Consider the following 57,671-nt stretch of genomic DNA (forward strand, 5'->3'; position numbering starts at 1 on the left):
TGGCTGCTCCAGTTTGTACTACCATTATAGCATATTAACACTCACTTACCGTTAAGATAAGGTAATTTTTGTTCCCGGACTATAAGTTTCGTTCATAAAGTCATTAGGGTTGCTGCTCATAACTTGCAAAATGATGCATTCTGCCCCACTGACTATTTCCACTAAGAGCGGTATACCATGATGATTGATAATCTTTTGTTTTTCATATTCCTGTGATTCAGACTGATATACTAAATCATACGGCATAGTTGTATATAAAATCATTGGATTAGTCCTTCTTTTTCATCTTTGTTTATTTCGATTAAATCCATGAGCTTTTTCATTGCTGGACCTACTCCTCCAACCTCATTGATCAGTCCGTATTCAACTGCATCCGCTCCTATTACATTTGTTCCTATATCCCTTGTCAAATTTCCTTTTGCAAACATTAAATCTTTAAATTTTTCCTCAGAAACATCTGAATGCTTCGTAACAAAATTAATGACGCGCTCCTGCATTTTATCTAAATACTCAAAAGTTTGCGGAACGCCTATGACCAATCCTGTTAATCTAATCGGATGGATGGTCATCGTTGCAGTTTCAGCAATAAAGGAGTAATTACATGATACGGCAATTGGGACACCGATGGAATGGCCTCCTCCTAATACGATCGATACGGTTGGCTTAGAGAGGGAAGCCAGCATTTCTGAAATCGCAAGTCCTGCTTCAACATCCCCGCCTACCGTATTCAATATGACAAGCAAGCCTTCAATTTTAGGATTCTGCTCAATTGCAACAATTTGTGGAATAAGATGTTCATATTTAGTTGTTTTATTTTGCGGCGGCAATTGAAGATGTCCCTCTACCTGCCCCACTATCGTTAAGCAATGTATTTTTGAATCCTGTGATAATTGAGGAACATTCGTTTGTCCAAGCTGCTGTATTTTCTCCATTAAAGGTGTTTGCTTTTCAGTTTCTTTAGGCTGCTCCTGTTCGTTTTCGTTCGAATACATTTCTTTATCCATGCTCTTTTCTCCCTTCCAGCTATATACGTTTAGTATGAGCTCTGGAGAGATTTTCATTCCTTTGCCATTTTGTCACACAAAAAAGAATGCCTCAAGGCTCACCTTGGGCATTCTTCGTTTATGCTTCCATTATTATCGGTAAAATCATTGGTCTACGTTTTGTTTTATCAAACAAATATTGATTCAATCCATCCCTCATATCCTGCTTAATTCCAGACCAGTCAAATGCTTCATTCGCTAATTTGTTCTCTACAATTTCCTTAACTAATTTAGTTGCTTCTATGAGCAGCTGCTCAGATTCACGAACATAAACAAAGCCTCTTGTGATTATTTCTGGCCCAGCTGAGATTGTTTTTTCTTTTTTATTGAGTGTAACTACGACTAATAAGATTCCATCTTGGGAAAGAAGTTTCCTGTCCCTAAGAACGATATTACCTACATCGCCTACTCCGCTACCATCAATCAATATATGGCCAGCAGGTATTTTTCCTGCAGGACGCATTTCACCCTCTTTAATTTCTGCCACTTCACCTTTATCAGGAATAAAGATGTTTTTATCGTCAATTCCGCACTCTTTCGCAATATTTGCATGAGCTTTTAACATGCGGTACTCCCCATGCACAGGGATAAAGAATTTTGGGTTCATTAAATTAATCATGAACTTAAGTTCTTCTTGACTGCCATGACTGGAAGTATTGAACGTGCCTTTTCCTGAAATCACATAGGCTCCGCTTCGGAAAAGCAAGTCTACTGTCTTGGATAAATATACTTCTGTCCCTCTGAGCGGTGAGGATGCAAAAAGGACATGGTCGCCTTTTTTTATATTCACTTGACGGTGGTTTTGCTTTGCCATCTTTTGCAGTGCGTCTATTGGTTCCCCTTGCGAACCTGTGATCAACACAACGATTTCGTCATCAGCATATTCGCCTATGTCTGCTACCGGAATGATTAACTCTTCGTGAACAGTTAAATAGCCGAGCTTCAAGGCTATATCATAATTCTTTTGTAAGCTTTTACCCACTACAGCGACTTTTCGTCCAGCTTCAAAAGCAGCATCAAAAATATGCTGAATGCGAATAATATCGGAAGCAAATGTCGCTGCAATAACTCGTCCAGGAGCATGGTCAAGCGCTTGAGTTAAAGACTTCCTTACATTTACTTCAGAATTTGTATATCCTGGTTTCTCTGCTTCCGTGCTATCTGACAATAGGCAAAGGACACCTTCTTCACCGATTCTTGCCATTTTACCGACTTCAGCTTTGTAGAGACTGTCGGCTGCTTGGTCAAATTTAAAGTCCCCTGTATGGACAATTACACCTTCTGATGTATGAATACAGATGCCGACACTGTCCGGGATATTATGATTCGTTCTAAAAAATGATACTTCCGCAGCGCCAAACTGAAATCTCGTATCACTATGTATTTCAACAAGATCCGCCTTATCTTTAAAATCCTGTTCTTTCATTTTTGACTTTGCTAATGCCAGCGTTAGTTTAGTTCCGTACACAGGAACATTCAACTGCCTTAAAATATAGGATAATCCGCCAATATGATCATCATGACCATGCGTTAAAAAAATCCCTTGCACTCGTTCCTTTTGTTGTACTAAATAAGTAATATCAGGAATCACCGTGTCAATTCCTAGCATTTCATTTTCAGGGGACATTAAACCTGCATCGATCACATAAATATCTTCATCTACCTCGACAATATGCATGTTTTTCCCAAGTTCTCCTACCCCACCTAATGCTGTCAGCTTGATGCTCTCGTTCTGTCTCTTCACTTATGCTTCCTCCTAAATATCTTTGGCCCGATCAAAATCAGTTATCACCATTATACTTGAACTTTGAAATTGATGACAACCAAATTTATGCATTTATCCGGTTTATAGTGGAAGGATGTCCAAGTTCGTCCACTCTTCACCTGTGTAATAAGTACTAATTTATGTATTATTATTTTAAATGGGCTATTAAAATGCTCATATATTCGTAAATTCATCCATAAAATTATAAGCCTTAAGTCATTAAAATATATAACTCTATTCTTTATAAAAACAGCGCCAAGAAGGGATCACTCATCACCTCTTGGCGCTTCTACTAAAGTTTTTCGGTTATTTTAGCAAATCTATAAGTGCTTTTCTTTCACTTTCAGTTAAAGGCACCATCGGCAAACGTACAGATCCGACGTCCAAGCCTTTTAACTGAAGTGCTGTTTTAACTGGCCCCGGACTTGGTGCCGCAAACAAGCCTTCCATCACTGGCAATATCTCCTGATGCTTAATAGCTGCCGCTTGATAATTGCCGTTCAAGTAGGATTGAATCATTTCTTGTATTTCATTGCCAATAATATGTGATGCAACAGAAACAACGCCTACACCACCAATAGCCATTACAGGAAGTGCAATTCCGTCATCACCGCTATAAAGCATGAATTGGTCATCTGTTTCTGCAATGATCTTAGTCATCGCATTTAAGTCACCACTTGCCTCTTTAACAGCTACGATATTTTCAACCTTTGAAAGTTCAATGATCGTTTCAGGTGCTATATTAACTGCAGAACGACCCGGGATATTATATAGCATCACTGGTAAGCTTGTGCTTTCCGCAATCGCTTTAAAATGCTGGTATAAGCCTGTTTGATTCGGTTTATTATAGTATGGCGTTACTAGCATGATCGCATCAACACCGATCTCTTCTGCCTTTTTCGTCAGCTCGATTGATGCGTAAGTGTTATTGCTGCCTGTACCTGCAATGACAGGTACACGCTTGTCTGCTACCTTGACAACATGCCGAAACAGTGCAATTTTTTCCTCTTTTGTCAAAGTAGGCGATTCGCCTGTCGTACCAGCAACGACAAGTGAGTCGGTCCCATTTTCAATTAAATGATTAATTACCTGTGTTGTTTTTGCGAAATCAATATGACCGTTTATATCAAATGGCGTAACCATCGCCGTAGAAACCCTTCCGAATAATACCATTTTAACACCTCATTTTAAATATCCGTTCGCTTAATCTCCAATAATTCTTTTTCTAAATGAAAAGCATCATGCAAGGCATTGACTGCTTTCGGCAAATCCTTCTGTTCTACTAATACCCAGATTGTCGTATGGCTATCAGCAGATTGCATAATTCTTATGCCCTGCTCTGATAAAGCTGTTACAATCTTTGATGCAACTCCTGGAACTCCTTGCATTCCAGCGCCGACCACTGATACTTTAGCACAAGCTCTCTCGACTTTAGGCTGATGTCCAAGCTTGTTTAAAATACTAACTGCTTTATCAGTCATTTCTTCAGTAACTGTGTAATTTACGCCATTCGGATAAATGTTGATAAAATCAACACTGATACCTTCGTTAGCCATTGCCTTAAATACTTCTGATTGCAAATCATATTGATTTTCTTTTGCTAATACTTTAATTTGCGAAATATTTGCTACGTGAGCAATGCCAGTTACTGGTCGTTCTTTAATATCGGCTCCGCGATTATGCTTTGTTATAGTTGTAACTAGTGTGCCTAATCCATCAGTATATGTTGAACGAATTCTAATTGGTATCTTTGCCTGCATGGCAATTTCAACAGCTCTTGGATGAATGACTTTTGCTCCTTGGTAAGCCATATTACATACTTCAGTATAAGTAACAACATTTAGCGGACGAGCATTCTCAGCAATCCTTGGATCAGCTGTCATAATTCCTTCGACATCCGTAAATATATCAATCCACTCAGCATTTAAAGCTGAGCCTAATGCTGCCGCAGAAGTGTCACTTCCACCTCTTCCAATCGTTGTTATATCCCCGTTTCTAGCCGAACCTTGGAAGCCAGCAACGACGACCACTTCGCTTGACTCAAGTTCTTTTAATAAACGATCACATTTCATATCAATAATCTTTGCATTCATATGATCATGATTTGTTCTAAAACCTGCCTGTGCACCAGTTAAAGCAGTCGCTGAAATTTGATTTTCAAGCAGCATATTGGTGAATACAACACTGGAGATTATTTCTCCACAAGACAGGATCAAGTCGGTTTCTCGCTTATTTATTTTTGTATCTGGCAGACCAACTAGAGAAAGCAACGTATCCGTAGCATAAGGATCACCTTTTCTGCCCATAGCTGATACAACTACCACTACTTTAAAGCCTTCTGAAATAGCATGTTTTATATGCCTTAATGCATGATTGCGGCCTTCTTCATTTCGCACCGATGTGCCACCAAATTTTTGAACGACGATTTTCATTAAAACACCTCAAAAAGCTAATCTATTTTAAAAAACATACTGATTATTTTACTATACTTAATTTAACAAGACTTTCTGCAATTTGTACAGAGTTCCATGCTGCACCTTTAAGTAGATTATCAGAAACCACCCACATATGGAAACCTTTTTTCTCATCTAAATCATTGCGAATACGGCCAACAAATACATCATTTTTTCCTACACAATCAGCAGGCATCGGATATATTTGATTTTCAGGATCATCCTGCAGCACAATTCCTGGTCCCTCTTTCAATAAACCTTTAATTTCTTCAGAACTAACTCCTGATTTATTAATTTCGAAATAAACAGATTCCGAATGTCCAGTTGCTACTGGTAAGCGGACGCAAGTAGCAGCTACTGGCAATTCTGGTAAATGCATGATTTTTTTCGTTTCATTAATCATTTTCATTTCTTCAAACGTATATCCGTTATCTACAAACTTATCAATTTGTGGAATTGCATTGAAAGCAATTTGATAATGTTTTTTATCGCCTTTTACAGGCAGAACTTCAGGTTTGAATTCTTCATTGTTTAAAATCGCCTTTGTCTGACCATACATTTCTTCAATCGCTGCCTGACCGGAACCTGATACAGCTTGATAAGTAGAGACAATCACTTTATTCAAACCAAACGCTTTTCTTATTGGCTCAAGTGCTACGACCATTTGAATTGTCGAACAGTTAGGATTGGCAATAATACCGTTATGCTGATGAAGATCTTCCTCATTTACTTCAGGTACAACAAGCGGTGTGTTTTCGTCCATTCGGAACGCACTTGTATTATCTACTACAATTGCACCGCGTTTAACTGCTTCTGGTGCAAGTGCTTTTGATACGCTGCCACCAGCGCTAAATAATGCAATCTGAACACCTTCAAAGCTCTCCGGCTTCGCTTCCTGCAAAGTATAGGACTCGCCTTTATATAAAACCTTCTTTCCCGCAGAACGAGATGAAGATAATAATGTCAATTTTTTAATTGGAAAATTTCTATTCTCTAAAGTTTTTAAAATTTGTTCACCGACTGCACCAGTTGCTCCAACTACAGCTACATGGAAGCCTTTTGTCTCTGCCATATTATTTTCCCCTTCCGGCAACAATTTGATTTGCTAGTATAATATTCATCAGCTTGTCATGTTATCGCTCAAAAATGCAGCCAGAAAACGGCAATTGAAGTGCCGCTTACTGCTTGCATTTAAATTACTTACGTTTCAATCATCACTCACTGAAGTTTATAATATATTTTATCATATTCCCGCATTAAAAAATTAAAATTTGATAGAAAACTTGCATTCAGGTTACATTTTCGAAATGCCCTATTTTCATTATGCGATATTTTGAACTAGATTCCAAATTAAACAGTCATTCACTATAAAAATTAATTAAAATGCAATTTTCATCAAATTATTAATCACACGCCATCTTTATATCTTTCTACAATAACCGGCTGCAGCTGTTTACCTTCCATTGCCGAAATAATTGTATCTGATAAAGCGGTCATTCTTGCAACCATCGAATTGGGCTTTTTAATTGGATCATCCTGACCAAACGGGATAAAGTAAATATTCTTCGTTGCCATGAGTCTCATTAAATTAGCTCCGTTTAATCCGAGAGCATCGTTGGTTGAAATGCCGAGAACTACAGGCATTTCATTGCGCAATGTTGCTTTTGCAGCCATTAAAACCGGAGAATCTGTCATGGCATTGGCGAACTTGCTCATTGAATTGCCTGTCAAAGGAGCAATAACCATACAATCCAATGGGATTTTTGGCCCGAGCGGTTCAGCCTTAACAATTGAATCAATCACTTTATTGCCAGTTAACTCTTCTATTCTTTTAATCCAATCCTCTCCATCACCGAATCTTGTGTTTGTGTTTTGCACCGTAAAGGTTACTACCGGAAGCACTTCAGCACCTGCAAGAACAAGTTTTTCTATTTCAGGGAAAACCGCATCATAAGTACAATGAGACCCTGTTAACCCGAAGCCAATTCTTTTTCCGTTTAAGCTCATCGCTTATTCCCCTTTCTGATTTCTCATATCTTCTGTAATGAGCTGCGCCAGCACATTAGCTAAAATACGTCCTGCTGTTTTTGGAGCAACGATTCCAGGAAGTCCAGGAGCTAAAAGTGCTTTTACCCCGCGTTTTTCAGCATAGCGAAAATCGGTGCCACCTGGTTTAGATGCCAAATCTATAATTAACGTGTGCACAGGCATCTTATTAATTACAGCGGCACTTACAATGGGATGAGGAATCGTATTTATGCAAATATCACTATCAACAACTGCAGATTGAATGTCCTTTAAATGAAAAGGCGTTAATCCCATTTCGGTAATGCGAGCAATATGCTCACTTTTTCTTGCTCCTACTTTCACCTTTGCACCTAGTGCATGGAACGCTCGAGCAATACTCATGCCTGTTCTGCCTAATCCTAAAACTGAAATATTTGATCCATGAATAGTAAAGTCAGTATGCTGAATTGCCATCATAATCGCACCCTCAACAGTCGGTATAGAGTTATAAATAGCCACATCATCCCGATCAAATAATTGAACGAGTTCACGATTGGCCAAACTTGCGATATTTGTTAAATAGGGAGGATTAATTCCTGTATAAATTTTGCAATGAGATGGTGTTTTCTTTAATATCTCTTCATCTATTGTTACTTTTTCATTAGAAAAAATTGTATCAATTTGACCTTCTGGTCCTGCACCGGGTACTGGTAAAATAATTGAGTCTATGCAAGAAAAGTCTACTTCATCGATTTTTTCCTTCACCGCACCGGAAAAGGCATGGTCTAACTGCTCGAAGCCTATTAATGACAGCTTTGCATCGAGTTCAGTTAATTTACGAATCACTTCCAGCTGCCTTGCATCTCCGCCGATAACTGCAATTTGTAATCCTGTCAGCATGCAACACTCACCTTCTTTTAAAGAATCATATACGATTCTTTTACTAAACTACTCCAACATCTTATGTCTCGTAAGCAAAATAGGTGAGTTTTCCCACTAAGAATGGACGAGGGTGTGAAAAATTATTTTCTCTTTCGATTCGTCATACAGTGCAGCGTTAATCATTAGCAGTATGTATTTTTTCAGTACCTAATGATTTGTCTTTGTCCCATGCACCTACAAATAAAAAAAGAAAGAAGAAACGGTTTTCGTTTCTTCTTTCTCACAGTCTGTAGAAAAACTCATCGCAAAAATAAAAAGAAAGGGTTTAGGTTCTCCGAGGACTTACCGCTCGCTTTTTAGCTGTCTTTTTCTTCAGGTATGTCAATCATTATCATGTCTGAACCAATTTTACTTATATGATTCCACGAAACTCTGATTTCATCACTGTGCTTTCGGAAGCCGAACCATTTGAGCGTAGGAATAAGCAATGCTTGTATTTGTCCATTTTTCTCATTTATTTCTAAATCTGTTTGCCCTAGAACTCCGAGCTTTTCTGCACGCTTGACATCAACGATTTCTTTTCCGCTCAACTCACTTAAACGCAATGGACTCCACTCCTTATGATAACTAGTTTATATATATCTATAATGATAGCCCCCATTTTAGAATCAAGTTAAGCAATTTGTCCCCAAACTTCTAAAGGACAAAAAGAGGATCTATTATTAAAATAGAATCCTCTTTTTACAGTTATTATAAGTTTTTTGGCAATTCTCCATCAGGGCTGATCAATGCTATTGAGAAATTATCAGTAAACACGTTATTTGCCATTTCGTTAACAGCATCTTTCGTCACTTTATCGATATCCTCTACAATTTCATCTAGCGAGCGGTGTTCGCCTAATAAAAGCTCATTTTTGCCGTTGCGGCTCATTCGGCTGTTTGTGCTTTCAAGGCTAAGCATGAGACTTCCTTTCAATTGTTCCTTACTATTGTTTAGTTCCTTATCAGTGATACCATCCTGTTTTAATACCTTCAGTGTATTTTGAATCGTATCATAAAGGACATCTAATTGTTTTGCACCAGTGCCTCCATAGAGCGTAACGATACCTGTATCCTGGAAGGCTGAGTGATAAGAAAACACCGAATAGGCAAGTCCTTTATCTTCCCTGACATCTTGAAACAGGCGGCTGCTCATACTTCCGCCTAAAACATTATTTAATACAATCAAATTGTACATATCATCATGACCTACAGGCAAACCTTGATAGCCTAAACATAGATGAGCTTGTTCTGTTTCTTTTTTTCTTGCCACTTTATTCGTGTGGAAGCTTGGTTTGTGATTAGATTTTTCCTGTTTTCCAGCTGTATATGAACCAAAGAGCTTATCGACATCATTAATAAATGAATCTGGCACATTCCCTGCAATTGAGATAACAATATTCTCTGGTATGTAATGATTGTGCATATATTCTCTTAGCGTATCTCCGCTAAATGTAGCTAAAGTTTCTTCCGTTCCTAAAATAGGATAGCCTAATGCATGGTTCTCATAAATAGCTTTGCTTAGCAAGTCATGAACGATATCATCAGGCGTATCTTCATACATTTTAATTTCCTCATACACTACGTTCTTCTCTTTATTCAATTCCTCTGTAACAAAGGATGAATTGAAAAACATATCTGACAGCACATCTAATGCAAAATTGGCATGTGTATCAAGGACCTTTGCGTAATAACAAGTGTATTCCTTTGAAGTAAAGGCATTAACTTGACCGCCAATACTATCAAAGGATTCCGCAATCTCTCTTGCTGTTCTAGTTTTTGTTCCCTTAAAGAACATATGCTCCAAAAAATGAGAAATCCCATTATTTTTTGCATCTTCATTTCTAGAGCCCGTTCCAATCCAAACTCCAATTGCTACAGAGCGTACAGTAGGAATATTTTCCAATACTACTCTTACCCCGTTTTGACATGTATATCTTTTTATCAAGCATGCTCCTCCTGTTCTATTGCAAGCTGTATGTACGTGAGCTTGCTTTATGCTCATTAATGAAAAACCGCCGAATACTTTGGAGGTTATCTTTAGTGTATACCATTATTGTTATTTTTTCCAAAGTCATGTTTATTATTTTTTGTGGCATTGTCTATTACACGATCCTCTGATAACAGCCTAGACACAGTAACAATTTGTAAATTTTTATCTTTGATACCTTGTATTAATTGATCCATTGCCTGTGCCGTTGACGCAGTTGGATGCATTAAAATCATCGAGCCGTTGTCAACTTTGTTTAAAACTCTGTTTAACAAAACATCCGGCGAAGGCTTTTGCCAATCAATTGTATCAACTGTCCACATAACAGTGCCAAGATTCTCTTCAGCTGCAATTTGTACCGTCTGATTGCGGTAGCTTCCGCTAGGTGGTGCAAACCACTCCACATCTTTTTCAGTTGTTGCCTCAATGACTTCATTTGTTTTTCTAATTTCTTCTCTTGATTTTTGCGCTGAAATCACTTTCATATCCGGATGAGTATAAGAGTGATTGCCCACTTCATGTCCTGCCGATACAATCATTTTGGCTAATTCCGGATTGTTTTGCGTCCATCTTCCTTCTAAAAAAAAGCTTGCTGAAACATTATGTGCTTTTAATGTAGCAAGCATATCAGGCAGAAATTCGTTCCCCCAGGCTACATTTATAATAAAACTTACCATCGGCTTATCCGGATGCCCCCGATAAATTGGGCTCGGAGATAAATCACTCAAATGAACATTAGGCTTCACCTGATGATAAACAAGTTTACTTTCATCAAACTTTTTACCTTTTTTCATTTTCTTATATGATTCATCTATATCGACCTGTAAGCCGTTAAGTCCTGGTATCGCCTTCCATACACGGTCAATCACTGCATCTTGTGCAGGAATTTCGTATTCCGGCGCCTTTTCGCTAATTTCGTTATATAATGCATCTACCTTTTTATCTACTGTCACCGATTCTGACATTAGCATAGATAAATATTGGCTTGTAAGTGGATTGTATACAATTAAAAAACCGCACGCTACCATTAAAAATAAATGAATAAGCTTTTTCATCAATTAAGCCTCCTTCATATACAGATTATGAAGGTTCGGGACAAGGTAGAACATATGAAAAAACTTATTCATATTTTTAGCTAACTATGTAAAAAGCCAGGGGACCCCCTGACTTTCATTGCCTACGATTAAACATAGGTATATTATTTTTCTGCTTTTTCTTTTTGTTCACGCTGCTCTTTTAAAACAGCCTTTCTCGAAAGGTTGACACGTCCTTGCTTGTCGATCTCCGTTACTTTAACAAGTAATTCATCACCAATCGAAACGACATCTTCCACCTTACCGATCCTCTCTTCAGCAAGTTCAGAAATGTGAACTAGGCCATCTTTACCATTGAAAATTTCAACGAAAGCACCGAATTTTTCAATACGCTTAACTTTTCCTAAATACATTTGTCCGACTTCTACTTCACGAACAATATCTTCAATGATTTTCTTCGCTTTTTGGTTCATTTCTTCATCAACAGATGAAATGAATACTGTTCCATCTTGCTCGATGTCAATTTTCACGCCAGTTTCTTCAATGATTTTATTGATTTGTTTACCGCTTGGTCCAATAACGTCACGAATTTTATCTGGATTAATAGACATCATTAAGATTTTCGGAGCATATTGAGAAAGCTGTTTACTTGGTGCATCAATCGTAGCAAGCATTGAATCAAGGATTTGCATACGTCCCGTTTTCGCTTGCTGTAAAGCTTCTTCTAAAATTTCACGAGATAAGCCCTCGATTTTTATATCCATTTGCAGGGCAGTAACACCTTTAGCTGTACCTGCTACTTTAAAATCCATATCTCCTAAATGATCTTCCATGCCTTGAATATCAGTTAAGATTGAATAGTAATCACCAGTTTTAATTAGACCCATAGCAATTCCTGCAACTGGTGCTTTAATTGGAACACCTGCATGCATCATCGCAAGCGTACTGGCACAAATACTCGCTTGAGAAGTAGACCCGTTTGATTCAAGCACCTCAGATACTAGGCGGATGGTATACGGAAAATCCTTTTCTGAAGGAATAATCGGCTCTAACGCGCGTTCTCCAAGTGCACCGTGTCCAATTTCACGACGGCCTGGGCCTCTCATTGGACCAGTTTCACCTACACTAAAGTTAGGGAAATTATAATGATGCATAAAGCGTTTTTCTTCTTCGATGCCAAGCCCATCAAGGATTTGCACATCACCAAGTGCACCTAAAGTACAAATGCTTAGCGCCTGTGTTTGACCGCGAGTGAATAATCCGGATCCATGTGTACGCGGAAGAAGGCCTACTTCGGAATATAGCGGACGAATGATGTCTAAACCACGACCATCCGGACGAACTTTATCCTCGGTAATCAAGCGGCGAACTTCGCCTTTAACAATTTTATCAAGCACTTGCTTCACTTGTTTAGTTAAATCTTCATCTGCTTCCTGCTCTTCATAATGAGCAAGCACTTTATCTTTTACTGCTTTAATAGCCGCTTCACGCGCATGTTTTTCCTGAACTTGAATGGCAGGAATCATATCATTTTCACACATACCACGAACTTCAGCTTCGATTTGGGCATCGATTTGATAGAGAACAATCTCCATCTTTTCTTTGCCGATTTCTTCTGCAATTTTTTCTTGGAAAGAAATTAAGCGTTTAATTTCTTCATGACCAAACATAATTGCTTCTAGCATTGTTTCTTCCGGCACCTCATCAGCACCAGCTTCTACCATGTTGATTGCATCTTTTGTCCCGGCTACAACCAAGTGGATATCACTTTTCTCCGCCTGATCTACTGACGGATTAATAATGAATGCACCATCAATCCTTCCAACAGTTACACCTGCAATAGGACCGCCGAATGGAATATCCGAAACGCTTAACGCAAGAGATGAGCCAAACATTGCTGCCATTTCAGAAGAGCAATCTTGATCAACACTCATGACCATGCTAACGACTTGAACATCGTTTCTAAAGCCATCTGCAAACAAAGGACGAATTGGACGGTCAATTAAACGGCTCGCCAATATTGCCTTCTCACTTGGACGTCCTTCACGCTTGATGAAGCCTCCTGGAATTTTCCCTACAGCATATAAGCGTTCCTCATAATTTACTGTTAAAGGAAAGAAATCTAAATTTTTCGGTTCCTTTGATGCTGTCGCTGTACTTAACACAGCCGTATCGCCATAGCGAACCAATACAGCACCATTGGCTTGTTTAGCAAGCTGGCCAATCTCTACTGTCAGTTTGCGACCAGCCCAATCTATGCTATAGACATGCTTATCTTGTCCCATATTTGTACCCCTCTCTACCATTTCACTTACAAGGAAGGTATCCTTCCTAAATCATCTATCATTAAGAAAGCGCTGAAGCTAGCCATTTTCCCAACAAAGGTTTAAACGCTTATCTTAAAAAAGCAAAATGCTATTATTAATCAATTTTTAAATACCTCTATAGTATGCACAATTTTTCCAATATATAAAATAACAATACTTGCTTATGTATAGAAAAGATAATTTTAGGCTAATAAAAAAGCGGGAAAAAATCCCGCTTCTTTAAATAAGAAAACTTTTTCAAGCTTCTTATTATCGACGTAAACCAAGCTTATTGATTAACTCACGGTAACGTTGTACATCTTTGTTACGAAGATAAGTTAATAGGTTACGACGTTTACCTACCATTTTCAATAGACCACGACGTGAGTGGTGATCTTTCTTATGAGTACGTAAATGATCGTTCAAATTGTTGATTTCTTCTGTAAGGACAGCGATTTGAACTTCTGGAGATCCAGTGTCACTCTCATGAGTTCTGAACTCATTGATTAGTTCATTTTTACGTTCTTTAGTGATTGCCATCCGATTCACCTCCTAAAATTTCAATCCCCTGTTACTGAGCAAGCGTCGGTGACTCGACTTGCCAAGCAAAGGTTCATAAATCGATACGTTTATAAGAATACAACGATTTGCGACAAAATGCAAGACTAAACCTTGTTTTTTTCAAAATATTGCTGGGCTGACGCTTTATCCTTTGTAATTTGAGCAACCAGCTCCTCAATACCATTAAACTTTCGTTCGCTGCGCAAGTGCTGGTGCCATTCTACAATAACCTCTTCACCATAAATATCCTCGTCAAAATCAAAGATATTTACTTCTACAGAAGGCTTCTCCAAGTTGTCGTGAAATGTTGGTTTATACCCTAAATTACACACACCTTCACGCCACTCATTGCGAACGAAGATTTTAACCGCATATACACCAACTGGAGGAATGATAAAGGCAGCATTAGGCTGTACATTTGCAGTGGGAAATCCAAGCTTTCTGCCTCGCTGATCCCCCTGGACAACTATACCAGCCAAGGAATAGAATCGTCCAAGCAAAGCTGGAATATGTTCTACTTGACCATCACGAATATAGCGCCTAATGAGTGTGGAGCTGACTTTTTCCTCACCTTTTTTCAGCTTTGGAACAGTCGTATAAGTAAACTGATTACGTGAATGGTGCGGCAATGTCTCCATCGTACCCTTACCCATCCGACCATAGGAATAATCAAATCCAGCTGTTACATGCTTTACATTCAAATCAATAACATACTGATCGATAAATTCTTGTGGTAATAATTGAGCAAATTCCTTCGAAAAGTGGATGATAAATAAATAATCAATCCCTAATTGTGAAACGATTTTAATTTTTTCGTTGATTGGTGTAATATACTCTATTTCCCCTACATTTTTCCCTAGTACGACAGAAGGGTGCGGATCAAAAGTCATTACAGCACTTTTTAAACCTAAGCGGGCGGCTTCTTCCTTGGCTCTTAGCATAACTTTTTGATGTCCTAAATGAACGCCATCAAAAAAGCCGAGCGCCATTGATAATGGAGGAAGATCATCCTTGTTTAATTGATGGGGATGTTGAATCTTAATAACTTCCATGATGATTCACCTTTTTTTATTGTTTAGCAAAAGTGTTAAAAATGAACAAACACTCTAATGCTTCATAAATTAATCAATCGCTAGAACCTTTGTCGGCTTCATCAATCCAGGCTTGCTCGGATGATGAATATACAGTGCCAAGGCTTTATGATTTTCCGATTCAATCATAATCGGACCTTCAATCTCTTTTAATTGCTCAGGTATGCTAATAACAGCACCATTTTTTACTTTCTCTGCTACTTTATCATTTATTTGATATTTCGGCAAATGAGAAATCCCTAATTCTAGAGGCATAAGCACTTGATCCATTGATTCATCGACCATATGTTTTTCAATCTGTTCGAACGTGAAACAATCGTCTAATGAGAACGACGCCGACCTTGTTCTTATCAGTTCTGACATATGTGCCGGATAACCTAATGCCTGTCCAATCATAACAGCTAAGGTTCGAATATATGTCCCTTTACTGCAAGTGACGCGAAAGCGAAATTTGATTGTTTCACCTGTAAAGATTGCGCGGTCGTCAAGCAGCTGCAGCTCATATATATTGACTTTCCTTGTTGGCCTTTCCACTTCGATGCCCTGCCTTGCATACTCATACAGCTTTTTACCCCTTACCTTGACTGCGGAATACATCGGCGGAGTCTGTTCAATTGTTCCAACAAATGATTTAAGCACTGATTCAATTTGTTCTCTTGTGAATGATTGATTCACTTTCTTTTGTTCAACAATATCACCTGAAGCATCTTCAGTTGTCGTTGTCCACCCAAGTGTAACTTCCCCTTCATACTGCTTTCCTGCGTCTGTAATATACTCTGCAACTTTAGTTGCCCTTCCAATACAAATCGGCAGAACGCCAGTCACATCAGGATCCAATGTACCTGTATGACCAATTCTCTTCATTTTCAATATTTTGCGCAGCCTAAATACACAATCATGCGAAGTCATTCCCTTAGGCTTTAATAACGGGATAATTCCTTCCACAGGATAAACCTCCTATAAGAAAAGCGCAGGCACGTTGCTCATCACCGTACGAACTGGCAGGTCATCGATATTGAGATATAGGAAGGAGATACCTGTAGTTTGATTGGCGGTAGACGCCTGAGCTAGACATTATTCAAAATTAAACGATTTCTTTTTATTTTCAAGAATAGTGCAGACGCCTTACAAACTGTAAGGACATCGACAAAGCTATAGGAAACACGAAGTGCGTGTGCGATTTCATTTGACTAGTTGCTAGCGTGATGATTCGCAGTTGTTTGGTGGTAGACGCATTGGCTAAGACCCATTATAAATTTCTATACCAATGTGGGCGTCATAAAAAAGGATAGACATTAGTCTATCCTTCCAGCTTATTCATCTTTATCTTTTGACTGTTCTTCATCCTGTATTTGATGGAGCAATGATTCAATTCGATTTCCGTAATCAATCGATTCATCAAATTCAAATAGAATTTCCGGTGTTTTACGCAATCTGATCCTTTGACCAATTTCGGAACGGATAAAGCCTTTTGCTTTAGCCAATCCTCTAAGCGTATTTTCCCTTTGTTCTTCATCACCTAAAACAGAGATAAAAACAGTAGCCTGTTGAAGATCGCCTGTCACTTGTACATCGGTTACCGTTACAAAGCCAATGCGTGGGTCTTTGATTTTTCGGCCGATGATTTCACCAAGCTCTTTTTTCATTTGTTCTCCAACTCTGTTCGATCTAAGGCTCATTTTTTACACCTCTTTTTTAAAGCCATTCTATGTCAGTAATTGTCCGTTCAATTTCTGGAAATGAATCGATCAGCTTTAAAGCATTTTGCAATTCCAATTCTGTTGATTGCTTGGAAGAGGAGACTGCCACAATGGCAATCTTTGTTCTCTGCCAAGTATCTTGAAATTCAACCTCTGCTGCAGAAATATTGAACCTTTGTTTGAGACGAGACAAAATACGCTGTAGAACAGCCCGTTTTTCTTTTAATGAATGAGAATCATATATGATGCATTCACAGGCTGCTAGCCCAATAATCATTTACGCTCAATCTCTTCCATTACATAAGCTTCTATGACGTCGCCTTCCTTTACGTCATTATAGTTTTTAATTGTAATACCGCATTCGTATCCTGTTGCTACTTCCTTCGCATCGTCCTTGAAGCGTTTTAGCGCATCAATTTCTCCTTCGAAAATAACAACGCCATCACGAATCAGGCGAATTCCGCTGTCTCTCGTAATTTTACCTTCAGTAACATATGAGCCTGCGATCGTACCAATTTTAGAAACTTTAAACGTTTGGCGAACTTCAGCTTGCCCAATAATTTTCTCTTCAAATTCAGGGTCAAGCATCCCTTTCATTGCCAATTCGATTTCTTCAATTACGTTATAAATAATTCTATGCAGGCGGATATCAACATCTTCAGCATCTGCAGCACGCTTTGCATTGTTATCAGGTCGGACGTTGAATCCAATAACAATCGCATTAAATGCTGCCGCTAATGTAATATCTGATTCATTGATTGCTCCTGCACCAGTATGAAGAATTCGGACTTTAACACCTTCTACATCAATTTTATTTAATGCAGAAGTTAAAGCCTCAGCAGAACCTTGAACATCCGCTTTAACTACGATATTTAAGTCTTTCATTTCCCCTTGCTTCATATGTTCAAACAAATTATCCAAGCTTACTCTTGTTTTTTCAGAACGCTGTGCTTGAAGTGCCAATTGCGCTCTTGCTTCCCCTACTTGACGAGCTGTCTTTTCATCATCTAGGACGGCAAAACGATCTCCTGCTTGTGGAACTTCGTTTAAACCAGTGATTTCTACCGGTGTGGAAGGACCAGCCACTTTCACACGACGGCCAAGGTCATTTACCATTGCACGTACGCGGCCAAAAGTGTTACCTACAACAATTGGGTCACCAACTTTTAGAGTACCGTTTTGAACTAATAATGTTGCGACGGAGCCGCGGCCTTTGTCTAATTGTGCTTCGATAACTGTTCCAACTGCATTGCGGTTAGGATTTGCTTTATATTCCTCTACTTCACTTACAAGCAGGATCATTTCAAGCAGTTCATCTATTCCTTCCCCTTTAATAGCAGAAAGAGGTACAAAGATTGTTTCCCCGCCCCAAGCTTCTGGAATTAATCCGTGTTCCGTTAATTCCTGCATGACGCGATCAGGATTAGCGGCTTCTTTATCCATTTTATTGACTGCAACGATAATTGGTACCTCAGCTGCTTTCGCATGGTTAATCGCCTCAATTGTTTGTGGCATTACACCATCATCAGCTGCAACAACAAGGATAGTGATATCTGTGATTTTAGCACCACGTGCACGCATCGTTGTAAATGCAGCATGTCCTGGCGTATCTAGGAATGTAATTTTCTTGCCGTTATCTTCAACTTGATAAGCGCCAATATGCTGCGTAATTCCTCCGGCTTCACCGGCTGTTACTTTTGTATGTCTGATTGAATCCAGTAACGTCGTTTTACCATGGTCAACATGTCCCATGATTGTAACAACTGAAGGACGTTCAACTAATTCAGCATTATCATCTTCAGTGAAGTATACTTCTAAATCAGTTGTATCGATTGCGATTTCCTCTTCAACCTCAACGCCGTATTCTCCAGCGATAAGTTCGATTGAGTCTTTATCAAGGTCCTGGTTAATCGTAGCCATAACACCAAGCATGAATAGTTTTTTAATGATTTCTGACGGCTCACGATGAAGCTTCTTCGCTAGCTCCGCTACTGTTAAAGATTCTGTAAATGTAATTTTAGCTGGCAGCTCTTTTACTTTTTTAGGAGCAGGTGGCGCTGCTGGTGCTTGCTGCTGCTTCCCTTTATTTTTATTCTTATTATTTTTGTTTTTATTATTTTGATTAAAGCTGCCTTTATTATTCTTGTTAAAAGGCTTGTTTTGTCCGCCAGGCTTGTTGCCTGCTGGTTTAGCGTTTCCGCCTTTATTTGGAGCGGACGTTTTATCTCCAGCTTTTACATTTTTGTTACCACTGTTATTTGGCTGTTGATTTTGCTTTTGCGGTTGTTTATCTTCTTGTTTGTTGTAGATGCCGTCAAGCTTTGTAACTGCATCCGGTTCAATTGTTGTCATATGATTTGAAACCTCGATATTCATGTCTTTTAATTTGGTAATTACGTCTTTACTAGAAATGTTATGCTTCTTAGCATATTCGTAAACGCGTATTTTACTCATGTTTTCACCCCCGCTAGAATTAATCGAGCAACGTCAACAGCTTTTTTGCAAATCCATCATCTAATATTGCTACTACTACCCGCGCTTCCTTACCTATGGCATTACCTAGAACTTCACGGTTTTCAACAATTTTATAAGGAACTCGATATGATTTACATTTATCTGTCACTTTTTTTGCTGTATTAGCAGATGCATCTGCTGACAGCAAAATGAGCTTCGCTTTACCGTTTCTAATTTCCTTAACAGCAAGCTCTTCACCCGAAGTGATTTTCCGTGCCCGATTGGCCAAGCCAAGCAATGACATCCACTTATTCGTATTCATATGGAACGTCATTTCTCCTTCTCTATAAGCTGTAATAGCTCTTCATAAATCGAATCATCGATGGATACATCTAAATGATTTGCTAAAATATTTTTTTTCTTAGCAAGTAAAACGGCTTCCTTGCTTTTTGTGAGGTATGCACCGCGTCCCGATTTCTTGCCTGTTAAATCTACAGAAACTTCCCCTTCTTTAGAACGAACGATCCGAACAAGCTCCTTCTTAGGCATCATTTCACCTGTAGCCACACATTTGCGCAAAGGTATTTTTTTCCGTTGGTTCACCATCCATCACCCCTTATTCCTTATCTTCAGGGAATGTATATTCAACCTCTTGGTCCTCATCATCATCACTGAAGCTTAGAAGCGGCTCTTCATCACGAGGAAAGATTCCGGATTCTCTTGCTTCTGTTTCAGATTTTATGTCGATCTTCCATCCGGTTAATTTTGCAGCTAATCTAGCATTTTGACCACGTTTACCAATTGCCAATGACAATTGATAGTCAGGAACAATGACTGTAGTCGCCTTATCTTCTTCATTTACAATTACATCCAGTACTTTAGAAGGACTTAACGCATTTGCAACAAAGACAACAGGATCAGCAGACCACTTAACGATATCTATTTTTTCGCCTTTTAGTTCATTAACAACCGCTTGAACACGAGAACCTTTAGGTCCTACACAAGAACCGACTGGATCTACTTCAGGATTATCGGAATGAACAGAAATTTTTGATCTGTCTCCTGCTTCACGTGCAACTGACTTCAATTCAACAGTACCATCATAGATTTCCGGCACTTCAATTTCAAATAATCGTTTCAATAAACCAGGATGCGTTCTTGAAACAAATATTTGTGGTCCTTTAGTCGTTTTTTCAACCTTTGTTAAGAATACTTTAATTCTATCATGGGGACGATACTGCTCATTCGGCATTTGTTCGTTCACTGGTAAAATCGCTTCTATTTTCCCTAAGCTGACATAAATGAACTTCGGATCCTGGCGCTGAACAATACCGGTCATAATATCTTCTTCACGATCGATAAATTCAGAATAAATGATTCCTCTTTCAGCTTCCCGAACACGCTGTGTGACAACCTGCTTTGCTGTTTGTGCAGCAATACGGCCGAAATCCTTCGGTGTTACTTCCATTTCGACAATATCTTCTACTACATAATTAGGATTTATCTTTTGTGCATCTTCCACAGAAATTTCCAGTCTAGGATCAAACACTTCGTCCACAACTTCTTTGCGGGCAAATACTTTCATTGTTCCGCTGCCTAAATTTAAATCAATGCGTACATTCTGTGCTTGATTGAAGTTTCTGCGGTAGGCTGACACAAGAGCCGCTTCGATTGCTTCGATAATCACATCTCGTGAAATGCCTTTTTCTTTCTCAAGCAATACTAGAGCATCTAATAATTCACTGCTCATGAGATTTTTATCCCCCTTTAATTAAAATACAATTGGTACGTAAATATACTTCTCTTCTTATGAAAAAACCACGGCTAACCGTGCGTTGGCAATTTTACCATAAGGAATTTGAACTGTTTTCTTCCTGGTTTTTATCTGCATGTCAACAGTCACAGTTTTGCCATCAAATGCTGTTAAGACACCTTCAAAAGTTTTCTCACCATCAATCGGTTCATACGTTTTAATAAATACATTTTTGCCGACTGCTTTTACAAAATCCTGCTCTTTTTTAAGAGGGCGTTCTGCTCCCGGTGAAGAGACCTCAAGGAAATAGTTATACGGAATAGGATCAACTTCGTCAAGCTTTTCACTTAAACGCTCACTGACCATTCCACACTCCTCAATATCAACGCCAGAGTCCTTGTCAATAAAGACGCGAAGGAACCATTCTTTTCCTTCTTTGACGTATTCAATATCAACTAATTCCAGTTGAAGATCGCTTAATATAGGGGTGACTAATTGTTCCACCACTTCAGTCACTTTGCTCATCATATCCCTCCTTTTTCCATCATGTCTACATTCTGCTTAGTTGTCATTAATAGCAGCCACTTCATCATCAGGTGGCATGCTTTCTTATAGCATCTACCGGATATCCAATTTTACCAACAAATTCCGTGAACAAGACGAAAGAGTGGGTTTCCCCACTCTTGTTTGCGAAGTTATCCGTAGTATTTCCAATAAAACTATACCATAACCATTTTTTTAATGCAAATGGAATAGCTGTAAAAAGGATAACAGCAAGGCATTGCTCTCCTCTACACAAAGGTGTAAAGTGGGGCAAACTGAAAGGTGCTTTACTCTTTTGATAGATTGGCTTGGATCATCAGACAAGAAGCATTAATGAAGGGGGTTTCTGCGGCTTCAGTTATATATCGGTTTTATGTCAGTGTACATGCTCTTTTAGTGCCTTCACGGAGTTAAACGTATTATATCTCTGTGTACACCCTTATTTTTAGCCTCTTCACGGAGACTATATTTTTGTCTGTTAGGCCGCTCAGCTTCAGCCCCTTCACGAAGATAGATCACATATATCTCCGTAACCGTTTTTTACTTTAATTAGAAATACTGCGAACAAATCTTTTTTCTAAAGCTACATTTAATATAGGCAGGATTTTTCTAGCTGTTGAAAAAAATACGCAAACCGTGTTTTGAGCGCACACTAGAGAAATTTTAAAAAACAATGCACTTCCATCTTGATGAGGAAGCGCATTGTCCTTGACTTTTGCTCTATTACGAATAGTTTAAAATAAGCTTAGCTGATTTTGGTCTGGAAGAGCTTCCAGACAGCCATGATTATCGAGGTATTCGATAATTGTTTTAGATACTTTCCCTCGCTGCTGCAAATCTTCCTTCGATAAAAACTCGCCTTCTTCTCTAGCTTTAACAATGTTGAAAGCCGCGTTTGTGCCGAGACCTGGGATTGAATTAAATGGCGGTATTAAAGAGTTGCCGTCAATGATAAATTCATTGGCGCTAGACTGATATAAATCTACTTTCTTAAATGTATAGCCGCGCTCATTCATCTCCAACGCTAGTTCCATTACAGTTAATAAGTTTTTCTCTTTTGTTGAAGCATCTAGGCCTTTGCTATTGATTTCATCAATTTTTGCGCGAATGGCCTGTGCTCCCTTTACCATAGCGTCAATATCAAAATCCTCTGCACGAACCGTGAAGTAGGCAGCATAATACATGAGCGGGTGATGCACTTTGAAATAGGCAATCCTGACAGCCATTAATACATACGCCGCCGCATGGGCTTTCGGGAACATATATTTGATCTTTAAGCAGGAATCAATGTACCATTCAGGCACTTCATTCTTTCTCATTTCCGCTTCCATTTCCTCAGTCAGCCCTTTACCTTTACGGACCGATTCCATTATCTTAAACGCAAAAGCAGGTTCTAGACCCTGATAAATGAGGTAGACCATAATATCATCACGACAGCCAATTACTTCACTCAAGGTACAAATACTGTTATGGATAAGTTCTTGTGCATTTCCAAGCCATACATCCGTTCCATGCGAGAGTCCGGAAATTTGTACTAGCTCTGAAAAGGTTGTTGGTTTTGTATCCTCAAGCATTTGCCGCACGAAACGGGTACCAAATTCAGGAATCCCAAAGGTACCTGTTTTACACATGATTTGCTCTTCTGTTACACCAAGAGATTCTGTGCCGCTAAAGATCTTCATTACTTCTGGATCATCTGTCGGAATCGTTTTTGGATCAATTCCGCTTAAATCTTGAAGCATTCTAATAACAGTTGGATCATCGTGGCCAAGAATATCTAGTTTAAGGACATTATCATGAATAGAATGGAAATCAAAGTGGGTCGTTTTCCATTCTGAATTTCGGTCATCCGCAGGGAACTGTATCGGTGAAAAATCGTAAATATCCATATAATCTGGAACAACAATAATACCGCCTGGATGCTGACCAGTTGTTCGTTTTACACCAGTACACCCTGATGCCAGACGATCAATTTCCGCTCCTCTAATTTGCAGGTTGTTATCCTGCTGATATGCTTTCACATAACCATAAGCCGTTTTATCAGCGACCGTACCAATCGTACCGGCACGGTAAACATACTCCTCGCCAAACAGCACCTTTGTATAATTGTGCGCGCGCGGCTGATATTCACCAGAGAAGTTCAAATCTATATCGGGAACTTTGTCACCTTTAAATCCTAGGAACGTTTCAAACGGTATATCGTGTCCATCTTTACGATAGTGCTGTCCACAATTTGGACAGTCCTTATCAGGCAAATCAAAGCCTGATCCGACTGAGCCATCATTAAAGAATTCGGAATGCTTGCAATCTGGGCATACATAGTGCGGCGGCAATGGGTTCACCTCCGTGATTTCTGTCATAGTCGCAACTAATGACGAACCGACAGACCCCCTTGAGCCTACAAGATAGCCATCATTTAAAGATTTTTTTACGAGCTTATGTGAGATAAGATAAATAACTGCAAACCCATGGCCAATAATACTCTTTAATTCCTTTTCCAATCTAGCTTCAACAATTTCTGGAAGATCATCGCCATATATGCTTTTGGCCATATTGTAGCTCATAGAACGCATTTCTTCATCAGCGCCTTCAATTTTCGGCGTATAAAGATCGTCCTTAATTGGTTTTATGACATCTATCATATCAGCGATTTTATTAGTATTATCTACGACAATCTGCTTTGCTTTTTCCTTCCCCAGAAAAGAAAATGCATCGAGCATTTCATTGGTTGTTCTAAAATGGACATCAGGCAAGTTATGCCGATTGAGCGGATTGGCTCCACCTTGAGAATTGACTAGTATTTTACGGTGAATTTTATCGGTCGGATTTAAATAATGAACATTTCCCGTAGCTGCTACTGGAATTTCAAGCTTTTCTCCTAATTTAACTAGATTTGAAATAATTTCTTCTAATGCTTTTTCATCTCTTACAAGTTCAAGCTCCAATAGATGGGCATATACTTCTTTTGGCTGAACTTCAATGTAATCATAGAATGAAGCAATCTCCTCAACCTCTTCAGGTGATTTTTGCATCATTCCTTCAAACACTTCCCCTTTATCGCATGCCGATCCAATAAGAAGCCCTTCGCGATGCTTTTGCAATACTGAACGCGGGATTCTTGGGACGCGATAAAAATATTCGAGATGTGAAATTGAAACGAGTTTAAACAGATTTTTTAGACCTGCTTCAGTTTGGGCAAGGATGATGCAATGAGATGGCCTTGCACGTTGATACGCATTGCCTTGTCCCATATTGTCATTAAACTGGTCATGATATTCAATCCCAGCCTCTCCAGCATCCTTTAACATTTTCAATAATAAATAGCCTGTCGCTTCAGCATCGTAGATGGCACGGTGATGCTGTGTTAATTCAACATCAAACTTTTTCGCAAGCGTATTGAGACGATGATTTTTCATTTGAGGATACAAAAATCTGGCCAATTCCAGTGTATCAATTACTGGATTTGTTGCTTTACCTAAACCAATTTTCTTATAGCCAACATTTAAGAACCCCATATCAAAAGATGCATTATGGGCGACAAGAACACTATCTTCTGCCCAATCATAGAACTTCTTTAAAACATCTCCAACCTCAGGTGCATTCTCAACTAGGTCATCTGTAATGCCTGTCAAGTTTATCGTTGTTGCTGATAATGGATGATGAGGGTTTGCAAATGATTCAAAGCGGTCTATAATTTCACCGTCATAGATTTTGACTGCTGCAAGCTCAATAATCGTATCATAAACAGCTGATAACCCCGTTGTTTCAACATCAAATACAACATAAGTATCTTCTGTTACTTTTCTGTGTGCATCATTATAAGCAATGGGCACGCCATCATCAATAAGATTCGCCTCTACACCATATAATATTTTTACACCGTTTTTCTTTCCCGCATTGAATGCTTCAGGAAATGATTGTGCACCGGCATGGTCAGTAATGGCAATCGCCTTATGTCCCCACTTTTTCGCTTGAGCAACAAGTGAACTTACCGGGCTGACGGCATCCATCTGGCTCATTGGTGTGTGAAGATGCAGCTCAACTCTTTTCTCATCTTCAGGTGCCGTGTCCTTTCTTCCAATTGGCTTTATTTCATTTAGATCATTGCCAATCATTACGAGATCACGAACAAAAGTATCGTTTTGAATACTGCCCCGCACTTTAAGCCACATACCTTTATTTACGAGCTGGAAAAGTGCCGCATCCTCTTTATCCCTTGAAAACATTTTGACTAAAATTGAACTTGTATAGTCGGTAATTTTAAAAGTAAGTAGGGTTCTGCCGCTGCGAAGTTCTTTTGTTTCTGCAAAGAATACGTATCCTTCAATCGCTACTCTTCGTTCTTCATCAACGATATCTATTAATTTACGATAATCGGCATCGTCTTTAATTGTTAGCCCAACTGTAAGCGGACCTTGCAGCACAGGAGCATCATTATTTTCAGCTTCAAGCGCCTTCTTCTCCATCTCAATTGCTGCTTGTAATCCTCGTTCATGATCCTCTTTCCGCTTCGCTTCCAAAAACTTCTCATATTCTTCATTGGAAGCATCTGCAGAAACTTCTGTTTCAACCAATAATGAAGGGAAGCCAAATGCTTGAAAACTATTGGAAATTAATTCAGTATATTTATTTTTAATTGAACGGCCTTCCATATCATTTCTAACTGATATGATTAATTTATTCCCCTTCACTGTAGGAATTTGTTCATTTAATAACTTGAGCATTGGGGGAGATATCCCTTGTAGCTCTTTTATGCAATGATGCCAGTAATCTAAAACAAGCTGTTCATCATACTGTTGATCTGCCGCTGTTATCGTAAACGAGGTTCTGGCGATATGCGAGAACGTTTTTTCAAGCTGTGCAGAAAAACGATGCAGCACATTACATGGTAAAATTCGTTGCAACTTAAATATGAAATGCCATTTCTTTTCTTTTTTTTCAATTAACACTTTATCAATTTGTGCCTGTTCGAAATGTTGAACAACTGCATCTTCTGTTAGCTGCAGCTGCTGGAGCAAGAGCTGGAATCGTTCTTTCTTTCCACTTTCTTCACTCATCTACTCTCTCCTCCTTCAAAAAATTCTTCTTAGCGTGTCATGCGCATAAGCTCAGCGCCATAAGTATACCATCTGCCCGATTCCTGCCATAATTCTGCCGGCTGCAATGCCGGCATAAGCAATTCAACTGCGCCGATATTATCTAATTCTTCTCTCACAATTTTTTCAATATTATGTAACACTCTTTTAGCCATCGGAAGATAGCTATAAACCCCGCTTGCATTCTGTCTCACATAGCCCGCTCTTAATAATAACTGATGGCTTCTAATTTCTGCATCTGCCGGGTTTTCTCTTAGTGTAGGAATAAGCGTCATACTCTGTTTCATTTATAAGCACCCCTAATGATTGTTTTTCAATATCAAGGCTCAGGAGCCGACTTAAGAAAAAGAGAGCCCTGAGCCTTATCATATATTCATTTTATTGAATATAGCGAGTGTACCGTTATGCCTTTTACAGGAAGAATCTTTGAATATCATTCCAAGTAACTACGAGCATAAGCAGCATTAACAGCGCAAATCCTATAAAGTGAACCATTCCTTCCTTTTGACGGTCAATCGGTTTCCCTCTAATTCCTTCAATCGCAAAGAACATGAGTCTGCCGCCATCTAGCGCAGGAATTGGTAAAAGGTTCATAATTCCAAGGTTAATGCTGAGAACGCCCGCCCATTTCATTAAGTAAAATATACCTGATTGAGCAACTGTGTCAACAGAAACATATATTCCTACCGGTCCTGAAAGTGCATCAATGGTAAATTGACCAGACAGAAGCTTACCGAGAATAATAAATATTTCTTTAGTCCAAAGATAAGTCTCTTCAGCACCATACACAACTGCCTTAAGTGGATTTTTCTCCATTGGACTATAAACACCTATGACACCAATATTTTCTCCATCTTCCACCTCTTGAACTTTAGGCGTGACAGGAATTGATAATTCCTCTCCGTTCCGTTCAATTTGAAAATCAAGTTCATTTTCAGGATTTTGGCGGATAATTTCAACTACATCCTGCCAGCTCGATATTTCTGCGCCTTCGACACTATGGACGATATCCCCTTCTTTTAATCCCGCATGAATGGCCGCACCATCCTCAGTTAACTGACCTAACTCAGGTTCATTTGAAGGCATCCCTTGTAAAATCGCAATGATGACAAATACAACGAAAGCGAGAACAAAGTTCATCATCGGACCTGCAAAGATGGCCATTGTTCTTTGCCATAATGTTTTGGAAGCAAATTGGCGGTCATACGGTGCAATGAGCGTCTCTGCCCCATCCTCAACAAGCACTGCACGACGATTAACAGGGAAGGTTTCAAGGCGATCCTCTTCCTCGCCTTCCACATAACCTTTGATGACGAGTTCATGCTCAATATCCGCATACTCGACTTCAACAATTCGTGCATTTGGGTGCTTATCCTTATTATTTAAAATAATTTTCTCTACTTCATTATTGCTGTTTAAAATCAGACCAATTCGATAACCCGGTTTAATTTCAACCATCTCAGGGTCTTCTCCAGCCATTCTTACATAACCGCCGATAGGTAATAACCGGATAGTATATAGAGTATCATTCTTCGTAAAAGAAAATACTTTTGGGCCCATGCCAATGGCAAACTCTCGGCATAATATTCCTGCTCTTTTAGCAAAGATTAAATGTCCTAATTCATGAAAAAAAACAAGTGCCCCAAAAATAATTATAAAGGCTATAACTGTACTCAAGATTTAACCACCTTTTTTCAGGTTTAATAAGAAAAGCGCAAGCATAGGCGATAAGAGGAGGTATGCGCTGGCGCTTGACATTTTTTCTAACTATAAAATTTTATACTTTCTTTGCCTTTTAGGAGAACTTGGTATTTGCTCGCCCCTAGCGGCAAATTTCCAAGTTTTATTTATGCGATAATAAGATTCTACTTCTTAATGTACAATTTAATTTAACTTTAACTTCCAAATCTGCTGAATAAAAAATCCTGATGCTATAGGAGTGAGTTAATATACTTTCTTGTTTCCTCATCAATTGCCTGTATATCTGATAATTCAGGATGCTTAATGGTTTGATGTCTTTCCAAGGCACTTTCTATTAAATCTTCAATCTTTAAAAAGGAGATTTTCCCTTCTAGGAATGCCGCCACCGCTGCTTCATTCGCTGCATTTAAAACTGCCGGCATAGAGCCTCCTGCTTTACCTGCTTCATAAGCAAATTTCAGGCAACGGAATCTCTCGAAATCCATTTCTTTAAAATGAAGCTTGCCTATCTGTGCTAGATTTAAACGATTAGCAGACGGGAGAGGCAGCCTGTCCGGATAAGTTAACGCATATTGAATTGGAACTCTCATATCCGGTGTACCTAACTGAGCAATGACACTGCTATCATGGAATTCCACCATTGAATGAATAATACTTTCATTATGTAGAAGAACATCAATTTTTTCATACGGCAATGAGAAAAGCCAATGCGCCTCTATTACTTCTAACCCTTTGTTCATCATCGATGCAGAATCAATCGTTATTTTTGCTCCCATCGACCAGTTTGGATGATTCAACGCTTCCGCAACTGTTACGTTTTCTAAATCAGCTCTTGACTGATCCCTAAAGCTGCCACCGGAAGCAGTCAATATGAGCCGGTCAATATTTTTTTCTTTCTCACCTTGTAGTGCTTGAAAGATAGCAGAATGCTCACTATCAACAGGCAATAACTGCACATTATTTTCCTTTGCAGCATCCATGACAAGATGTCCTGCTGTAACTAGTGTCTCTTTATTCGCAATTGCTATCGTTTTCTTGTCTTCAATCGCTTGAAGAGTCGGCTCTAATCCTACACGGCCAAGTACAGCATTTACAACAATGTCTGAGCGATGATAGACCGCTACTTCAGTCAGGCCAAGTTGTCCATATGTAAATGATATGCCTGGAAATTCAGCTTTAAGCATATCTGCTGAACTTTTTTCACCAACTGAGACTAGCTCAGGCTGAAAATCAATAATTATTTTTCGCGCCAAATCAATATTTCTTCCAACTGAAAAGGCAGCTAACTTAAATTCCTCTGGGTGCTCTTTAATAACATCTAAAGTTTGCGTCCCGATGGAACCTGATGCGCCCAATAAGCTTATATATTTCATATTATTCATCTCCTCAAAATCACAACACCACTAATTTAAAAATTCAAGCGAATCGCGTTGAACCTTTCATTTTGCATCAAACAAACTGTAATAAATGCAGCAGCGGCCAAACAAACAGCAAACTGTCAAACCGATCTAAAACACCGCCATGTCCAGGAAGAAGCTTCCCTGAATCCTTGACACCATAATGGCGTTTGAACGCAGATTCTGCTAAATCACCAATTTGTCCGAAAACAGATAGTACTATCGTAATGAGCGTAATTTGAAGAATAGATTCACCCAAGTCTGTTAGTAATCCAAACAAAATAGCAACAACTATAGCACAAACGACACCGCCTATGCTGCCTTCAACCGTTTTATTCGGGCTAATTTCCGGCCATAGCTTTCTTTTGCCAAGCGACTTGCCAACGAAGTATGCCCCTGAGTCTGTAGCCCAAATAATAAATAATGAATAAAAAATTAAAGTAAGTCCATTTTCAGCATCTCTTGTTTCGTAAAAATAATGAAAGCCCAGCCCTATATATATAATGGAAAGGAGCATAAAAGCGATATCATCATATGTAAAGCGATTTTTCGATACGACCGAATATGTAAGTAATAAGAGAACTCCGACAAGTAATATGTCTGTCTTGTCCATCTCTAGACTGCTAAAAATATTCTCATATTGCTCCACCGGCATAATTAACAGCCATAATATTAATAGTGAAAGAATGCCGGGAATTGAAAAAATATTCATTTTTTTCATTCTCAATAATTCATACAGTGCAACTGTGCCTAAAAAATAAGCAAGGAGCATAAGAGGCCACCCGCCAAATATAACTAGCGGGAGCAGTACGGCTACAAAAATAATCGCTGTAATAATTCTCTGTTTCATTCTAGTTCAACACCTTTATTAAACTCCTCCAAAACGTCGTTGACGCTTTTGGAATACTTCTACTGCCTCGACAAAATGCTCCTCGTTAAAATCAGGCCATAATACATCTGTAAACCAAAATTCAGAATATGCAAGCTGCCACAGCATAAAATTACTTAATCTAATTTCGCCACTTGTTCTTATAAGAAGGTCTGGATCATTCATTCCATTCGTCATTAAATAGGAGGAGAAGACCTCTTCAGTTAATTGTTCTTCATCTATTATACCACTCTTGCTGTCTGTTAAGACATGCTTAACAGCTTCAAGAATTTCCGCACGGCTGCCATAATTCATTGCAAAGTTTAGAACTAATCCATCGTTCTCTTTCGTTGCATCTATCGCTTTTTCAATTGCCGTTAAAGTAAATTTAGGTAATATTTCTTTATTCCCCATCATCCTTACTTGCACGTTTTCTTCAATTAATTCCGGCAAGAAAGTACCTAGAAACTCTTCAGGCAGTTTCATTAAAAAATCCACTTCCAATTTTGGTCTTTTCCAATTCTCAGTTGAAAAAGCGTACAATGTTAGTGTCTTTACGCCAAGTTTATTTGCAAATCTTGTTACTCTTCTTACAACCTTCATCCCTTCGTGGTGCCCTGCAACCCTCGGCAATGAGCGTTTACTAGCCCATCTGCCATTCCCATCCATTATGATAGCAACATGCGCAGGTATCGGCTGCTGCTTGAGTTTTTCGATTGTGTCTTGGAGATTGGAAGATTCGCTGTTATTCTTCCAAAGCTTCATTTTATCAAACATTTGTATACTCCTTTAAATAGGCTGCATTTATTCCTCTTTACGTATTTTTAATAAGGAGGCGTGTTGAAGCATGCCCGTCAACTATTAATGAACATAATTTCCATAAGTTCATTAAAAACAGTGTGATTCTAATCAGTTACTTTTCATTATAGGTAGAAAAAGCCAATCTATCAATAACTTTCCGTAAGCAAACGCTTAGCACCCATTCTCTAACTACTTTAAGCTGGATAGAAATTTTCCCAGTATATTAAACGATGATTGTTCAAAATCGCTTATTAATAAATTTCCCCTGCCTTTTTTAACTATTTTTCGCATGATAATATCATACCAAAAAAACAATGTGATAGCTTCAAAAAACATTTAAGTTAGTGATTAAAATTAGCTTTAACATCATTTTCACCTATAATAAAAGATTTCATATCAAAATGTCATGATTTATTAATAAAATGTTTTGCATGAAGAAAAAAGAATATAAAAGAATCATTCCATGCCGCTTCTTTACTGTCCCATATTGTAAAAAAACCCCCTATGTGTATAGAGGGTTTTTAAATATCAAACTCACACTTCAAGAATTTCTTTTTCTTTATCTTTTGTAATGCTATCAATTTTTGAAATATATTCATCTGTTGTTTTTTGGATATCATCGGAATATCCACGCAAGTCATCTTCGGTAATTTCGCCATTCTTTTCAAGCTTTTTCAAATCATCGTTACCATCACGACGAATGTTACGAACAGCAACTTTTGCTTCTTCTGATTCTTTTTTCACAACTTTAACAAGTTCCTTACGGCGCTCTTCAGTTAGTTGCGGAATCGATAAACGGATTAGGTTACCATCACTTGTTGGTGTTAAACCGATATCAGATTTCAGAATCGCTTTTTCAATATCTGCTAAAACAGTCTTATCATATGGTTGAATAACAAGTAAACGCGCTTCAGGAACAGATACACCAGCAAGCTGATTAATCGGTGTCGGTGCTCCATAGTAATCTACTGTGATTCTATCTAATAGTGATGCATTTGCTTTTCCAGCACGAATGCTTGCTAATTCGCGAGTATAAGCTTGAATTGCTTTAGTCATTCTTTCCTTTACGTTTGCAATGATCGTTTGTGGCATTAGTTTTTCCCCCTTACGATTGTTCCGATTGGCTCGCCCAATACAGCGCGGTTAATATTTCCCTGCTCCATAATAGAGAAGACAATTAGTGGTATATTATTATCCATACATAAAGAAGATGCAGTTGAATCCATTACTTGCAGACCCTCTTTTATCACATCTAAGTAAGATAATTCATCATATTTAACAGCATTTTTATCGATACGCGGATCAGCTGAATACACGCCATCTACGTTATTTTTAGCCATTAATATAACTTCTGCTTCAATTTCAGCTGCACGCAATGCAGCAGTAGTATCAGTTGAGAAATATGGATTTCCAGTGCCAGCCGCGAAGATTACCACTCGTTTTTTCTCGAGATGGCGTATCGCTTTTCTTCGAATATACGGTTCTGCAACCTGTCTCATTTCTATTGATGTTTGTACTCTCGTTTCAATGCCAAGCTGCTCAAGGCTGTCTTGCAGGGCCAAGGAATTCATAACAGTCGCAAGCATCCCCATATAATCTGCGTTTGCTCGGTCCATCCCCATCTCTTCTCCAATTTTACCACGCCAAATATTGCCTCCGCCAACTACAACAGCAACTTCAACGTCGAGTTCAGCTAAATCTTTCACTTGATTAGCAACTGATTTAATGACTGATGGGTTAATACCAAATCCTTGCTCTCCTGCTAAAGCCTCACCACTTAATTTTAAGACAACTCTTTTATATTTAGGGCTGCTCATAAGAACCTCCAAAAGTAAGATAAAAGCTGTCAGCATACCTATAAACTGGATATGCTGAAAGCTTATTTTACTATATTTCGATTTTTTCTTGAAAACAGGGAACACACTGTGTTCCCTGAAGGATAATCTATTTAGCTAAGATAAATTATTTTTTAACTTGGTTCATTACTTCTTCAGCGAAGTTATCTTCACGTTTTTCGATTCCTTCTCCAACTTCAAAACGAACGAACTCACGGATTTTTCCGCCTTTAGAAGCAACGAATTTACCCACTTTTTCATCTGGATTTTTAACGAAAGCTTGATCGTTTACACAAACATCTTCGAAATATTTGCTTAAGCGGCCTTCAACCATTTTTTCAACGATTTTTTCAGGTTTGCCTTCGTTTAATGCTTGTTGTTTAAGAACTTGACGCTCGCGTTCTACTTCTTCAGCAGAAACTTCGTCACGAGATACATATTTAGGGTTTAGTGCAGCGATATGCATAGAAACATCTTTAGCTGCTTCTTCATCAGTTGTTCCTTCAAGAACTGTAAGAACGCCAATACGTCCGCCCATGTGAAGGTATGCACCGAAAGCATCATTATCAGTTTTTGTTTTTATTTCAAAGCGACGAAGTGTAAGTTTTTCACCAATTTTAGCAATTGCAGAGTTGATATGAGTTTCAACAGTAGCACCATTGCTCATTGTTCCAGCTACAGCTTCTTCGATAGAAGCAGGCTTAGTGCTTAATAAGTGGTCAGCTAATTCTTGTACTAAAGTTTGGAAACCTTCGTTTTTCGCAACGAAATCAGTTTCTGAGTTTACTTCAAGAATTACCGCTTCATTGCCATCAACTTTAATTGTTGCTAAACCTTCAGCAGCAATACGATCGCCTTTTTTAGCAGCTTTTGCGATTCCTTTTTCACGAAGGAAGTCAATCGCTTTTTCCATATCACCGTCTACTTCTTGAAGTGCTTTTTTACAATCCATCATTCCAGCACCTGTTTTTTCACGTAATTCTTTTACCATTTGTGCAGTAATTGCCATTATGGAATCCTCCTTATAATCGAGTATGTAATGATCGTCTTCATCATTTTATTTTAGAAAAACTGGCGTTTGCCAAGCCTTTCGGTAAACTCAAGCGATATTTTACCTAGTATCCATATTATTAACCAGATCTATTCGCTTTAATGTAATAACAAAGTTCAGCATGTTGATTAGTTAATCAAAAACAAATTTTATTTTCACAGCAGCTTCGCCTATGAATACAAATTGTTTAGTTTTTCCTTTAAAAAAAGGTGATAAAGGGTGCTCCCTATTATCACCTTTTAAATTACGCTTTTCACTTACGCAGTTGTTACTTCTTCACCTTGTTTAGCTTCAAGAATAGCATCAGCCATTTTACCAGTTAAAAGTTTAACCGCACGAATCGCGTCGTCATTTGCAGGGATTACTACATCAATTTCATCAGGATCACAGTTAGTATCAACGATACCTACGATCGGGATGTTTAATTTATGTGCTTCTGCAACAGCAATGCGCTCTTTACGAGGATCAATGATAAATAATGCATCAGGAAGAGCTTTCATATCTTTGATTCCGCCTAAGAATTTCTCCAAGCGCTCTTGTTCTTTTTTCAATTGAACTACTTCTTTTTTAGGAAGCACTTCGAAAGTTCCATCTTCAGACATTCTTTCGATATCTTTTAAACGTGCAATACGTTTTTGGATTGTTTCAAAGTTTGTTAAAGTTCCGCCCAACCAACGTTGGTTAACATAGTACATACCAGAACGGATTGCTTCTTCTTTAACAGAATCTTGTGCTTGTTTTTTAGTTCCTACGAAAAGAACTGTTCCGCCGTTACCAGCAAGCTCTTTTACGAAGTTGTAAGCTTCCTCAACCTTTTTAACTGTTTTTTGAAGGTCGATGATGTAGATGCCGTTACGCTCTGTGAAAATATATTTTTTCATTTTTGGATTCCAACGGCGAGTTTGGTGTCCGAAATGTACACCAGCTTCAAGCAATTGTTTCATTGAAATTACTGACATGTGAATTTCCTCCTAATGGTTTTTAGTTTCCTCCGCTCACATCATCTTCAGCTGGTAACTGTATAACAGCACCATCCAGCTAAATCAATAAGCGTGTGTATTAACACCATTTGTTAATATAGCATATCTAGCGAATGTAGGCAAGTTTTTATGTTTAAATTTGCCGAAACTTTAATAGAAGTTCTATTTCTGTTTCGCCTTTATTCAATTTTTTTGCGATTTCAGTAATAGACAATCCTTCAGATTGTAAAAGAACAGCCTGATTTAATAAACTCGATTCTGTCACTTTATCGACAATTTTATCGGTAGATATTCCTTGATCTTGTCCGTTTTGATTTTCCCCATCCTTATCACTTCTTGTACTTTTCCTATAAGCATCAACTGCTTGCAATGTTTTTGCTTTATCTAAATTTATTTCAAAGGGAAGTTCTTCGTTCTTTGCCTCTTCAGCGAGTTCATCTTCAGCAGCATTGTCACGCGGCTTGATTCTATCTAGAAATGCATCATTTTCTTCTTTCATTTCAACCATAAAATGAGAAAGCATTTCCTCCATCATCTCAATGTTTCTTTCCTGTGTTTTCTCCGCCTCTAATAGCCGATTCTGCCTCAAATATAAAAGCAAAATCGCTGCAAACGCTAAAATATTTAATATAAGGCTTATAGTAAGTAAAAAGCTGCTCATCCTATCCCTCTATCCGTTGCCTTAAGCACAGTTGTTCGCTCCATTCGCTGCTTTAAAGCTTCATGAATTCCTTAAATTATGTATGTTTTCTTCCGCCGTTTTAGGTTTGATTAGTTTGTACATTAATCGCTTGTACGACAAACTCCCGATTGTAAAAAAAAGACTTTTACCTGCTTGTGCTTTTGTTTAAAATTTTTCGCATATTTCCCAAAATTAACTTTCACATGTGGATAAATCGAGCCATATACATATAAACACACGTTTTTATGCGATTGAATTTCGCCTTTTAAACGATTATGCTCATCCGTAAGCTTGCTGATTTGAGATAGGAGGTGTTGTTTCGTTGTTTTTTGTTTCATTAATAAATGTCTCTGCTTTTCAGATAGCCTGCCTGTTACAGAAGCGGCCTTATGGCTTTTTTCTTCAAGCTTAATTAATTTATTTATTAATACATTAAGCTTAATCAATTCCTCATTAATATCATTAAGCCTGGAACTTTCATCTTGTACTTCAAGAAGATTAAATACAGTATTAGTAAATGAGTGATTGCCAGCATCTTTCACATGTATGCTCACTCTTGAAGAAAGAGAGCCACCGATCACAACAGCTTGATGCGAGAGGATACTTCCCTTCGCTTCTACGTCACTATGCAAAATAGACTTATGCACGTATACGTTTTCCCCGGCCTTTACGATTGCTTGATTTAAATAGTTCACATTAATGTTGCCTTTTGCTGTTATCAGGCCAGAATTCCCTCCTGATATTCCACCGCTTATAATAATATTTCCTTCTGCAAGCAGGGTTGAATTTTCGACCATCCCATATATCTTAATGTCACCTTCAGCTTCAATTTGGCAACCAGTTGAAACATTGCCCGTAATGATTACATTCCCATTAAACTGGAGCTTTCCATTTGCAGGAACAAGATCACCTTCAACTATGTGCACTGGATTAACCGATAAAAATTTATCAGTCAAACTTATTTCACCATCTATCAACGAAAAAAACTGCTGCTGATGACGAATAACATTTTTGCCAGGTTCGATTTTTAAATCCCCGCCTGGTTTAGGCCGAATGGTTTCACCATAAACATTCATCCCGTCAAATCCTGGTGTAGCAGGGATTACAGTTGCAATAATACTTCCGTTATCCACTTTAGATGTATATGAATCATTTAAGTAATTCAACCGATTTCTTCGTCCGCTTTGCTTGCTATATTCCTCCTTAACGAGATAGGCATCCATTCCATCTTTTGCAGGTATTCCTTCTGCAATCACAAGTGGAAAACACAATTTATTTGGAAAATCACATATCTCATTTATCAACTTATCGTTCAATCCGAAGGTAACCCCTTCCTCTTCTATGAACCTTATGAGATCAGCTTTTGAATATGCCTTTTCAGATTCAGGGATATTAAGCTTGTCCAACACAGCCTTCAGACAATCACTGGATACCTTTAAAGTAAAGATCCCCTTCATCACTTTTCCCCTCTTTTCCCAGAGCCATTGCCTAAATTACTTTTTCTAAAGAATTTTTCAGCTTAAAGATCGCCTTTGTATGTATTTGAGAGATTCTTGAAGTTGATAAGCTCATAACCTCTCCAATTTCTGTCAATGTTAATTCCTCTTTATAAAATAAGCTAATGACTAACTGCTCTTTTTCATTCAGCTGAGAAATTCGTTCGCTAAGTTCACTTATGATTTCTCCTTTAAGTAATTGCTTCTCAGGCTGTATTGCTTTATCATCCTGTATCACGAAAGAAAAATCATCATAATCATTATCAGCAGGTTTTTCATCAATTGAGAGAATATTAGCCATAAACTGTTCGTTCATAATTGAATAAACCTCTTTAACTGGCATATTCACTTCAAGTGCAATCTCATCTACAGTAACATTTCTCATATGCAGCTGTTCAAGTTTCTCAATCGCTGCCTCGACTTTTTTGGTTTTATCACGTGTGCTTCTTGAAAGCCAATCTTCTTTTCTTAGTCCGTCAAGAATCGCTCCTCTGACACGAAAAGATGCGTATGTATCAAATTTCAAATCCCGATTAGGATCATATTTTTCCAAAGCATCAAACAACCCGATCATTCCTAAACTTGTGAGTTCATCTCGTGCGACATTTTTCGGAAGGCCAACTGAAATACGCTGCACATGATAACTAACAAGAGGCATATATTTTTTCACAAGATAATTACCACAATCAGCATCTCTAGAACACACCCATTTATCCCATGCTTGTTCTTCTGTCACTTGTTGTATCATGCAGAATTCCGGCGGCAAACATCATTCCCTGTCTAATGTTATTGCTACAAGAAAAGATAGTTGCAGCCAGAAAGACACCTCCTTCAATGAATTATTTTTATCGGTTAAAATGAATCTAGGAAATTAGACTTCTATTAAAAGTATATCAAGAAAAATCGTCTGATTGATTATTTTTTCACCATACTTTATACCTATATTGATTTCCATTAAATATATTTTACATTTTGACTGACCGTTCTAATCATCAAAAGGCTGTTTTCAGGATTGAATTCTATTGTTCTGCCGCTGCTTCCACCGGTATCTTCGGCCACAATAGAGATTTCCAGTGAACTTAGAACCATTTTTACCGCTTCGATATTTCGGTTGCCGATTCTAATTAGGTCATTGCCTGATGTAAACTTAAACATTTGAGCCCCACCGGCTATTTTTGCCTGCAGGCAGGACCTTCTAGCACCATTTTGACTTAATACAATGGCCAAATGACGAATGCCTGTATCTGCAAATTTGGCTGGATTCAATTGGCCTGATTTGGCTAGTGAAGAGTTTGGAAGCATTATGTGAACAAGACCAGCTATTTTCCTGCCTTCATCATATAATACAATTCCGACACAAGAGCCTAAACCTGATGTTCTGATAATCTGGGGAGATTTCACAATATTCATATCAGCAATTCCGACTTTTACGATTTCCATCATTTCGCTCATTTATCACTGACCTCAATTGCATGAAATAGTTTCTCATAGGATGGGTTATCTAATATAAATAATAAGTTACAGTCAATTACCGTTTGGTTATATTCGGCTTCAAACAAAGATGTATTAATAACGAGGACAACATCGCTTGCCTGTGAAAGCTCTATCAACCCAAAGCTGATTAGCGCACCTGCCATATCCACATTAATTGATGGTACAGTTGGGTACATTGGTAATTTAGTTAAATCGGATATTGCAGATATAAATGCACCTAATATGATATTGGCCACTTCTTTCAGAACAGAAACACTCATCCTATCACGTAAGCTTGTATAATCAGCACCTTGTTTTTCCAGCATTTCTGATGCCATTTTTTCTGCTTGTTCTACCGTTAATAAACAGAATAAATTCCCTGAAATTTCTCCATCCACCCGTAAGTATAGGCCAACAACTGTATTCTCCGGACCGCCTGTAATTTCCAGTGCCTCCTGAAAGGTCAAGACATTAACAAAAGGCACCTTCATTTCTATCCTTTTATTAAACATTGTAGAAAGCGCTGTAGCTGCATGCCCAGCACCAATGTTCCCAACTTCCTTTATTAAGTCTAATCTTTCATTAGATAAACAGCTAAAGCTTTTACAAGAAGAATCAATGACCAATTCAACTCGCCTCTTCTATCGCTAATACTTTATCTAAATCGATTAGTATGAGTAAACGGCTGTCTAATTTTGCAACAGCTTGAATGTAATCTGCCACTTCTGCCCCAATCACCTCAGGAGAAGGTTCAAGCGCGTCTTCTGGAATATCTATCACATCATTGGCAGAGTCTACAACTAAACCAACTTCAATTTCATTCATCACCGCAATGATCACGCGTGTGTTTTCATTATACGAAGCTTCTTCCAGATCAAACCTGCTTCTTAAATCAATAATCGGTACAACGATTCCCCGAAGATTTATGACACCTTTTACAAATTTTTCAGTGCCGGGAACTCTTGTAATATGGTTAACCTTCTCGATCGATAGCACTTCATTGACTTTTATTGCATATTCCTTTTCTTTCAATTTAAAAACAATTAATTTAATCGTACTTGAGATTGTCTCCACTTCCTTTATCTCACTCCTTTTTATTGAGATGATCTAACCATTTCATTTAGGTAAATCTACTTAATTAAAGCATTGCAATCGATAATCAAAGCTACTTGACCATCGCCCAAAATAGTTGCACCTGATATCGCAAATACATTCGTTAAGTAATTTCCTAGTGACTTAAGGACAATTTCCTGTTGGCCAATAAAGGAATTAACAACAATACCTGCTAATTTATCACCTTTGCGCACAATAACTACTGACAAAGTTTCTTCATTTTCAGCATAAGTGTGATTAATCTCAAAAATATCTTTTAAAAATATGAGAGGAACAACCTTTCCTCTAAAGTCAATCACTTGCTGACTATGAGTGTGCAATATGTCTTCTCGTTTCACTATCGCAGTTTCTATAATTGAAGACAACGGTATTGCATATTTTTCATTTTGTATTTCGACAAGCATAGCAGATATGATTGATAATGTTAGAGGCAGTACGATTGAAAATGTGGAGCCATTTCCTTCATTAGAATCAATTGATACAGTTCCTCCTAGAGATTCAATTGTATTCCTAACAACATCCAGTCCTACCCCTCTGCCAGAAACATCGGATATTTTATCTGCAGTAGAAAAGCCGGAAGAAAAAATCAAATTATAAATCTCCTGCTGAGATAATCCAACCATCTCCTGCTCAGTGATAATTCCTTTTGATAAAGCTTTTCTTAATATTTGATCTTTATTAATGCCAGCGCCATCATCTGAAATTTCAATAAATATATGGTTTCCGCTGTGGTAGGCTTTAAGAATAACCGTTCCTTCCTCTGGCTTACCTTTTGATCGCCTTTCTTCTGGTGTTTCAATTCCATGATCAATGGCATTTCTAAGTAAATGAACAAGCGGATCACCAATTTCATCTATTACCGTTCGATCAAGCTCTGTTTCTGCACCGATAATTTCCAAATTGATTTTTTTGTGTAAATCTCTAGCTAGCTGTCTAACCATGCGCGGGAAACGATTAAAAACAGTTTCTACAGGAACCATGCGCATATTCAGAATAATATTTTGCAAGTCCGCCGAAATTCTCGACATATGCTCGACTGTTTCTTGTAACTCTTGATTATTTAGCTCCTGAGAAATTTGCACAAGCCGGCCGCGATCTATAACCAATTCTTCAAAAAGATTCATTAAAATATCTAATCTTTCTATATTGACACGAATAGTTTTATTCGTCGGTTGCTTGATGGATTGAACCGTTTCCTCTTCACTGCGAATTGGCTTTTGATTCTCTGTATCTACTATAGAAGCACCTGCTTTTATGTTTGTCTCTTGTACAGGAGAATTAAATGCTTTGATTTCCACATTTTCAATTTCAGAGATTTTTAATAAGGCAGACTTTAAACTGTCTTTTTCTTCATTGGTCACAACTGTAACAGAGAAAGATTGCTCAAATTGCTCTTCTTCCAACTCTGTTGTCGATGGGGAAGACTTTACAATTTCACCATTTTTCTCCAGCACTTCAAAAACCATATATACCCTTGCTGCTTTCAACAAACAGTCTTCTGTTAACGTAATGTCCACTTCATATGTATTGTAGCCAAGCTCTTTAGACTGCATAATGATGGTCATTTCATAATCATCATAATCTATTGCTGAATAGCTGTCTTTTGACTGCTCCAGAGCATCTTCCTGGGCAGATTGAACAGCATCTAAACCTTTGCCGTCTTCAATGATTTTGAGCTTTTGCACAACTTCTGTTACATCCATCTTTCCGTCGCCGCCACTTGCAATCGATTCTATCATCGCCTCAAGATGATCAACTGATAGAAATACCACATCGAGAATATGACTATCCACTTTTATTTTTTTATTACGAATAGCGTCCAGTACATTTTCCATCTGGTGGGTTAAATTAGCTAAATCCTCATAGCCCATAGTAGCGGACATTCCTTTTAAAGTATGGGCAGACCTAAATATTTCATTTACAAGTTGTAAATCTGCAGGATTTTTCTCTAATTCTAATAATAATTGATTGCATGCCTGTAAATGCTCTTTACTTTCTTCAATGAATACTTCTAAGTATTGGCTCATTTCCATATTTTTTCGCACTCCCTGGCTTTTAAACGTATTTCAAAATAGTCTCAGCAATTTTATTAATTGGTTTAACCTCGTCAACTAGTTTAGTAGAAATAGCAGCTTTTGGCATACCGTAAACGATAGCAGTTTCTTCTGATTCTGCAATTACTTTTACAGAGGCATCTATTTTTAACAGCTGAACTCCTTTTGCACCATCAGATCCCATCCCGGTCATGATGACAGCAACCTTTGAATATCCGATAACTTGGCTGATAGATTCAAAAAGCACATCCACTGAAGGTCTATGGCCATTCACAGGTGGCGTTTCTGTTATTAATGCAGTCAGTCCATGATTTTTATGTTCGACTGACAAATGGTAGCCGCCAGGTGCAATATAAGCTACACCTTTTTTCAGCTTTTCTCCATCCTCTGCTTCCTTGACAGATATTTCGGATAGCTGATTCAATCTATTTGCTAGCGATTTTGTAAACTTAGCAGGCATATGCTGGACAATTAATATAATGGCATTAATTTCTTTAGGAAGTTTCTCCACTACTTTTTGCAATGCCATCGGTCCGCCTGTAGAGGTACCTATACATATAATAGATGGAATATGGTCCTTTTGCATTATAATTCGCTGTTTTGATTCTAGTTCTATATTACTATATTCTATTTGTTTTTTTACAGATTTTTTAATATTAATAGATGTACTTGCCAGCTCTTTGATATTTGCTGCATTGGCAGCTTTAATTTTTTCAATTAACTCTTGCTTGATTTTCACTAAATCCAATGAAATTGGTCCTGATGGCTTTGCAATAAAATCAAAGGCACCATATCTCATAGCTAGAATTGTATTGTCTGCGTTTACCTTTGTTGTACTTGAAAGCATAATCACAGGAACCGGAAATCGCTGCATGATTTGCTTTAAACAATCAAGGCCATTCATCACAGGCATCTCAATATCGAGCGTTACTACATCTGGCTTATACTGCTCTATTTTTTTTAAGCCTTCTTCACCATTTCTTGCAGTTCCTATCACTTCGATTCTGCTATCTTCAGATAAAAAATCAGTAATTAGCTTTCTCATAAAAGCAGAGTCGTCAATAATAAGCACTTTTATATTCTTCAACATTCCCACTACCTTCCAAGAAGCAGTTGCTTTAGCTTTGTTATAAACTTTTTGTTAGGATGAATTGAGGATGAATGGGATTTGCGACAATAATTGCCGACTATTCTTTCAATGGACCTTGCAGAATGACTATTTTTATTTAATATAATGAAAGGAATTTGCCTTTTTACCGCCTGGTGGATGGCTCTATCTTCACTTATGCTCCCTAGATAGGCTATGTCTCTGTGTAGAAACTTATTAATGACAGCCGAAAGCCTTCCATATGAGTCCAAGCCTTCTTTTTCGCTTTCTACTCTATTTATAACGATTTGAAAAGGGATTTGACTATCCATCAAATGAATATACTTTATCGCAGCATATGCATCTGTCATGGCAGTCGGCTCAGAAGTTAAAACAACGATGATTTCATCAGCAGCAAGGATAAATTTTGCAGAATCGGCTGTTACCCCTGCGCCCATGTCAAAAAAGACAAAATCATATTGATTAACAATTTCTCCAAGCTGATAAACGAATTGTTCGATCAGTCTATCATCAAGAGCAAGGAGCTCGCTTAAGCCAGTGCCGCCGGCAATATATTGAAGCCCATTTGGCCCGCTTTCAATCATTTTCCTTAAGTCTGCTTCTCCCTTGAAAAAGTCAGCAATTGTATATTTTGAAGTCTCTCCCATTAAAATATCCAAATTGCCCATACCAATATCTAAGTCAACTACTAAAACTTTATTTCCTTTATGGCATAATGAAATAGCGAAGTTGAGTGCTACATTCGATTTACCCACTCCGCCTTTTCCACTCATAATTGCGATTGATTTCCCTTTTGGCCGATTGGCCGTTGTTTGTATAAGCTGGGTACGTAGACTCTCTGCCTGATCAGTCATCTACTTCCCCTCCATCACTGCTTGAATTAGTTTTTGGGGGCTTCCCGTCAGAAGATCATCTGGAACATCTTGACCGTCAGTGATATATCCAATGCCTCTTTGATAGTTGATGACGAGATTTAACATGGAGCCAACAGTTGCTGTTTCATCCGCTTTTGTAAATATAAAGCGGTCAATCGGAGTTTTGAGAAATTGTTCACATATTTCTTGCATATCCTCGTATTTAGAAGTTAAGGATAATACTAAAAAAGTCTCAATATCTTTATTAGAACCAATTAACTTATTAATCTCTGATACATACTCAGCATTGCGATAATTCCTTCCTGCAGTGTCTATGAGCACAACGTCATAATCGGAAAATTGCTGCATTGCTTTTGCAAAATCTTCAAGATTATAACAAACCTCAAGCGGTGCGTCTAAAATCTTTGAATAAGTTCTCAATTGTTCAATTGCTGCAATCCGATATGTATCTGTTGTTATAAAAGCGATTCTTTTGTTGTATTTGATCACACTTTCCGCAGCTATTTTTGCTAGTGTTGTTGTTTTTCCAACACCAGTGGGACCGACAACGTTTATATATTTTTTTGCAAAGGATATTCCGCCAAACGAGATATCCTTTAGTTTTTGAGTCAATAATTGTTCAGTCCATAAGCGAACATTTTCAGCAGAAGAATCATCGTTTTTATACCAGCTCTCCATTAAAGATGCTGATATTGCGTCAATGATTTCCTCGTCTACCCTTTGTTTCTTTAATTTGTTAAGCTCTTGAGAAATGGGTTCAGGTAAACGAGAGAGGACTGCATCTTCTTTGTTATATTTCGTTTCATTTATTAGCTTTCTTAAATCTGATATTTCTGCCAAAAGTACATTTGTATTATCCTGAATCCTTTTTTGCTGTTGTCCTTCACCATAATAGGCTGGACGCTGGCTATCCTTCTGATTTGCTTTTCTTTCACTGGCAATTGCAGGATCCACGGCTGCAAGGACTTCAAGGTTCTGTTTTTGAAAAAGACCTAAAAATCCTCCAGATTTCACTTTTCTAGTATGGAGAATAACCGCATCCTGCCCCAGCTCAGCGCGAATCTTTTTCATCACTTCTGACATTGTTGCTGCTATGAATTTTTTTGCTTTCATTATATATTCACCACTCCAACGCTCTGCACTTCAGCATTTGCTTCAAGCTCATTATATGAAAGAATTGGTACTTGAGGGAAATAACGTTCTGTCAACTGCCTTACATACATCCTTACTGCAGGTGAGCACAGAACAATTGGCGTTTTTTCCATTAATGATAATTGTTCAACCTGTGAAGCAATAGCCTCCAATATAGTTTGTGAACTTGTAGGATCTATTGATAAATATCTGCCATGTTCAGTCTGCTGGATTCCATCCGCAATTACTTTTTCGACTTTGCCAGATAATGTGACGACCTTTAATGCTTCACCGTCTTCATAAAATTGATTAGTTATTTGTCTTGCTAATGCTTGTCTTACATATTCTGTCAACAACTCAGTATCTGTGGTCGTTTTTGCACTGTCAGCCAAACTCTCGAAAATAACTGGCAAATTCCTGATAGACACATTTTCTTTAAGCAGCTTTGCCAGTACTTTTTGTACTTCACCAACAGAAAGCGGATTTGGAGTGACCTCTTCAACTAAAATAGGATAGCTTTCTTGTAAATGGTCAATAAGCTGTTTTGTTTCTTGTCTGCCAATTAATTCATGTGCATTATTTTTGATAACTTCAGTCAAATGTGTAGAGACAACGGAAGGCGGATCAACAACTGTATATCCGAAAATTTCAGCTTGCTCCTTCATTTCTTCTGTAATCCACTTAGCGGGCAATCCGAAAGAAGGTTCTATTGTATCAATCCCTTCTATTGAATCATCTTCAATTCCTGGGCTCATTGCTAAAAAGTGATCTAAGAGCAAATCTCCCTTTGCCATCACACTGCCCTTAATCTTTAAACGGTATTCGTTAGGCTGTAATTGGATATTATCTCTAATACGCACAACCGGAATAACTAATCCAAGTTCAATGGCAAGCTGTCTTCGGATCATCACAATGCGGTCAAGTAAATCTCCCCCTTGATTTGTATCAGCTAATGGAATTAAACCATAGCCAAATTCAAATTCAATTGGATCAACATTTAACAAATTTACTACGCTTTCCGGACTTTTCATCTCATCGGTTTGGACTTCTTCTTCCATTTCCTGAAGCTGTTCTTTATCCGGCTCAGGTGTCCGCGAAATCATGTAACCGCCAAGAAATAGTAAACCGGCAACCGGAGCAGTCAATAAAATGCCTATAGGAGAAACAATTCCAAGGAGCAAGATTGTAATACCCGTTATATACAGCATTTTTGGATAAGCAAATAATTGATTGGTAATATCTGAACCAATATTGCCGTCTGAAGCTGCTCTTGTAACGACGATTCCCGTTGCAGTTGAAATGAGCAAGGCAGGAATTTGGCTGACCAGACCATCTCCGATTGTAAGCATGGAAAATTTCATTGCAGCTTCCCCAATCGGTAATCCAAGCTGTGTCATACCAATAATGATTCCAACAATCAAATTAATTAATGTAATGATAATAGAGGCTATAGCATCTCCCTTTACAAACTTACTGGCACCATCCATTGCTCCATAAAAGTCCGCCTCTCGGCCCACCTTGTCACGGCGTTCACGCGCCTCCTGTTCAGATATCATCCCTGCATTTAAATCAGCATCAATGCTCATTTGTTTCCCTGGCATCGCATCTAGCGTAAATCGGGCAGCCACCTCGGAAACCCTCTCTGTCCCTTTTGTAATAACAATAAACTGAATAATGACTAGTATTAGAAAGACTACAAGCCCAACAATGACATTTCCTCCGGTTACAAACGACCCAAATGTTTCGATTACTTTACCTGCATCTCCTTCTGCAAGAATAGAGCGCATCGTTGATACATTTAATCCAATTCGAAAAAGAGTCATCAGCAATACTAAAGAGGGAAAGATCGAAAATTCCAGTGCCTCTTTCATATTCATTGCTGTTAATAAAACCATCAGCGCCAATGCCATATTAATGATAATCAAAATGCTTAAAAGCCAATGTGGAAATGGAATGATGAGCATTGCCACAATTAAGATAACACTCAACAAAACGGACAAGTCTTTTACGGCCATATCTTTCTCTCCTAACAATATGTAACAATTATCCTAAAACGGCATTTTTAGAAAAGCGCAAGCAGCTTGCTCACCCCAGACAAGCACAAGCCGAGCTCACGGGAAGGCGTTCTTTGCCTAATTGGAGGATTGGCTTGTGACATCGAGGGGTTAGGCGCTTGAGCTAGACATCTTTCTAACTCGAAAAAAAATTTATACTTTCTTACCCCTTTAGAAAACCTTCGGCGTGCGCCAAGTCCTTGCGGCGAATGCCTTAGTTTTACTTATATGAAAAGTTGTTTAACATTCCATCTAAATAAGATAATTTTCACTTTAACAGATTTTTAAATTTTATTTTTAATCCGATAAACGTAAGCAAGAATTTCAGCAACTGCTTTAAAAAACTCTTCAGGAATACTATCACCGATATCCGCTTGATCATATAACGCTCTTGCCAGCGGTCGGTTTTCTACCGTCATTACGTCATGCTCTTTTGCAATAAGCTTTATTTTCTGAGCAACCATATCCACACCTTTTGCCACTACGATTGGTGCATCTGATACTGACTCATCGTATTTTAAGCAAACAGCGAAATGGGTCGGGTTAGTGATAATCACATCCGCTTTTGGCACTTCCTGCATCATCCTTCTCATTGCCATTTCTCTTTGTCTTTGCTTAATCTTTGACTTGATTAACGGGTCTCCTTCTGAGTTTTTATGCTCATCTTTAATATCTTGCTTTGACATCCGGATGTTTTTTTCATAGTCATATTTTTGGTAAAGGTAATCCAAAATTGATAAAAATAATAACGCAATAGCTGCAAACAATCCCATTTGTATCGTTAAATTAGTAATTGTTACTAAAGCTGTACCGACAGATTTTTGCGATAATATAAGAATTTCATCAATACGGAGCCATAAAACTGCAAATGCCACTACACCAACAAAACTAATTTTTAAGATCGATTTTAACATTTCAACAATTGCCCTCATTGAAAATATCCTCTTAAATCCTTTAATCGGATCAAGCTTTTCTAATTTAGGCTCAATCGGCTTTGCAGTAAATAATACTCCGACTTGTAAGTAATTGGCCGCGACACCAGCAACCATCGCTATCGCCATAATCGGTCCCAATAGCATGAGTAGCTCTTTTAAAACATCCATAAATATTTGGTAAATATTTTCATTTGTAACAGCTAAACTTAAATATTCCTGAAACGAATGTTCCAATATATAAATAGTAATTCCATGCAAATAATCACTGGCAAAAAATAAAAAAATAAAAACTGCCAATAACAGCAAAGCTGTATTAACATCTTGGCTTTTAGCAACTTGCCCTTTCTTTCGTGTATCCTGTTTTTTCTTCGGTGTTGCTTTTTCTGTCTTCTCCCCTGCAAAAAGCTGTAAATCTAATGAAAGTAAAAACATTTTACAATCCTCCCATCAGACTCAATAATCCACGCATCGTTTCCAGCATTGTTTCAAATAATCGAGAAACAACAACCATAAGAACGCTCATTACAATAAAGAGAACGATAAAACTCACACCAATTTTCACAGGAAGTCCTACAACGAAGACATTGAGCTGCGGAACAGTTCTGGCAATTATTCCGAGCGCAACATCCACAAGGAAGAGCGATCCGACAACAGGAATAGCCATTTGGAAGGCAATGATAAACATCGAATTAAATGCCTTAACTACAAACTCAGCAAGCCCTTCATCTCCAAATGGAATCCATGGCTGATCAATTGGAATAAACTGATAGCTGTAGAAAATTCCATCCATCAATAAATGGTGGCCATTAACAGATAACAGAAACAGCAAAGAGATCATATATAAATATTGACCTGTAAGCGGACTTTGTGCACCCGTTTGCGGATCAATTACATTAGCAATCGCAAAACCCATTTGAAAATCGATAAATCCCCCTGCTATTTGAATAGCAGAGAGCATTAGATAGGCAATAAAGCCAACAAAAATTCCAACTAATGCTTCTTTAATTATTAATAAAAAATAAGTGCCGTCTATCTCCAAAACCGGGGCATCTATCGTATAAATCATTATCCAGGCTAAGAAGAAACCTATGCCTATCTTAGCAGCATTCGGAATCGTTCGATACGAAAATATGGGCATCATCAAGAAAAATGAAGTGACTCTTACAAATACTAATAGCATGCTAGGAAAGTACGGAAAAATATCTACCATACAACTAACCTATAAACCTTGTTAAATTAGATAAAATATCATTCGTATAAGTAACGATGTAGTTAAGCATCCAAGGTCCGAAAACAACAATCCCTAATAAAACAGCGACAATCTTTGGTATAAACGCCAATGTTTGTTCCTGGATTTGTGTGGTAGCCTGAAAAATACTTACTACAAGACCTACAACGAGCGCTAACAAAAGTAATGGGCCGCATATCATTAATACCGCCATTACTCCCTGCTCCGCTATTGAAATTACTGCTTCTGGTGTCATTGTTTACATTCCCTTGCTTTAAAAACTTTGTAAGAGTGATTTAACTACTAAATACCATCCATCGACTAAAACAAACAGCAAAATTTTAAACGGCAGTGAAATCATTACTGGCGGCAGCATCATCATCCCCATTGACATTAAAACACTTGCAACGACCATATCAATAACTAGGAAAGGAATAAAAATCATAAAGCCTATTTGAAACGCGGTTTTAATTTCACTTATGGCAAACGCCGGAACTAGTGCTGTCAATGGAATATCGTCAATTGATTCCGGCCTTTCGGCTTGTGCGTAATCCAGGAAAAGCGCCAAATCCTTTTCTCTTGTATGTGCACTCATAAATTCCTTAAATGGCAAGGCAGCTTTTTCATAGGCTTCCTCCAAATCTATCTCTTCATTAAATAAAGGCGTCAAAGCCTGCTCATTTACTTCATGAAAAGTAGGGGCCATAATAAAAAAGGTAAGAAATAATGATAAACCAATGATCACTTGATTAGGCGGCATTTGTTGTGTAGCAAGCGCAGTCCTTACAAATGAGAGCACAATAACAATCCGGGTAAAACAAGTCATTAAAATGAGGATACTCGGTGCTAATGATAAAACAGTCAGCATTAAAATCAGTTTAACTGAAGTCGATATATTCTCAGGAGAACTCGTATTAAATAATTCCATTACTTCATTCATTGCTTGTCTTGCCCTTTCTTATCTAGTTCCTCAAGTGTCTTCTTTCGCGCCGTTTTCATTTCCTCGAGCTTAGAATTGAACAATTGCTGAAATGGCTGTTTTTCTATGCTGTTTGTCTTTTTAGATTTCACTTGATTCATTAAGTTTGAAATAATATCTGCCGGCTGAACGAGCTGATCAAGCTGGTGATTATACTCATTAAGTATTTGTTCTCTCTCAGCTTTATCGTCTATTTCTTTAAGGAGCTGAATATTTTCACCTACACCAACAACAAATAATCTTTCTCCAACTTTGACCATCTGAACAGAGCGATTTTGTCCGAGTGAAGCACCGCCAAGGTTTTCCACCAATTGCGAACTTTTATACACTCTGCTTTTTTTATTTACAAATTTAAGCATAAAATAAAGCAGCGCGACAACAAAAACCGTTGCAACAATCATTTTTAAAAAGTCCCACACAGTGACTCCAATTTGATTTTGATTTTCTTCTTTCAGAGGGGCGTTTTCTTGCTCTTCTTCAGTTGGTTCATTTACTGCTTTTGCTTCCTTCTCTACTTCTTCAGCTGGGAACATGTCCTTTACATAATTACTTGATTCTGCATATACATTTCCACCAATAGAAAAGAGAGAAAGAGCGAGTAAAGCAATGAATATTTTTATAACTAAATGCTTCATTTTTTGCACATCTCGCTCCTAGAATAGACTTTGTTAGCTTAATGTTTTTGAAATCGCTTCGATAACACGATCAGCTTGAAATGGTTTTACAATAAAGTCCTTTGCGCCAGCTTGAATCGCGTCAATGACCATTGCCTGCTGCCCCATTGCCGAGCACATAATAATTTTCGCCTGACTATTAATCTTTTTTATTTCTTTTAAAGCCGTAATTCCATCCATTTCCGGCATCGTAATATCCATAGTAACTAAATCTGGTGAAGTTTCTTTATACTTCTCGACTGCTTGTGCTCCATCAGCTGCTTCTCCAACCACTTCATACCCATTTTTAACTAAAATATCTTTTATCATCATTCTCATAAAAGCTGCATCATCTACGATTAAAATCTTTTGAGACATTTATAATCCCTCCACTTTTATCTAAGTTTTTTTATTCTATCAGTAGGACTAATAATTGACGTCACTCGGACACCAAAGTTTTCATCAATTACAACCACTTCTCCTTGAGCAATAAGTCGGCTGTTAATTAAGATATCTACTGGTTCACCAGCTAATTTGTCAAGTTCAATAATGGAACCATGCGAAAGTTCCAAAATCTCTTTTACAGACCGCTTAGTCCGCCCTAGCTCGACTGTTAGCTGCAATGGTATATCCAGCAGCATGTCTAAATTATTCGGTTGGCTCGGACTAGTCTGAACCTGTTCAAAATTTGAAAACATCGCCGGCTGTATCGTTGGCTGCTCCTGCCTAGCTCCCATTGCACCTAGCATTTGCGGTTCATGTTGGTTATGCTTAAGTTGTTCATGGGATTCTCCCATCGGCATTGTGTGGTGCTGAGCCATATCAGTGTGATCATTTATCGAATTATATTCTGTTTCAAACATTTGATTAAACTCTTTAATCGATTCATCGGTCATTTCTGCTTCCAACGTGGCACTTTGTTGAGCATCTTCAGTTGTACGCAAAAGCTCCTCCACCATTTCCTTCGCGAAATTCAAAGGTAAAAGCTGCATAATATGAGAATCAATTAAACTACCAATGATAATCCTAAAGGATATTTTCACCAACGGATCTTCATTTGGAATCGTCTCTGCTCCTTCTCCAGTCGGCAAGTTTAACAGGTCGATTGTTGGCGGAGAAATATCCACCCTTTTCCCGAAAATTGTTGACATTGAAGTAGCTGCAGAACCCATCATTTGATTCATCGCTTCCTGCACAGCACTTAAATGAATCTCATCCAATTCTGCTGTAGGATTTGTTCCATCACCGCCAAGCATTAAATCAGCAATAATTACTGCATCTGTTTGATTGATAACTAATAAATTTGCACCGCGAAATCCGTCTGTATAATGAACTTTAATTGCAACATACGGATGGGGAAATTCATCATTTAAATTATTGTATTGAATAATTGATACTGCCGGTGTTGTAATTTCTACCTTTTGATTAAGTAATGTTGACAATGCAGTTGTTGAACTGCCAAACGATATATTGCCTATTTCTCCAAGTGCATCTTCTTCTATAGGAGATAAAAATTTATGAGTATCCATTGTAGAGGACTCCAAAAGATCGTCCTCATCATCTTCGGTTCCTCTTAAAAGCGCATCAATTTCATCTTGTGAAAGCATGTCTTTACTCATTTTCATTCTCTCCTCCTTTCACAATTTCCATTATTTGCACCGCCATTTTTTTATTTACTTTACCTGGCTGTGCAGTGAATTTCGGGATGTCCCCAATCTTTATTACAAGCGGCTGATTAATAGGTTTATTCAATTCTATACAATCGCCCACATCCAAATTGAGAAAATCCTGAACCGATATATCTGACTGACCAAGTTCGGTTACTACCGAAATCTCAGCATTGTGTATATTGGATGTGATTCGATGGATCTCGGCAGGTTCACGATTTTTATTATCTGCCTGCATCCAATAACGAACAGATAACTTTGGGATAATCGGCTCTAAAACAACATGTGGAATACATATATTAATCATTCCGCTTGCCTCGCCTATGGTGGTGCTTAATGAAATAACAACAACTGTTTCGTTTGGAGAAACCATTTGTAAAAATTGCGGATTGACTTCAAAATCTGTATAAACAGGCTCAATATCAAATACATTGCTCCAAGCCTCTTTTAAATTTTCAAACGCCTTTTCAAAAGCATTTGACATGATTTTCGTCTCTATTTCAGTAAGGTTTTCCACTTTATTAAAGCTTGTCCCTCTTCCTCCCATCATCCTGTCCATCATCGCATAAGCAATATTTGGATTGACCTCCATTAAAATTCTGCCTTCAAGCGGAGGCACTTCATACACGTTTAAAATGGTCATTTTCGGTATCGATCGAATAAACTCTTCATATGGAATTTGATCTGTAGATGTGACTGATATTTGCACATAAGTTCTTAATTGTGCGGAAAAATATGTGGTCAGCAACCGAGCAAAGTTTTCATGAATTCTTGTTAAACTGCGGATTTGATCCTTTGAAAATCGCAAGGCTCTTTTAAAGTCATAAACTTTAACTTTCTTCTCACTTTCTTCCTTCTTTAGCTGGTCAGCATCCATCTCACCTGTAGAGAGTGCTGAAAGCAAGGCATCAATTTCATTTTGAGACAATACTTCACCTGGCAAAATAATCACCTCCATATCTTCAAATATTTAGTGTATGAGGCGTGGTATTGGCCTAACGCCTCATTTTTTTATTGGAGGATTGATTCCGTTATATATACTTTTTCAATCTTTCCTGTTTGCATAAGCTCGTTTATTTTCGTTTTTAATTCTTCCTGCAAGTTCAACTGTCCATCTTTGCCTTTTAGCTGTTCGGAATCCATCTCAGCTAACTGTTGAATAATTAAATTCTTTACTTGAAAATCGCGTTTTTCTAATTCCTCTTTAGACTTTTTGCTGTCTGTTTGGATAGTAAACGATATTCGGATATAATCATTGCTGGCAAGATTTGCAGTGATTTGCTCAATATTTACCGATGATTCCAACACCTCATCAATTGTAGGCTCTGCACTTGCATCATTAGATAATAAGCCTGAAAAATAAACACCTGCCGCCGCAATGATAACGATAGCTATAGAAATTATGCCAATGACCATTTTTTTAGATTTCTTCATTTTCATCCCTCCCCATCTGTACACCAGTTAGGCCAATAGAGTGATAGAATTGATGAACAAGTTCGGTAACGCAGGCTTCATCTTCTTTCACCACATATTTTCTTCCATTCGTCAAAGTGATCGTTGTATCTGGGAAGGATTCGATTGTTTCTATGTATATCGCATTAAGAATGAATGGCTTTCCATTTAATCGAGAAACTTTTATCACCCTATATTTAGGGCTAAAGGAAATCGCCCTTTAGCCCTTTCCCCCTTTTTTTAACGTTTTAAGTTCACAAGTTCTTGTAATATCTCATCCGAAGTCGTAATAATTCTTGTGTTTGCCTGGAACCCACGCTGTGCAGTAATCATTTCAGTGAACTCTTCTGATAAATCAACATTGGACATTTCCAAGGATCCTGCCGCAAGCGTCCCTCGACCATCACCCGCAACACCTATATTGGCTGTTCCAGAGTTTACTGACTCCTGGAAGAGATTATTACCTGCTTTAGTAAGACCAGAGCTATTGCTGAACTTCGCAATTCCGAGAGTACCAAGAATATCAATTAAACCATTGGAGTAAACACCATTAATTTCTCCGGATGGACCGATGTTAAAGCTTTCTAGCTTTCCTTCTGTATATCCGTCAGGGAAGACATTGGCATTCGTTGATCCATTCACTTGGGTAAGCTTTGAAAAATCCAAATTAACGAGCAGCTTGCTTTCATCAACAGCCGTACCAGTCGTATCAATTTGACCTGAAGGAATATCAACTCTTATATTGTTCTTGATCGCATCTGCGTTAACGATATTTCCGTTAGCATCAAAATTTAAGATCATGTTTTCTTCCGGCTGCGTCGGCGCAGTTACATCAAAGCTCCATGTATCACCGGCCGTCGCTGGTAGAGGGTCAATATTATTTAAGTCAATTTCCAAGCCTAAATGTGTAAACTTATTATCAACAATATCATCAGCGTCAATGGTAACCGGGCTACCATTTCCTACTACAACATCATAGCCACCATTTTGATTCGCAGTTATTTCCCATTTCCCACCAGTAGTGCCTTTAAAGTCTGAAGGGTTTGTTACTGCAAGATTGCCTTTTGATTGATTACTTTCATCAGCAGAAATCGTCCCTACAGATGATGCTTTAGGCTCCTGATTAATAAAGACGCCCCATTGATTATTGTCCAATTTTTTGAAGTAGACAGTTGATGCGTGAGCATTACCATTTTCATCTACTGTTTTAATTTGCTGGCTAAACACAGTACCGACATTCGCATCAGCTGCCAAGTTGCCTTCAAATGCAATTTCTTTTGTTGTTACAGCAGGTAGACTGGCATTTACGTTCACAATTACATCACCGAGTACACCGTTTTGATTATATGCCTGCACTTTTAATCCATCACTATTAACTAAGCTTCCATTATCGTCCAAATAAAAGTTTCCTGCTCTGCTATAATACTGGGAATTTCCTTGCCTTACGATAAAATAGCCATCACCTTCAATACCTAAATCCAGCGCTCGCCCTGTTGTTTGCAAGCTTGAACCCGAATGAATGACATCAATTGTTGCTAGTGTGGATCCTAATCCAACTTGAGTCGCATTTCTTCCGCCGCGAATATCAGTAGGTGATGAGGCACCTGATACCATTTGGTTCATCGCATCCTTGAAAGTTACCCTACTTTTTTTAAAGCCTGCTGTGTTTACATTGGCAATATTATTCCCGATAACATCTAATTTCGTTTGGAAATTTTTCATTCCGCTAATTCCTGAATACATTGAACGTAACATGTTCATTTCCCCTTTCATTATTGGCAGCTTCTATCATTCAGCTTGCCGCAGCTTCCTTTTTTAGGTCCGGCTACTATTGGTCGATAATGATTGTCCCGTTTATATTTGTGAATATTTGTGTATTCGCTTCATGTCTATTCATGGCTGTAATTACCGTTTGATTCTTCGCACTAATAACTAATGCAGCATCCGGCAATAAAACGAGCGATTCGGTTACGCCCATTGCTTTTGCTTGTTGTACTTTATTTGAAATTTGACTCCAGCGATCACTGGCTATTTCAATGCCCCGCTTCATCATTCTCTCTTTTGCATGCTTGCTAATATTCAAGTGTTGGTTGGGGCTTACAGCTGTCTGCAATTCCTGTGCAAAGGATTTACTTCCGGTTTTAATTGGAGCGCTGCCTTTTTTTTCAGGCTGGTTTAATTGGGCAAATGGATTTGTAAGCATCGGTTGTATAAAACGATTATCCATATTAGCCCCCATTAGTTAGCTTCTATTTTGATTATTTGTGATGAAGTGATCGATGTTTTCTCATCGTTTGAAAGATGAAAGAGCGCTTTGCCATCCTTAAAGGAAACTGATTGTATACTGGCGGTTTGCTCTTCCTTATCTTCATTAAGATAAGTAACCTTTTTGCCAATCATCATACTTGCTTGTATCATGTAGTTTTCATTCAAGCCGGTTTCATTAACTTGAGAAATATTAGCAGGCTCCAGACTAGTGCCATCATCAAGAATAAAAAGCACTCCTTGATCTTTAAATTGAATCGAAGCAATCGTCCCTTTGCCTTCTTCAATCTCAACCTCTTTACCATCTTCTTTTATTCGATGCCAAACGACATCCTTGCCGACAAATTGATTGTAGGCGATTAATTGATTTTGCTCCTGAAGTCCCATCATTTTTTCCATCGTTGATCCAATGTTCGTCATTTGTTCTAGGGTAGAGAAGGTTGCCATTTGTGTAATAAACTCTTTATCATCCATTGGACTTGTTGGATCTTGGTTTTGCAGCTGTACCATTAACAATTTCAGAAAATCATCTTTACCTAAAATATCATTTCCCGTTTTACGCTGTTGTTTTTGATAGTCTGACAGCAGCAGTGACGGATCTATTGTGTTGGTCATCATATCCCCCCTATACTTTTAAATTAAGGAGCTCTTCTTCAAATCTTTCTAAAAAGGAGGAGAGTTCCTGATCTGCCTGTTCCCTTTTATTTTCAGGTTGACCTTCTTTGTCGTTTCCACCTTGTTGTTCATCTCTTTTAAAGAATCTTTCCTGACCGAGTTCAGCTTGCTGACTAATTTCCAGTCTTTCTACTGTAAGATTCTGTGAAGAAAACGCATGGCGAAGACTTTGTAAATTAGAATCCAACATTTCTTTTGCTGCAGCAGTGGAAGTTAAAATTCTTGCAGCCATCATCGAATCCCTTTGAATAATTTCAATCCGCATCGAGCCAAGATGTTCCGGTGACAGCTTTATCAATAGCCTTTGAGCATCACCATTTTTCATGAAATGCGCCTTTGAAAGAATTCTATCGAACTGCTTTATCATTTGTTCAGGCGAAACGGGCTTTCCATTTTCAGCAAGCATCAATGTAAGCTGCTCTGTCTTTGACATTTGCGGAGGCTGAGTAAATCCCGTATGCGCATGAGCGGGAACCTCCAGC

At 38.2% G+C, this 57,671-nt stretch carries 56 protein-coding genes and 1 pseudogene (1 of these 57 only partly in view); all 57 read right to left on the bottom strand.

The genetic code is table 11. The annotated features are described in order from the left end of the window. Positions 1–51: 51 nt before the first annotated feature. Positions 52–264 carry a YlzJ-like family protein gene (locus tag CWS20_RS02495; protein ID WP_066197225.1) on the bottom strand — a complete coding sequence of 71 codons (213 nt, stop codon included), beginning with the start codon at positions 262–264 and terminating at the stop codon, positions 52–54. Then, the gene (locus CWS20_RS02500) at positions 261–992 is read right to left on the bottom strand and encodes a ClpP family protease (protein WP_066201555.1); all 732 of its coding nucleotides are present in this window, start codon (positions 990–992) and stop codon (positions 261–263) included. Before CWS20_RS02500 ends, CWS20_RS02495 begins: the two co-directional genes overlap by 4 nt. A 130-nt stretch (positions 993–1,122) precedes the next feature. Further along, complete coding sequence (locus CWS20_RS02505) at positions 1,123–2,787, bottom strand: ribonuclease J (protein ID WP_066197223.1); 1,665 nt, start codon at positions 2,785–2,787, stop codon at positions 1,123–1,125. A gap of 327 nt (positions 2,788–3,114) precedes the next feature. Next, positions 3,115–3,981: a 4-hydroxy-tetrahydrodipicolinate synthase gene (dapA, locus tag CWS20_RS02510; protein ID WP_066197221.1), complete on the bottom strand. Its 867-nt coding sequence runs from the start codon at positions 3,979–3,981 to the stop codon at positions 3,115–3,117. A 14-nt stretch (positions 3,982–3,995) separates the two neighbouring features. Further along, positions 3,996–5,240 carry an aspartate kinase gene (gene dapG / locus CWS20_RS02515; protein ID WP_066197218.1) on the bottom strand — a complete coding sequence of 415 codons (1,245 nt, stop codon included), beginning with the start codon at positions 5,238–5,240 and terminating at the stop codon, positions 3,996–3,998. A 43-nt stretch (positions 5,241–5,283) separates the two neighbouring features. After that, positions 5,284–6,333, bottom strand: coding sequence for an aspartate-semialdehyde dehydrogenase (gene asd / locus CWS20_RS02520; protein WP_066197216.1), 1,050 nt, complete (start codon positions 6,331–6,333; stop codon positions 5,284–5,286). A gap of 335 nt (positions 6,334–6,668) precedes the next feature. Continuing rightward, a complete protein-coding gene (dpaB, locus tag CWS20_RS02525; protein WP_066197214.1) occupies positions 6,669–7,268 on the bottom strand; it encodes a dipicolinate synthase subunit B in 600 nt (199 codons plus the stop codon). Between the two features lie 3 nt (positions 7,269–7,271). Beyond that, the gene (gene dpaA, locus CWS20_RS02530) at positions 7,272–8,168 is read right to left on the bottom strand and encodes a dipicolinic acid synthetase subunit A (RefSeq protein WP_066197211.1); all 897 of its coding nucleotides are present in this window, start codon (positions 8,166–8,168) and stop codon (positions 7,272–7,274) included. Between the two features lie 338 nt (positions 8,169–8,506). Continuing rightward, complete coding sequence (locus CWS20_RS02535; RefSeq protein WP_066197209.1) at positions 8,507–8,755, bottom strand: YlmC/YmxH family sporulation protein; 249 nt, start codon at positions 8,753–8,755, stop codon at positions 8,507–8,509. Positions 8,756–8,900: 145 nt separating this feature from the next. Next, on the bottom strand, positions 8,901–10,136 hold the full coding sequence (locus CWS20_RS02540) for a M16 family metallopeptidase (protein ID WP_066197207.1): 1,236 nt from the start codon (positions 10,134–10,136) through the stop codon (positions 8,901–8,903). 92 nt (positions 10,137–10,228) lie between these two features. Beyond that, positions 10,229–11,233 (bottom strand): polysaccharide deacetylase family protein, encoded by a 1,005-nt coding sequence (locus tag CWS20_RS02545; RefSeq protein ID WP_066197205.1) that lies wholly within the window; start codon positions 11,231–11,233, stop codon positions 10,229–10,231. A 143-nt stretch (positions 11,234–11,376) separates the two neighbouring features. After that, entirely contained in the window at positions 11,377–13,497 is a 2,121-nt protein-coding gene (gene pnp, locus CWS20_RS02550; protein ID WP_066197203.1) for a polyribonucleotide nucleotidyltransferase, read from the bottom strand. A gap of 291 nt (positions 13,498–13,788) precedes the next feature. Then, complete coding sequence (gene rpsO / locus CWS20_RS02555) at positions 13,789–14,058, bottom strand: 30S ribosomal protein S15 (protein ID WP_066197201.1); 270 nt, start codon at positions 14,056–14,058, stop codon at positions 13,789–13,791. Between the two features lie 125 nt (positions 14,059–14,183). Next, the gene (gene ribF, locus CWS20_RS02560) at positions 14,184–15,131 is read right to left on the bottom strand and encodes a bifunctional riboflavin kinase/FAD synthetase (protein WP_066197199.1); all 948 of its coding nucleotides are present in this window, start codon (positions 15,129–15,131) and stop codon (positions 14,184–14,186) included. A 69-nt stretch (positions 15,132–15,200) separates the two neighbouring features. Further along, a complete protein-coding gene (gene truB / locus CWS20_RS02565; RefSeq protein ID WP_066197197.1) occupies positions 15,201–16,115 on the bottom strand; it encodes a tRNA pseudouridine(55) synthase TruB in 915 nt (304 codons plus the stop codon). A gap of 368 nt (positions 16,116–16,483) precedes the next feature. Beyond that, positions 16,484–16,849: a 30S ribosome-binding factor RbfA gene (rbfA, locus tag CWS20_RS02570; protein WP_066197195.1), complete on the bottom strand. Its 366-nt coding sequence runs from the start codon at positions 16,847–16,849 to the stop codon at positions 16,484–16,486. Between the two features lie 16 nt (positions 16,850–16,865). Next, positions 16,866–17,147: a DUF503 domain-containing protein gene (locus CWS20_RS02575; RefSeq protein ID WP_066197193.1), complete on the bottom strand. Its 282-nt coding sequence runs from the start codon at positions 17,145–17,147 to the stop codon at positions 16,866–16,868. Then, positions 17,144–19,324 (bottom strand): translation initiation factor IF-2, encoded by a 2,181-nt coding sequence (infB, locus tag CWS20_RS02580; RefSeq protein WP_066197191.1) that lies wholly within the window; start codon positions 19,322–19,324, stop codon positions 17,144–17,146. The genes CWS20_RS02575 and infB overlap by 4 nt, the downstream gene beginning before the upstream one ends. A gap of 19 nt (positions 19,325–19,343) precedes the next feature. Beyond that, a complete protein-coding gene (locus CWS20_RS02585) occupies positions 19,344–19,646 on the bottom strand; it encodes a YlxQ family RNA-binding protein (RefSeq protein WP_066201552.1) in 303 nt (100 codons plus the stop codon). A gap of 8 nt (positions 19,647–19,654) precedes the next feature. Continuing rightward, positions 19,655–19,927 carry an RNase P modulator RnpM gene (gene rnpM / locus CWS20_RS02590; protein ID WP_066201549.1) on the bottom strand — a complete coding sequence of 91 codons (273 nt, stop codon included), beginning with the start codon at positions 19,925–19,927 and terminating at the stop codon, positions 19,655–19,657. A 13-nt stretch (positions 19,928–19,940) separates the two neighbouring features. Continuing rightward, positions 19,941–21,074, bottom strand: a complete 1,134-nt coding sequence (gene nusA, locus CWS20_RS02595) for a transcription termination factor NusA (RefSeq protein WP_066197190.1) — start codon at positions 21,072–21,074, stop codon at positions 19,941–19,943. 57 nt (positions 21,075–21,131) lie between these two features. After that, on the bottom strand, positions 21,132–21,602 hold the full coding sequence (gene rimP / locus CWS20_RS02600; RefSeq protein WP_066197188.1) for a ribosome maturation factor RimP: 471 nt from the start codon (positions 21,600–21,602) through the stop codon (positions 21,132–21,134). Between the two features lie 752 nt (positions 21,603–22,354). Beyond that, positions 22,355–26,677, bottom strand: coding sequence for a PolC-type DNA polymerase III (locus CWS20_RS02605; RefSeq protein ID WP_066197187.1), 4,323 nt, complete (start codon positions 26,675–26,677; stop codon positions 22,355–22,357). A 38-nt stretch (positions 26,678–26,715) separates the two neighbouring features. Beyond that, positions 26,716–27,003, bottom strand: a pseudogene (locus tag CWS20_RS02610) (proline--tRNA ligase); the annotation flags it as partial. Positions 27,004–27,127: 124 nt separating this feature from the next. Continuing rightward, positions 27,128–28,393, bottom strand: a complete 1,266-nt coding sequence (gene rseP / locus CWS20_RS02615; protein WP_066197183.1) for an RIP metalloprotease RseP — start codon at positions 28,391–28,393, stop codon at positions 27,128–27,130. Between the two features lie 254 nt (positions 28,394–28,647). After that, a complete protein-coding gene (locus CWS20_RS02620; protein ID WP_066197181.1) occupies positions 28,648–29,790 on the bottom strand; it encodes a 1-deoxy-D-xylulose-5-phosphate reductoisomerase in 1,143 nt (380 codons plus the stop codon). A 76-nt stretch (positions 29,791–29,866) separates the two neighbouring features. Next, the gene (locus CWS20_RS02625; RefSeq protein ID WP_066197179.1) at positions 29,867–30,664 is read right to left on the bottom strand and encodes a phosphatidate cytidylyltransferase; all 798 of its coding nucleotides are present in this window, start codon (positions 30,662–30,664) and stop codon (positions 29,867–29,869) included. An 18-nt stretch (positions 30,665–30,682) separates the two neighbouring features. Further along, positions 30,683–31,459, bottom strand: a complete 777-nt coding sequence (gene uppS / locus CWS20_RS02630) for an undecaprenyl pyrophosphate synthase (RefSeq protein WP_066197177.1) — start codon at positions 31,457–31,459, stop codon at positions 30,683–30,685. A 558-nt stretch (positions 31,460–32,017) separates the two neighbouring features. Next, positions 32,018–32,575 carry a ribosome recycling factor gene (frr, locus tag CWS20_RS02635; protein ID WP_066197176.1) on the bottom strand — a complete coding sequence of 186 codons (558 nt, stop codon included), beginning with the start codon at positions 32,573–32,575 and terminating at the stop codon, positions 32,018–32,020. Beyond that, entirely contained in the window at positions 32,575–33,300 is a 726-nt protein-coding gene (gene pyrH, locus CWS20_RS02640) for a UMP kinase (RefSeq protein WP_066197175.1), read from the bottom strand. Before pyrH ends, frr begins: the two co-directional genes overlap by 1 nt. A gap of 145 nt (positions 33,301–33,445) precedes the next feature. Next, positions 33,446–34,327 carry a translation elongation factor Ts gene (gene tsf, locus CWS20_RS02645; protein WP_066197173.1) on the bottom strand — a complete coding sequence of 294 codons (882 nt, stop codon included), beginning with the start codon at positions 34,325–34,327 and terminating at the stop codon, positions 33,446–33,448. Between the two features lie 299 nt (positions 34,328–34,626). Then, the gene (rpsB, locus tag CWS20_RS02650) at positions 34,627–35,328 is read right to left on the bottom strand and encodes a 30S ribosomal protein S2 (RefSeq protein ID WP_066197171.1); all 702 of its coding nucleotides are present in this window, start codon (positions 35,326–35,328) and stop codon (positions 34,627–34,629) included. Positions 35,329–35,482: 154 nt separating this feature from the next. After that, on the bottom strand, positions 35,483–36,010 hold the full coding sequence (locus CWS20_RS02655; RefSeq protein ID WP_066197169.1) for a hypothetical protein: 528 nt from the start codon (positions 36,008–36,010) through the stop codon (positions 35,483–35,485). A 122-nt stretch (positions 36,011–36,132) separates the two neighbouring features. Next, the gene (locus CWS20_RS02660) at positions 36,133–37,488 is read right to left on the bottom strand and encodes a flagellar assembly protein A (RefSeq protein ID WP_101226230.1); all 1,356 of its coding nucleotides are present in this window, start codon (positions 37,486–37,488) and stop codon (positions 36,133–36,135) included. A 31-nt stretch (positions 37,489–37,519) separates the two neighbouring features. Continuing rightward, complete coding sequence (locus CWS20_RS02665) at positions 37,520–38,275, bottom strand: FliA/WhiG family RNA polymerase sigma factor (RefSeq protein WP_066201547.1); 756 nt, start codon at positions 38,273–38,275, stop codon at positions 37,520–37,522. Positions 38,276–38,481: 206 nt separating this feature from the next. Continuing rightward, positions 38,482–38,979 carry a chemotaxis protein CheD gene (locus CWS20_RS02670; protein WP_066197166.1) on the bottom strand — a complete coding sequence of 166 codons (498 nt, stop codon included), beginning with the start codon at positions 38,977–38,979 and terminating at the stop codon, positions 38,482–38,484. Next, on the bottom strand, positions 38,976–39,626 hold the full coding sequence (locus tag CWS20_RS02675; protein ID WP_083957360.1) for a chemotaxis protein CheC: 651 nt from the start codon (positions 39,624–39,626) through the stop codon (positions 38,976–38,978). The genes CWS20_RS02670 and CWS20_RS02675 overlap by 4 nt, the downstream gene beginning before the upstream one ends. Before the next feature lies 1 nt (position 39,627). Further along, complete coding sequence (locus CWS20_RS02680) at positions 39,628–40,083, bottom strand: chemotaxis protein CheW (RefSeq protein WP_066197165.1); 456 nt, start codon at positions 40,081–40,083, stop codon at positions 39,628–39,630. A gap of 47 nt (positions 40,084–40,130) precedes the next feature. After that, positions 40,131–42,146, bottom strand: a complete 2,016-nt coding sequence (locus CWS20_RS02685) for a chemotaxis protein CheA (RefSeq protein WP_066197164.1) — start codon at positions 42,144–42,146, stop codon at positions 40,131–40,133. 22 nt (positions 42,147–42,168) lie between these two features. Beyond that, a complete protein-coding gene (locus CWS20_RS02690) occupies positions 42,169–43,254 on the bottom strand; it encodes a protein-glutamate methylesterase/protein-glutamine glutaminase (protein WP_066201542.1) in 1,086 nt (361 codons plus the stop codon). An 8-nt stretch (positions 43,255–43,262) separates the two neighbouring features. Then, positions 43,263–44,129 carry a MinD/ParA family protein gene (locus CWS20_RS02695; protein ID WP_066197162.1) on the bottom strand — a complete coding sequence of 289 codons (867 nt, stop codon included), beginning with the start codon at positions 44,127–44,129 and terminating at the stop codon, positions 43,263–43,265. Further along, positions 44,130–45,263, bottom strand: coding sequence for a flagellar biosynthesis GTPase FlhF (gene flhF, locus CWS20_RS02700; protein WP_066197160.1), 1,134 nt, complete (start codon positions 45,261–45,263; stop codon positions 44,130–44,132). Then, complete coding sequence (gene flhA / locus CWS20_RS02705; protein ID WP_066197158.1) at positions 45,263–47,296, bottom strand: flagellar biosynthesis protein FlhA; 2,034 nt, start codon at positions 47,294–47,296, stop codon at positions 45,263–45,265. Before flhA ends, flhF begins: the two co-directional genes overlap by 1 nt. Positions 47,297–47,619: 323 nt before the next feature. Continuing rightward, positions 47,620–48,702 carry a flagellar biosynthesis protein FlhB gene (flhB, locus tag CWS20_RS02710; RefSeq protein WP_066197155.1) on the bottom strand — a complete coding sequence of 361 codons (1,083 nt, stop codon included), beginning with the start codon at positions 48,700–48,702 and terminating at the stop codon, positions 47,620–47,622. A gap of 1 nt (position 48,703) precedes the next feature. Continuing rightward, complete coding sequence (fliR, locus tag CWS20_RS02715; RefSeq protein ID WP_066197154.1) at positions 48,704–49,480, bottom strand: flagellar biosynthetic protein FliR; 777 nt, start codon at positions 49,478–49,480, stop codon at positions 48,704–48,706. Between the two features lie 4 nt (positions 49,481–49,484). Beyond that, the gene (fliQ, locus tag CWS20_RS02720; RefSeq protein ID WP_066197152.1) at positions 49,485–49,754 is read right to left on the bottom strand and encodes a flagellar biosynthesis protein FliQ; all 270 of its coding nucleotides are present in this window, start codon (positions 49,752–49,754) and stop codon (positions 49,485–49,487) included. Positions 49,755–49,772: 18 nt separating this feature from the next. Next, on the bottom strand, positions 49,773–50,438 hold the full coding sequence (gene fliP, locus CWS20_RS02725; protein WP_066197150.1) for a flagellar type III secretion system pore protein FliP: 666 nt from the start codon (positions 50,436–50,438) through the stop codon (positions 49,773–49,775). Beyond that, positions 50,435–51,112 (bottom strand): flagellar biosynthetic protein FliO, encoded by a 678-nt coding sequence (locus CWS20_RS02730; RefSeq protein ID WP_066201537.1) that lies wholly within the window; start codon positions 51,110–51,112, stop codon positions 50,435–50,437. Before CWS20_RS02730 ends, fliP begins: the two co-directional genes overlap by 4 nt. Positions 51,113–51,145: 33 nt before the next feature. Further along, a complete protein-coding gene (cheY, locus tag CWS20_RS02735; RefSeq protein ID WP_066197148.1) occupies positions 51,146–51,508 on the bottom strand; it encodes a chemotaxis protein CheY in 363 nt (120 codons plus the stop codon). A gap of 17 nt (positions 51,509–51,525) precedes the next feature. Then, positions 51,526–52,755 carry a flagellar motor switch phosphatase FliY gene (fliY, locus tag CWS20_RS02740; protein ID WP_066197146.1) on the bottom strand — a complete coding sequence of 410 codons (1,230 nt, stop codon included), beginning with the start codon at positions 52,753–52,755 and terminating at the stop codon, positions 51,526–51,528. Then, positions 52,742–53,740, bottom strand: a complete 999-nt coding sequence (fliM, locus tag CWS20_RS02745) for a flagellar motor switch protein FliM (RefSeq protein WP_066197145.1) — start codon at positions 53,738–53,740, stop codon at positions 52,742–52,744. Before fliM ends, fliY begins: the two co-directional genes overlap by 14 nt. A 68-nt stretch (positions 53,741–53,808) precedes the next feature. Next, positions 53,809–54,231: a flagellar basal body-associated protein FliL gene (fliL, locus tag CWS20_RS02750; RefSeq protein WP_066197143.1), complete on the bottom strand. Its 423-nt coding sequence runs from the start codon at positions 54,229–54,231 to the stop codon at positions 53,809–53,811. Beyond that, the gene (locus tag CWS20_RS02755; RefSeq protein ID WP_066197142.1) at positions 54,218–54,439 is read right to left on the bottom strand and encodes a flagellar FlbD family protein; all 222 of its coding nucleotides are present in this window, start codon (positions 54,437–54,439) and stop codon (positions 54,218–54,220) included. The genes fliL and CWS20_RS02755 overlap by 14 nt, the downstream gene beginning before the upstream one ends. Positions 54,440–54,489: 50 nt before the next feature. Continuing rightward, positions 54,490–56,004: a flagellar hook protein FlgE gene (locus CWS20_RS02760; protein ID WP_083957358.1), complete on the bottom strand. Its 1,515-nt coding sequence runs from the start codon at positions 56,002–56,004 to the stop codon at positions 54,490–54,492. Positions 56,005–56,077: 73 nt separating this feature from the next. Next, positions 56,078–56,476, bottom strand: coding sequence for a TIGR02530 family flagellar biosynthesis protein (locus CWS20_RS02765; RefSeq protein ID WP_066197140.1), 399 nt, complete (start codon positions 56,474–56,476; stop codon positions 56,078–56,080). A gap of 11 nt (positions 56,477–56,487) precedes the next feature. After that, positions 56,488–57,132, bottom strand: coding sequence for a flagellar hook assembly protein FlgD (gene flgD, locus CWS20_RS02770; protein WP_328152813.1), 645 nt, complete (start codon positions 57,130–57,132; stop codon positions 56,488–56,490). Between the two features lie 7 nt (positions 57,133–57,139). Further along, positions 57,140–57,671, bottom strand: partial view of a flagellar hook-length control protein FliK gene (locus CWS20_RS02775; protein ID WP_066197137.1) — the final stretch only. It continues 791 nt past the right edge of the window; 532 of the gene's 1,323 nt are visible here — the last part of the coding sequence; the start codon falls outside the window, past its right edge; it ends in the stop codon at positions 57,140–57,142.

The sequence above is a fragment of the Cytobacillus horneckiae genome (assembly GCF_002835735.1).
Classification (GTDB): Bacteria; Bacillota; Bacilli; order Bacillales; family Cytobacillaceae; genus Cytobacillus; species Cytobacillus horneckiae.

Excerpts from the sequence above, each read along its gene's own strand:
- CWS20_RS02495 (WP_066197225.1), bottom strand. The coding sequence starts at position 264 with ATGATTTTATATACAACTATGCCGTATGATTTAGTATATCAGTCTGAA.
- CWS20_RS02500 (WP_066201555.1), bottom strand. The coding sequence starts at position 992 with ATGTATTCGAACGAAAACGAACAGGAGCAGCCTAAAGAAACTGAAAAG.
- dapA (WP_066197221.1), bottom strand. The coding sequence starts at position 3,981 with ATGGTATTATTCGGAAGGGTTTCTACGGCGATGGTTACGCCATTTGAT.
- dapG (WP_066197218.1), bottom strand. The coding sequence starts at position 5,240 with ATGAAAATCGTCGTTCAAAAATTTGGTGGCACATCGGTGCGAAATGAA.
- asd (WP_066197216.1), bottom strand. The coding sequence starts at position 6,333 with ATGGCAGAGACAAAAGGCTTCCATGTAGCTGTAGTTGGAGCAACTGGT.
- dpaB (WP_066197214.1), bottom strand. The coding sequence starts at position 7,268 with ATGAGCTTAAACGGAAAAAGAATTGGCTTCGGGTTAACAGGGTCTCAT.
- dpaA (WP_066197211.1), bottom strand. The coding sequence starts at position 8,168 with ATGCTGACAGGATTACAAATTGCAGTTATCGGCGGAGATGCAAGGCAG.
- CWS20_RS02545 (WP_066197205.1), bottom strand. The coding sequence starts at position 11,233 with ATGAAAAAGCTTATTCATTTATTTTTAATGGTAGCGTGCGGTTTTTTA.
- pnp (WP_066197203.1), bottom strand. The coding sequence starts at position 13,497 with ATGGGACAAGATAAGCATGTCTATAGCATAGATTGGGCTGGTCGCAAA.
- rpsO (WP_066197201.1), bottom strand. The coding sequence starts at position 14,058 with ATGGCAATCACTAAAGAACGTAAAAATGAACTAATCAATGAGTTCAGA.
- ribF (WP_066197199.1), bottom strand. The coding sequence starts at position 15,131 with ATGGAAGTTATTAAGATTCAACATCCCCATCAATTAAACAAGGATGAT.
- rbfA (WP_066197195.1), bottom strand. The coding sequence starts at position 16,849 with ATGAGCCTTAGATCGAACAGAGTTGGAGAACAAATGAAAAAAGAGCTT.
- CWS20_RS02575 (WP_066197193.1), bottom strand. The coding sequence starts at position 17,147 with ATGATTATTGGGCTAGCAGCCTGTGAATGCATCATATATGATTCTCAT.
- infB (WP_066197191.1), bottom strand. The coding sequence starts at position 19,324 with ATGAGTAAAATACGCGTTTACGAATATGCTAAGAAGCATAACATTTCT.
- CWS20_RS02585 (WP_066201552.1), bottom strand. The coding sequence starts at position 19,646 with ATGAATACGAATAAGTGGATGTCATTGCTTGGCTTGGCCAATCGGGCA.
- nusA (WP_066197190.1), bottom strand. The coding sequence starts at position 21,074 with ATGAGCAGTGAATTATTAGATGCTCTAGTATTGCTTGAGAAAGAAAAA.
- rimP (WP_066197188.1), bottom strand. The coding sequence starts at position 21,602 with ATGAGCAAAGTGACTGAAGTGGTGGAACAATTAGTCACCCCTATATTA.
- CWS20_RS02605 (WP_066197187.1), bottom strand. The coding sequence starts at position 26,677 with ATGAGTGAAGAAAGTGGAAAGAAAGAACGATTCCAGCTCTTGCTCCAG.
- CWS20_RS02620 (WP_066197181.1), bottom strand. The coding sequence starts at position 29,790 with ATGAAATATATAAGCTTATTGGGCGCATCAGGTTCCATCGGGACGCAA.
- CWS20_RS02625 (WP_066197179.1), bottom strand. The coding sequence starts at position 30,664 with ATGAAACAGAGAATTATTACAGCGATTATTTTTGTAGCCGTACTGCTC.
- uppS (WP_066197177.1), bottom strand. The coding sequence starts at position 31,459 with ATGTTTGATAAAATGAAGCTTTGGAAGAATAACAGCGAATCTTCCAAT.
- frr (WP_066197176.1), bottom strand. The coding sequence starts at position 32,575 with ATGCCACAAACGATCATTGCAAACGTAAAGGAAAGAATGACTAAAGCA.
- pyrH (WP_066197175.1), bottom strand. The coding sequence starts at position 33,300 with ATGAGCAGCCCTAAATATAAAAGAGTTGTCTTAAAATTAAGTGGTGAG.
- tsf (WP_066197173.1), bottom strand. The coding sequence starts at position 34,327 with ATGGCAATTACTGCACAAATGGTAAAAGAATTACGTGAAAAAACAGGT.
- rpsB (WP_066197171.1), bottom strand. The coding sequence starts at position 35,328 with ATGTCAGTAATTTCAATGAAACAATTGCTTGAAGCTGGTGTACATTTC.
- CWS20_RS02655 (WP_066197169.1), bottom strand. The coding sequence starts at position 36,010 with ATGAGCAGCTTTTTACTTACTATAAGCCTTATATTAAATATTTTAGCG.
- CWS20_RS02660 (WP_101226230.1), bottom strand. The coding sequence starts at position 37,488 with ATGAAGGGGATCTTTACTTTAAAGGTATCCAGTGATTGTCTGAAGGCT.
- CWS20_RS02665 (WP_066201547.1), bottom strand. The coding sequence starts at position 38,275 with ATGATACAACAAGTGACAGAAGAACAAGCATGGGATAAATGGGTGTGT.
- CWS20_RS02670 (WP_066197166.1), bottom strand. The coding sequence starts at position 38,979 with ATGAGCGAAATGATGGAAATCGTAAAAGTCGGAATTGCTGATATGAAT.
- CWS20_RS02685 (WP_066197164.1), bottom strand. The coding sequence starts at position 42,146 with ATGGAAATGAGCCAATACTTAGAAGTATTCATTGAAGAAAGTAAAGAG.
- CWS20_RS02695 (WP_066197162.1), bottom strand. The coding sequence starts at position 44,129 with ATGACTGATCAGGCAGAGAGTCTACGTACCCAGCTTATACAAACAACG.
- flhF (WP_066197160.1), bottom strand. The coding sequence starts at position 45,263 with ATGAAAGCAAAAAAATTCATAGCAGCAACAATGTCAGAAGTGATGAAA.
- flhA (WP_066197158.1), bottom strand. The coding sequence starts at position 47,296 with ATGGCCGTAAAAGACTTGTCCGTTTTGTTGAGTGTTATCTTAATTGTG.
- flhB (WP_066197155.1), bottom strand. The coding sequence starts at position 48,702 with ATGTTTTTACTTTCATTAGATTTACAGCTTTTTGCAGGGGAGAAGACA.
- fliR (WP_066197154.1), bottom strand. The coding sequence starts at position 49,480 with ATGGTAGATATTTTTCCGTACTTTCCTAGCATGCTATTAGTATTTGTA.
- fliQ (WP_066197152.1), bottom strand. The coding sequence starts at position 49,754 with ATGACACCAGAAGCAGTAATTTCAATAGCGGAGCAGGGAGTAATGGCG.
- fliP (WP_066197150.1), bottom strand. The coding sequence starts at position 50,438 with ATGAATGAAGTAATGGAATTATTTAATACGAGTTCTCCTGAGAATATA.
- CWS20_RS02730 (WP_066201537.1), bottom strand. The coding sequence starts at position 51,112 with ATGAAGCATTTAGTTATAAAAATATTCATTGCTTTACTCGCTCTTTCT.
- cheY (WP_066197148.1), bottom strand. The coding sequence starts at position 51,508 with ATGTCTCAAAAGATTTTAATCGTAGATGATGCAGCTTTTATGAGAATG.
- fliY (WP_066197146.1), bottom strand. The coding sequence starts at position 52,755 with ATGAAAATGAGTAAAGACATGCTTTCACAAGATGAAATTGATGCGCTT.
- fliL (WP_066197143.1), bottom strand. The coding sequence starts at position 54,231 with ATGAAGAAATCTAAAAAAATGGTCATTGGCATAATTTCTATAGCTATC.
- CWS20_RS02760 (WP_083957358.1), bottom strand. The coding sequence starts at position 56,004 with ATGTTACGTTCAATGTATTCAGGAATTAGCGGAATGAAAAATTTCCAA.
- CWS20_RS02765 (WP_066197140.1), bottom strand. The coding sequence starts at position 56,476 with ATGGATAATCGTTTTATACAACCGATGCTTACAAATCCATTTGCCCAA.
- flgD (WP_328152813.1), bottom strand. The coding sequence starts at position 57,132 with ATGATGACCAACACAATAGATCCGTCACTGCTGCTGTCAGACTATCAA.